The sequence below is a fragment of the Streptomyces sp. NPDC047108 genome (assembly GCF_040643575.1).
Taxonomy (GTDB): domain Bacteria; phylum Actinomycetota; class Actinomycetes; order Streptomycetales; family Streptomycetaceae; genus Streptomyces.
In genome coordinates, this window is sequence record NZ_JBEYUP010000002.1 from 169,577 (window position 1) to 227,044 (window position 57,468).

The following is a 57,468-nucleotide window of genomic DNA, read 5'->3' on the forward strand; positions in this document are numbered from 1 at the left end:
CCTCGTCCGTCTCCTGGGCGACGACGCAGGAGAAGAGCGGATCGCGGCCCTCGGAGTCGTCGGCGGCGTAGACCCAGGTGTCTGCTTCGACGTCCTCCCGTATGAGGACCTTCAGGACGGGCACCGGGCCGCGCCTCAGGTCGGCGGTCCTGCGGCGGGCCGGGACCGCGAAGCCGAGGAGCGAGACGCCGGGAGCGGCGATCGCGGTGCCGATGAGCTGCCAGGAGCTGAACTCGACCATGTCGAACGGCGCGGCACCGCTCCCCGCGTACCAGAAAGCCGCCGCGGCGAGCGCGCACAGCACGACGCCCACGGGGATCTGGACGATCCCGCGGTTCAGCGGCGGAAGCGGCCGCGGGAGCGGACGGGTGTCCGGCCCGGCCGCGGCCTGGGCGGCGAGCCGCTGGAGGCGGCGGTGGCGCAGCCGGACCAGGGCGGCCGACCAGCCGTACAGCAGGAACAGCAGGACCAGCGCGTGAGCCGCCGTCCGCGCGGTGGCCTCGGCCGTGAACCCGTCGTACGCGACGAGGGCGCCGAGCAATGGCGCGGTGAGGACGGAGAGTTCGGGGAGTCGCAGGAACCAGTAGATCTGGGCCAGGGCGAGGGCGGTCTGCGCGACTCCGGTCCAGTCGGCGGGGCCGGTGGACCGGGGGGCCACACCGATCGTGGCGATCGCCATCGCGGCCAGGAGCGCGAGGCCGAACACGACGGCCGAGCCCAGCGGGTTCGCCCAGCGCGGCGGGCGCGCCGCCCGCCAGTTCTCCGCTTCCCGCGTCGTCCACGGGCGGACAGCATCGAACTCTGCCGGCAGGGGCGCTTGGGTCGAACTCATGCCGGGGATTATGGCTGCCGCAGGGCGACGGCGAAGGAACATTAGTGCTATCCCTGGTCACCGCTCCGCGCCCGGCGCCGCCGCTGGGGCCGAAAGTCCCTGCTTACGGGCCGATGGCCGCGCACCGTCGGATGCGTCACTCCGGCACCCTTTCCGGACGCAGCTCCGTTGCGCGCCGCTCCGGACGCAGTTCCGTAGCGCGCCGCTCCGGACGCAGTTCCGTAGCGCGCCCCCGCTCCACCGCGGCTCGGCTGCGCGCCCCCGCTCCGGACGCGGCGCCGTCACCGCGGGGAGGACCGGCCTCGGCTCGGCTAACCCAGCAGGGGCAGCAGTGACGACAGGTCGGCGCGCTCGCCGCTGGCGGAGACTGCCGCGTCGTCGAGCGCGTCCGCCCAGGTCGTACGGCCGGTGGCCAGGCGGATCCAGGTCAGCGGGTCGGTCTCGACGACGTTCGGAGGCGTGCCACGGGTGTGCCGCGGGCCCTCGACGCACTGCACGACCGCGTACGGCGGGATCCGCACCTCCACCGAGCCGCCCGGCGCCTTGGCGGCCAGGGTGTCGGCCAGGACGCGCGTGGCCGCGGCGAGCGCCTGGCGGTCCAGGGCGACGTCCCTGCCGAGGGCGGCTGCGAGGTCGTCGGTGTGGACCGTCAGCTCCACACACCGGGTGACCAGGAAGTCGTCGAGCGTCATCGCCCCGAGGCGGGCGGCCAGCAGGCGGTCGCCGGGCGCGGAGGCGAGGGCATCGGCCAGGCCGTCGGCGGCGCGGTCCAGCATCGCGCGCGGTTCGGTGGACGCGGCGACCGTGCGGGCCCGCTGGTCGACCGCGCCCGCGACGGCGGCCGTCGCGGAGGGCCAGTCGAGGACCGTCACCTCGCGCGCGGGAGGCGGCGGCTTCCGGAGGTACGCGCCGACCGAGTCCGCACCGAGCGCGATGTGGACGACGAGATCGCGAACGGTCCAGTCACCGAGCCGCGTCGGCCGTTCCCACTGCTCGTCGGAGAGCCCGGCCACGGCGTCCCGTACGTGCGTGAGCTGTGCCGTGACCGCGGCCCGTATCTTCGCGGCGTCGTAGGTACGGGCACGGGCTCTGCGCTGGGCGGGAGGCATGGCGCCGAGCATAGCCACGCAGCGCAGTGCGCCCGTCACTGCCGTGGACAGCCTTCCGGACCCGGGCCGATGATGGACATCAGGGGGCGAACCAGGATGGAAGGCGTGAATCACTATGGCTGAGCACCCCGATTGCACCGTGGTACGCCAGGGCTACGAGGCCTACACCAAGGGTGACATGGAGACCCTGGCCGGGCTCATGACGTCGGATGCGACCCACCACATCCCCGGCCAGCACCGCCTGTCGGGCCACCACAAGGGTCGCGAGGCATGCCTCCAGCTCTACGCCCGCATGCAGGAGGAGACCAATGGGACCTTCCGCGTGGAGCTGCAGGACCTCTTCGCCGACGGCCGCGGACATGTGATCTCCGTCCACAAGACCTACGCCGACCGCGGGGACCGCGGGGTCGAGATGCCCGGAGGCATCTTCTTCACCATCGTGGGCGGGAAGGTCAGCGATCTCGACGAGTGCGTCGAGGACATCGACGTCGCGGACGAATTCTGGCGCTGAGGGCGGGAGTTCGCCCACGCTCCGACCGGCCCCGCCGCATGTGATGGCGGGGTCGCGCCTTTCTCGGCCCCCTTCCGCTCTCCCACCCGCACCAGATCCGGCCAGGGCACCGTCGCCCACCACCGCGACCACCGCCTCACCGCCGCGGTATGACCTCCACGCCGGCCGCCTCCGTGTCGGCGCCCGCAGCAGCATCCGCGTCCGCCTCCGCTTCCCCCTCCGTCGTGAACGGCTCGTCGTTCTTCGGCACCCCGATGCCCCGCCAGCTGAACGGGACCCCGTTCGCCACGTACGGATCCGCGTCGTCCATGAGCTGGAAATGCAGATGGGGTTCGGTGGAGTTGCCGCTGTTGCCGACGCGGGCGATCTCCTGCCCCTCGCTCACCCGCTGCCCCTCCCGGACCGTTTCCGAGCCGCGCTGCAGATGGGCGTAGAGCGCGTACGTGCCGTCCCCGAGGTCGAGGATCACGTGGTTGCCGACGAGGGCGCCCGCTCCGGCCAGATCACGGAACGCGCCCTCGATGAAGAAGGGGATCAGAGCGAGCCAGGAGTTGCGGCTGAGGCCCTGGTCGCGGCGGCCGGACCGGACCCGGACGACCGTCGCGTCCGCCACGGCCAGCACCGGCTGCCCGTACGCCGGGAAGTCACCGCTCGGACGGGCGAGCGGCCAGAGGCCGAAGCGCGGGCGCGACCCGTCCGCGGGTTCGCTGACGACATCGATCGCATACGCCTGCCCGTAGGTCCGGATGCCGTGACTGGGGACCTTGTCGGCGGGGCTGTTGAGCGCGCTCCACCGGCCGCCGACCGGCGGCCCGACCTCCAGGGGCGGCGGATCCTGCGGCCTCGCCCGCCCGGCCGCGAACCGCACCAGCCCCGTGGACAGGAACAGCACGAGGCAGCCGTACAACAGGACCGGCGGGACGGGCTCGACGAAGACGTCGAAGAGGACGATCACCACGAACAGGCCGAACAGGCCAGGACGCAGCCAGCGCAGGGAACGAAGGGCCGGGCGAAGAGCCGGGCGGCGTACGGACATAAGGTTCCTCCTCGATCGGTCGTGTGGTGGAGGCCGGTCAGGACTTGGCCGTGGTGGCCAGGGCGACCAGCAGCGGGACCACCCGCGTCGGGGGAATTTCGTACCGTCCGCGGACCGGTGTGTGCAGCCAGCCGGCGGCCGCCAACTGCCGCAGGTGGTGGTAGATCTGGCCGGACGTGCCGACCCCGTCGAGCTCGGTCAGCTCGGCGGCGGTACGGCGTCCGCCCAGGATCTCCCGCAGCAGGCGCAGACGGACCGGCTGGCCGAGCGCGGCGAACGCCTCGGCGGCATCCGCCCAGTCGCTCTCGACCAGGTCGTCGGTGGTGCGGCCGTACTGCCACTCGTACTGCTCGCCGGTGGGCAGGTGAACCGCGCCGGTGAACAGCACACCGCCGTTCGGCGATCCGGCGTCCGACAGCTGGGCCTTGAGCCCGTCCAGAGCCCAGAAGTCGGCGCCGCTGGGGAGGGCCGGGCCTCCCCCGTGGTGGCCCGACCCCTCAAGAGCGGCGAGCCGCTGCTCCAACGCCGTGACTCGCTGCTCCAGTCCCATGCATCGATATTACGTAGTTACGTAGAAAGCGCAAGCCCTCTCCCGCAGACCTGTGGAAGAACGACCGCGGCCCCGCTCGTCCCGACCGGGATGAGCGGGGCCGCTGCCCTCGTCCGTAGGCGCCGAGCGCTCAGGCCAGCAGCGCCGGAATCGTCCCCTCGTGCGCCTCGGCCAGCTCGGACAGCGAGATGCCGAACTGCCCCTGGACCTCCAGGACTTCGCCGTCCACGACGCCGATCCGCGCGGCCGGGAGCCCCCGGGCCGAGCACATGTCCGTGAAGCGCAGCTCCTCGCTGCGCGGCACGGCCACGACCGCACGCCCCGCCGACTCCGAGAAGAGAAGGACGAACGGGTCGATACCGTCCGGCACCACGACCCGGGCGCCGTTGCCGCCCTTGACGCACGACTCGACCAGCGCCTGGACCAGACCGCCGTCGGACAGGTCGTGCGCGGCGTCGATCATGCCGTCGCGCGACGCGGAGATCAGGATCTCGGCCAGCAGCCTCTCGCGCTCCAGGTCGACCTTCGGCGGCAGCCCGCCGAGGTGACCGTGGACCACCTGCGACCAGGCCGAACCGCCCAGTTCCTCCTCGGTGTCGCCCAGGAGGTAGAGCAGATGGCCCTCGTCGCCGAAGGCGATCGGCGTGCGGCGCGTGACGTCGTCGATCACGCCGAGCACGGCCACCACCGGCGTCGGGTGGATGGCCACCTCGCCGGTCTGGTTGTAGAGCGAGACATTGCCACCGGTCACCGGGGTGCCCAGGGTCTGGCAGCCGTCCGCGAGACCGCGGGTGGCCTCCGCGAACTGCCACATCACCGCCGGGTCCTCGGGGGACCCGAAGTTGAGGCAGTCGGAGACGGCGAGCGGCCGGGCACCGGACGCGGCGACGTTCCGGTACGCCTCGGCGAGCGCCAACTGCGCGCCCGCGTACGGGTCGAGCTTGGCGTACCGGCCGTTGCCGTCCGTCGCGACGGCGACACCGAGGTTGGTGTCCTCGTCGATACGGACCATGCCGGAGTCCTCCGGCTGCGCCAGGACCGTGTTGCCCTGCACGAAGCGGTCGTACTGGTCCGTGACCCAGGCCTTGGACGCCTGGTTCGGGGACGCGACGAGCCGGAGCACCTGCTCCCGCAGCTCCTCGCCCGTGGCCGGTCGGGGCAGCCGGGACGCGTCGTCGGCCTGCAGCTCGTCCTGCCAGGCGGGACGGGCGTACGGGCGCTCGTAGACCGGGCCCTCATGGGCGACGGTGCGCGGGGGCACGTCGACGATCTGCTCGCCGTGCCAGTAGATCTCCAGCCGCTCGCCGTCGGTCACCTCGCCGATCACCGTCGCGATGACGTCCCACTTCTCGCAGATCTCCAGGAAGCGGGCGACGTTCCCGGGCTCGACGATCGCGCACATGCGCTCCTGCGACTCGCTCATGAGGATCTCCTCGGGCGAGAGCGTCGCGTCGCGCAGCGGAACGGTGTCCAGTTCCACGCGCATACCGCCGGAACCGGCCGATGCCAGCTCGGAGGTCGCGCAGGACAGACCGGCGCCGCCGAGGTCCTGGATGCCGGTGACCAGGTCCTCCTTGAAGATCTCCAGGGTGCACTCGATGAGCAGCTTCTCCTGGAACGGGTCGCCGACCTGGACGGCCGGGCGCTTGGCCGGGCCGGTGGAATCGAAGGTCTCGGACGCCAGGACGGACACACCGCCGATGCCGTCGCCGCCGGTCCGTGCTCCGTAGAGGATCACCTTGTTGCCCGCGCCCGCGGCCTTGGCGAGGTGGATGTCCTCGTGCTTCATCACGCCCACGCACAGGGCGTTGACCAGCGGGTTGCCCTGGTAGCAGGAGTCGAAGACGACCTCGCCGCCGATGTTGGGCAGGCCCAGGCAGTTGCCGTAGCCGCCGATCCCCGCGACCACGCCGGGCAGCACGCGCCGGGTGTCGGGGTGGTCGGCGGCACCGAAGCGCAGCGGGTCCATGACCGCGACCGGGCGGGCGCCCATGGCGAGGATGTCGCGGACGATGCCGCCGACGCCCGTGGCCGCGCCCTGGTACGGCTCGATGTACGAGGGGTGGTTGTGCGACTCGACCTTGAAGGTGACGGCGTAGCCCTGGCCGACGTCGACGACGCCCGCGTTCTCGCCGATGCCCACCAGCAGGGCGTCGTTCTCGGGGGCCTTCTCGCCGAACTGCTTCAGGTGGACCTTGCTGGACTTGTACGAGCAGTGCTCGGACCACATGACCGAGTACATGGCCAGCTCGGCGCCGGTCGGGCGGCGGCCGAGGATGGCGTGGATGCGCTCGTACTCGTCCTTCTTCAGGCCGAGTTCGGCCCACGGCTGATCGACATCGGGCGTCTCGGTTGCGTGCTTGACGGTGTCGAGGGTCACGCTCGGTCGCTCCTTCGCGCGTGGTCGTGCTGTTGCCGCGGTGCGGGGCGCTCGGTCGCTCCCTCGGCAGCTCCGGTGTCGAGGCTCATCAGGCGTTGACCAGCTTCTTGAGGATCGAGGTGAAGAATCCGAGCCCGTCCGTGCCGCCGGTGCCGATCAGCGGCTCCACGGCGTGCTCGGGGTGCGGCATCAGACCGACGACGTTGCCCGCCTCGTTGGTGATGCCGGCGATGTCGCGGAGGGAGCCGTTGGGGTTCACGTCCAGGTAGCGGAACGCGACCCGGCCCTCCGCCTCCAGCATGTCGAGCGTGCGCTCGTCGGCGACGTAGCGGCCGTCCATGTTCTTCAGCGGGATGCGGATCTCCTGGCCGGCCGCGTAGTCGGCGGTCCAGGCGGTGTCCGCGTTCTCCACGCGGAGCTTCTGCTCGCGGCAGATGAAGTGCAGGTGGTTGTTGCCGAGCATGGCGCCGGGGAGCAGGTGCGCCTCGGTGAGGACCTGGAAGCCGTTGCAGATACCGAGGACGGGAAGTCCTGCCCTGGCCTGGTCGATGAGGCCGTCCATGATCGGCGAGAAGCGGGAGATCGCCCCGGCCCGCAGATAGTCGCCGTAACTGAAACCGCCCGGCAGCACGACCGCGTCGACCTGCTTCAGGTCCTTGTCGCGGTGCCAGAGTGCGACCGGTTCCGCGCCGGCCTTGCGGATTGCGCGCTGGGTGTCCCGGTCGTCGAGGCTGCCGGGAAAGGTGACGACACCAATGCGGATGTTGCTGCGGCCCGCAGGGCCTCCGTCGAGGGTGGCGGCGGGTGACGGGTGGGATGTCACGACTCGACCTTCACGGTGAAGTCCTCGATCACGGTGTTGGCGAGGAAGGTCTCGGCCATCGAGCGAACCCGGGCGAGCGCGGCGTCGTCGACCGGCCCGTCGACCTCGAGTTCGAAGCGCTTTCCCTGGCGGACGTCGGAGATTCCCTCGAAACCGAGGCGGGGCAGCGCACGCTGCACCGCCTGGCCCTGAGGGTCGAGGATCTCCGGCTTGAGCATGACGTCGACTACGACGCGTGCCACTGGCACTCCCGGTGGTGTGGTGCGTAAGGCGGTTCCCTCAGCGTACCCCGCAGAAAATTCTACGCGGGTAGATATCAACCGTACGGTTACGTTTACGCATCGGCCCCAGTTCCCCCTGTGGAAAGTCAAGGGAAAACCGTATGGTCACCGATTGCAGCATGACACGCGGGGCGAATTCAGTGGGCTTCGCATTGCAAAGGCTGTCGCTGTACAAATGAAAAAGAACTGACCCCGAACTCCTGGCCACCCGCGTCTTCCCACGTCATTGCGGGCGTGCCACACGAAAGGACCGATATCCGTGGCGCAGCGCGTAGTGGTCACACTCTCCGACGACATGGACGGCGGGGAAGCGGCGGAGACGGTCACCTTCGGCCTCGACGGCAGGTTCTACGAGATCGATCTCAACCCTTCCAATGCGAAGAAACTGCGCGGAGCTCTCGCCCCTTATGTGGAGGCGGGCAGAAAGCGGTCCAAGTCGGGCAAGACCTATCGGCACACCGCCGTGGCACCCGACCCCGCGGCCGTACGCGCCTGGGCGAAGTCGCACGGCATGGAGGTCCCCCCGCGCGGCCGCATCCCCAAGAAGGTCTACGAGGCGTTCAACGCGTCGAGTTGAGCGGACCCGGGGGACGGCGCGAGCGAAGGCCGCGCACCACGACCCGTCCCTCGTCCGGGTGGAGGGCTGCTCGCCGTCCGACTTGCACGACACCCCGGGCGATCAGCTAAAGTCTGGAGCGCACCGAGGGGCGAGGCCGGAAGGCCGCACCTCACGGAGCCGCGCGGGTGTAGCTCAGTAGTAGAGCGCCCCCTTTCCAAGGGGGAGGCGCAGTGTGCGATCCCTGTCACCCGCTCTCGTCACGGCCCGACCTGCTCCACCGATCGGGTACAGTGATGGTCGCACCGGGCGGTGAAAGCCGGTCGGGAGCATGCGGACGTAGCTCAGTTGGTAGAGCGCAACCTTGCCAAGGTTGAGGTCGCGAGTTCGAGCCTCGTCGTCCGCTCCAGTGGGAAAGGCCCCGGTCCTCGGACCGGGGCCTTCGCCATTCTCGGATGTTCACCGTTCTTCACCGTTTTGGGGCCTTCACCGTTTTGGGGCCGCCGTCCTTCGCGTTCCGGTGGCCTGCTGGTCCGCCGCACCGCCGTCGTCCGCCCGCCTCAGCCCCGATGACATTTGTCATGAACAGCGGTGACAGCCCGCACTGCCCGCGCCCGCGGACCGCCGGAACGCTGGACGTATGAGGACCGACGAGTGCGTGATCGACGTCACCGGGCTGCGCCGCGGCTACAGCGGGGGATTCGAGGCGGTGCGCGGCATCTCCTTCTCCGTGGCACGCGGCGAGCTGTTCGCCCTGCTCGGGACGAACGGAGCCGGCAAGACCTCGACCGTCGAACTGCTCGAGGGCCTGGCCCGCCCCAGCGCCGGGCAGGTGCGCGTCCTGGGCGTTGACCCGTACGAGCGACGCGACGAGGTGCGGCCGCGCACCGGCGTCATGCTCCAGGAGGGCGGTTTCCCCTCGGATCTGACGGTCGAGGAGACGGCGCGGATGTGGGCCGGCTGCACCAGCGGCGCCCGCCCGCTCGGCGAGGCCCTCGAACGCGTCGGGCTCGGCCACCGGGCCCGTGTACGGGTCAAGCAGCTCTCGGGCGGCGAACGGCGCCGACTGGACCTGTCGATGGCGCTGATCGGCCGTCCCGAGGTGCTGTTCCTGGACGAGCCGACGACCGGTCTCGACGCCGAGGCGCGGCACGAGACCCAGCGCCTGGTGCGCGAACTGCGGGACGGCGGCACGACGGTGGTGCTCACGACCCACTACCTCGAGGAGGCCGAGGAGCTCGCCGACCGGCTCGCGATCCTCCACCGTGGCCGTATCGCGGCGTCCGGGACCACCGCCGAGGTGATCGCGCAGCACCCCGGACGGATCTGCTTCGAGCTGCCCTTCGGCTATGTGCTCGGCGACCTGCCGCCGCTCCCCCGGCTCGGGGTGACCGGCCACGAGGTGGCGGGGCAGCGGGTCCGGCTGCGGACGGAGCGGCTGCAGGAGTCGCTGACCGCGCTTCTGGTCTGGGCGGAGAACCAGCGGGTGACGCTCGACCGGCTCGACGCGCGCGCGGCGTCGCTCGAGGAGGCGTTCCTGGCGATCTCCGGCGAGGCGGCGGAGGACGGGCGATGACGGACAGGACGAGGCCGGGCACGACGAACCCCCTCGCGAAAGGGCACGGCGCGACGAAGCGCGGCGCGACCGAGCCGGTGCGTCTTCGCCCGTCGGGCCCGCGCGCGGGCGGAGGCACCCGCACCGCGGGGCGGCTGGCGGCCCTCGGCCGCGCCGAGCTGACCCTGCTCGTACGGAACCGGACGGCGCTGTTCATGGCGCTGCTCATGCCCGTCGCGATGCTGTGGCTGATCCGGCTGACGGTCTCCGGCAGCCGTGCGGCCGGGACGGGGACGAGCGCCACCGAGACCGCCATGCCCGGCGGGATCGGCGTGGTGCTCGTCCTGGTCGTGTACGCCAATCTCGTACCGGCCTATGTCGCGCGCCGCGAGGAACTGGTGCTCAAGCGGCTGCGGACGGGAGAGGCGAAGGACCTGGAGATCCTCGCCGGGACGGCGCTGCCGTCGGTGTCCGTGGCGCTCGCCCAGTGCGCGCTGCTGGTCGGTGCCGGCACCCTGATCCTCGACGTGACCGCGCCGAAGCAGCCCGAACTGCTGCTCGCGGGTGTGCTGTTGGGCTCGCTGCTGCTGGTGGCACTGGCTGCCGTGTCGAGCGCGGTGACGCGCACGGTGGAGAGCGCGCAGCTCACGGTGTTGCCGCTGATGGCGGTGTCGTTCTTCGGCTCGGGCCTGTTCGTCCCGCCGGACGTCATGCCGGAGCGGCTGTCCGACGTCATGCGGCTGATGCCGCTGACCCCGGTCGTGGACCTCGTACGGTACGGCTGGCTGGGTGGCGCCGGTGCGGACGAGGTGCTGTACGCCCTGGTCCGGGCTGTGGCCTGGACGGCGCTCTCCGTGTTTGCTGTACGGCGATGGTTCCGCTGGGAGCCGAGACGCTGAGCGCGGAGTGCGGGACGGGAAGTGGAGCGGAGATGTCGCGGCTGACGGGGTGGTGGAGGCAGCGGAGCGATCCTGCGCGGATCGAGTGGTACACGCGGTGGACGTTCCACTCGTTCGTCCTGGCCGAGCCCCTGACGGCGACCAACGCCATTCTCGAGGTCGGCGGCGGATTCCGGGCCCAGCTCGCCCTGTTCGTCCTGGTCGCACTGCACGCTGTCCTGTGCGGGGTGCTGACGGGCCGCGGGCTGGACTGGGTGGCGGGGCGGCGCGGACAGCCGATGCGGCTCGCCGTGGCCGTGGGGACGGCCACCGGCGTCCTGAACCTGCTCGTGATGGCGGCCCTGAGGGCCGGACACCTCGCCGACACGGGCATCGGAGTCATGGTGATCGTCTGTGTCACCGGCTTCGGCGTCGGTGCGCTCGTCCTCTCCCAGCGCGGACCGCGCCGCGTTCTGTGGACCATCGGCGCCTCCTCCGCGGGAGTCACGGTCGCGGCCGGTGCGGTGGGCCTGGGGTGGGAAGCCGCCTTCGCCCTGGCGGTCGCGTCGCTCCTCGTATCCAGCGGCTTCGCGTTCACCTACGGCTTCTCGGCCTGGATCCTGCGCACCGTATGGGAGTTGGACGCCGCCCGCGAGCTGCAGGGGCGGCTGGCGGTGGCGGAGGAGCGGCTGCGGTTCGGCCGCGATCTCCACGACGTGATGGGCCGGAACCTCTCGGTCATCGCGCTCAAGAGCGAGCTGGCCGTCCAGCTCGCCCGGCGCGGGCGGCCGGAAGCGGTGGAGCAGATGACCGAGGTGCAGCGGATCGCGCAGGAGTCGCAGCGCGAGGTACGCGATGTGGTGCGCGGCTACCGGGAGGCGGATCTGGCCGTGGAGCTGGCGGGCGCACGGTCCGTGCTGCACGCGGCCGGGGTCGTCTGCCGCGTGGAGGGGGACGGCGGAGCCGGACTGCCCGCGGACGTGCAGTCGGCGCTGGGCTGGGTCGTCCGCGAGGCGGCGACGAACGTCCTGCGGCACGGGGACGCGCACAGCTGCACCATCCGCCTCCAGGGGCCGGGCGGCGGCGAACGCGTCGTGCTGGTGGTGGAGAACGACGGCACCGTATGCGGCACGGAGGGCGGCGGGACGACGCCGGTCGCGGCGAGCGGGACTTCCGACGCCATGGATGCGCCGCGCGGTGACACCCTGGCGAGCGGCCTGCCGGGAGTCCCGTCGTGCGGTGACCCCGTCCCGTCAACGGGCAGCGACGACAAGGCCGTTCGGGAAGCCCTCGACCCGGCGGCCGCCGCACGGAGGGCGACCGCGGACGCCAGGCTGCCCGGCCCCGGGGCCGGTCTCGCGGGCCTGCGCGAACGGCTGGGCGCGCTCGGCGGCACCCTGACCGCCGGACCGCACCCGGGCGGCGTGTTCCGTCTGACCGCCGAGATCCCGCTCACCACGGCCGGGCCGTCCCCCGCGGCCACCCCCGCCCCGCGGACCGGTGGGACACCGGCGGCCGGACACCGGACCGAGGAGGCGTCCGCATGAGAAGGGATGGTCCCCTGATGAGCACGGCCGACGGCGCCAGGACCGGGCGCGTACGCGTCCTGCTGGCCGACGACGAGCACCTGATCCGGGGAGCCCTCGCCGCGCTCCTCGCCCTCGAGGACGACCTGCTCGTCGTCGCCGAGGCCGCGTCCGGGCCCGAGGCGATCGCCATGGCGCGGGCGCATGAGCCCGATGTAGCGGTGCTGGACCTGCAGATGCCGGGAGCGGACGGTGTGGCGGTCGCCATATCGCTGCGCGCCGAACTGCCCGGCTGCCGGACGATGATCGTGACCGGCCACGGCAGGCCGGGGCATCTGAAGCGGGCGCTGGCCGCCGGGGTGCGGGGCTTCGTGCCCAAGACCGTCTCGGCGCAGCGGCTCGCCGAGATCATCCGCACCGTGCACGGCGGAAACCGGTACGTGGACCCGGACTTGGCGGCCGACGCGATCAGCGCGGGGGACTCGCCGCTCACCGCGCGCGAGGCCGAGGTGCTGGAACTCGCCGCCGACGGCGCCCCCGTGGCGGAGATCGCCCGGCGGGCCGCGCTCTCCCAGGGCACGGTCCGCAACTACCTCTCGTCCGCCGCCGCGAAGTTGTCCGCGGAGAACCGTCATACGGCGGTGCGCACGGCGCGCGAACGCGGTTGGCTATAGTGGACCCGCACACGGCGCCCAGGCGCCGGGCGCGCGGACGTGGCTCAGTTGGTAGAGCATCACCTTGCCAAGGTGAGGGTCGCGAGTTCGAATCTCGTCGTCCGCTCCGCACGAAGAGGCCCCGGTCGTCCGACCGGGGCCTCTCGCCGTTCCGTGGTGCGTCGTTCGCGGTTCGTCGTTCGCCGCCCGCGGTTGGCGGCTGGCGGTTCGCGGTTGGGGGTCGGCGGTTGGGGGTCGGCGGTTGGCGGTCGCCGGTCGGCGTTGGCCGCGAACGGTTCGCCGTGAACCGTTCGCGGTCGGCCGTTACGTCCAGGGCAGGCCGGTGAGGGCCTCGTACGCCTCCACGTACTTCGCCCGGGTCCGCTCCACGACCTCCGACGGGAGCGCCGGCGGCGGCTGCTCCGCGTTTCGGTCCCAGCCCGAGGCGGGCGAGGTGAGCCAGTCGCGGACGTACTGCTTGTCGAACGACGGCTGAGGACGGCCGGGCTTCCAGGTGCCGGCCGGCCAGAAGCGGGAGGAGTCCGGCGTCAGCACCTCGTCCGCGATGACGAGCGTCTCGGCGTCCATGCCGAACTCGAACTTGGTGTCGGCGAGGATGATTCCGCGCTCGCGGGCGACGTCACGGGCGCGGCCGTAGACGGAGAGCGTGGTCTGGCGCAGCTCGGCGGCGATCTCGGGGCCGACCTGGCGTGCCACCTCTTCGTAGGGGACGTTCTCGTCGTGGTCGCCCACGGCGGCCTTGGTGGCCGGGGTGAAGATGGGGGCGGGCAGTTCGGAGCCGTCGACCAGGCCCTCGGGGAGCGCGAGGCCGCAGACCGTACGGCTCTCCCGGTACTCGGCGAGACCGGAGCCCGTGAGGTATCCGCGGGCCACGCACTCGACGGGGAGCATGCTGAGCGACTTGCACACGAGCGTGCGGCCGGCCCAGTCGGCCGGGGCTCCTTCGGGGAGGTCGGTGCCCAGGACGTGGTTCGGGACCAGGTCGGAGAGCAGGTCGAACCACCAGAGCGAGAGCTGGGTGAGGACGCGGCCCTTGTCGGGGATCTCGGTGGGCAGCACCCAGTCGTAGGCGGAGATGCGGTCACTGGCGACCATGATCAGATCGCCGGTCGCGTTCTGATACAGATCCCGCACCTTGCCGGTGTGCAGATGCACCAGGCCCGGTACCTGGACGGCCTCGGGCTTTTCCACGAATCCGGACACGCTGCCTCCGCGTTGATCGTTCCTGGAGTCGGTCACGATTCTCCCGTACCGGCCCTGCTTCCTCTCTCCAGGGTGCCGCCCACCCCGAGCGGCAGAGCAGAGGGGCCGGCTCAGGGTGCCGCGTCAGTCGCGCTTGCAGATCCGGTCGAGGAGGTTGGCGGTGGCGCGCTGGACGCGGGCGTCGACGTGACCGGGGCGGTCGAGCGCGGGCGACCAGGCGAAGGTGCCGGAGGCGAAGACGATGGCGCCGCTGGGGGCCTCGTACAGGGACGTCTCCTGGAAGCGCACTTCGCCCTCGGTGTCCTCGTACGGGGAGTGGGCCAGCAGCATGCGGTGCGTGTGCTCGGGCAGGGGCGTGCGGGGGAAGTAACGGTCCGCCTCCCCAGCGACGAGGCCGGGCAGTTCGTCGTTCTCCGTCGCCCCGGTCGCCTCCCAGAGCCAGTGGCCCGCGTTGCGGACGACCATCGGGCGGGGCTCGGGGACCCGCCCCACGTACTGGATGCCCAGCAGCGTCTGTTCCGGGCGCCCCAGTTCGCGCCAGAGGGCGGGTCTGCCGGGGCCGCGGCGCTTGCGGCAGGTGAGGAGGCGGTCCGGCTCCCCGCAGGGGGAGGGGGACAGCTCGACCTGCCAGTACATGGTGTTGGCGGAGAGGAACACCAGGGAGGTCCCGCTGTCACGGGCCTGCTCGACCGTACGGCGCATGGGGACGGACCAGTACTCGTCGTGCCCGGGGAAGACGAGGCCGCGGTAGCGGGTGGGGTCGACGCGGCCGGCGTGCAGGTCGCGGCTGTCGGCGTACGCGATGTCGTAGCCGTAGCGCTCGGCCCAGCGGATGAAGTCGTAGGCGTGGCCCACGTGCAGGGGCAGGCCCGCGCCCGCGAAGGGGCGGTCGAAGGACACGGTGACGGCGGCGTCCTTCTCGCCGAGGAGCCGGCCCGCCTCGTCCCAGGCGTGGTAGAGGCTGGCGCCGGTGTGGCCGTCCTCCGGGTACAGGTTGTACGCCTGCCAGGTGATGTCGGGCAGCAGCAGGAGCAGATCCGCGACGGGCGGGGCGGTGCGCTCGCGCTCGCTCCGCACGAAGTCCGGGTGCGCGTCGGCGGACGGGGCGTGGGTGACGGGCGGGAGATCCCGGACGGTGAACGGGATGTGGCTGCGGTAGCCGTCCACGGTGGTGAGCACGGCGACATAGGCCCCGTCGGACCAGTGGGTGGGGACCTGAAGGCGCCAGGACAGCCACCAGTGGTGGCAGGAGACGGTGCGGTCCGCCGTGAGCGGGGCGGGCTGGACGATGCCGGAGAGGCGCGGACTGGTGGTGATCTTCGCGGCACCGTCACCGCCGTAGTGACCGATGCGGTAGACGTCGACGGAGAACTGCTGGGGCGGATCGACGGTGATCCGGAAGTCGATCGCCTCACCCGGGGCCACGGCGCTGGTGGAGGCGAAACCTTTGATCTGGCGGTTGACGTCGTCGGCGGTGCGGGGGCCCGGCGAGCCCGCGGAGCGCGAGCCGGGTCTGCGGCGCGCGGTGCGGGGACCGGGGATGGCGGGGTCGACGACGCCTGCGAGGTCCTGGCCGGGGCCCTGTTCGTCGGCGGCGACGGCCGGGTCCACGTACCACGGCACGATGTGGCCCGTGTCGTCGAAGTAGCTCTCGCTGCCCCGCAGCCAGGGCAATGGGCCTTGACCGAAGGGGTCGGAGACTGCGTGCGCGAGTGCGCCCGACTCCCAGCGGCGGATCCTGTCCGTAGTCACGGACGATCCCTCCCTCCCGGACTGGTGCTCCCCTGACCGCTTACAGCACATCACACTCAGCGGTGTGTTCGTAACTGTTCGTGGTGATTCGATGTCAGGCAGTGTGATGTCAAGCAGTGATCGACTGGTGGAAATGGGATGTCCGTACTGATGTGTCCTGATTCTGTGGGCTGTTGGGGCGGGTGGGACTGGTGGTACGAGCGGCGGTGTCGCAGGGCGTAGGCGGACGCATATGCGCGGGGGATCACGTGGAGGCGCGCATCGCACGATCCCTGCGCCGTCGACGCGTGCACGGTGGGTGATGCGTCGCGGGCGGGCGGACGACGGTCGCCGTCCGCCCGTCACGGCCGCTGCCGGCTTGCGGCTTGGCTTGCGGTTTGGCTTGCGGTTTGCGGTTTGCGGTTTGCGGCTAGACCAGGCGGACCGGCTTCTCCGGCCGTACGCCGGCCGCCGCGAGCCAGTCGCGGAGCGGTCCCGGGTCACCGTCCTCCAGCAGGTTCAGCACGGGGGTGCCGAGGTCGGCTCCCCGCTTGCCGCCGACGAGGAGCACCGGCCCGTCGAGCCAGTCGAGGCCGGGTGCGGCCCCCGCCGTGTCGACGGCGGCGCAGCAGACCATGGCGGTGATGTGGTCCGCGAGCAGTTCGCGGCCCGAACGAGGTGCCTGTACGGGGAAGAGCGGGGCGGCCGGCACCGTTCCATCGCCCCACAGGGCCCCGTCCAGCAGCGGGAGCTCACCGGGATCCTCCGGGCCCTGCTCCGCCGCTCCGGCCGCGGCAGCACGCCGGCCCGCGGCCTCCTCGCGGGCCATCTCCGCGCTGAGCCGTTCGGCCAGCTTCTCGCCGATGCCCACGCCGTCGGCGGATGCCAGCCGGTCGACGACCCGGGCGAGGGTCGGCCCCAGCGGCGGCGCCCCGGTCGGGCTGCCGGGGCCGGGAGCCACGTCTGCCGCGGACCGTGCCGGTGTGGCGGACCGTGCCGGTGTGTACGCCACCGGGTCGGCCGTCTCCGGCGGCTGCGCGTCCTGCGCCGCCCCGGGTGCGGGGGGTGCGGCCGCCTGCGCCGCCTGCGGCGCGGCCTCGTGCGCGCCGGAGCCCGCGACCGGGACGTCCGCCGTGCCGGTACCGGTGCCGTTGCCGGTACCTGTGCCGGTGGGATCGGTGACGCAGGGACCGGTGATGCCGGGACCGGTGGCCGGGGCGGGCGGTGCCTTGACCGGACTCTCCGGCGCCGGTGTGCCTGCCGCGTGCGGGTTCGCCGGGTCCTCGGCGCGGTCCGACACGAGCGGTGAGGGTGCGTGCGGGGGCAGATCGTCGAGTACGCGGTGGAGGCGCGCGGCCTCCAGTCGCCACTTGCGGTCGACGACCTCCTCCGGATAGGCCGCCCAGTCCACAGGGCTCCAATCGGGGCCCGATCGCGCGGGCCCGCCGTGGAACAGGCGCGCGGCGAGCAGCGACGCCGCCTCGTCCACGGCTCCCGGCTCCTCCAGGAGATCGCACGCGGGCCGCTCCCCCAGGCGCGTGGCGAAGCCCTCCGCCAGCCGGTCGCGGCGGGACAGTTCGGTGAGGGCCGAGACCACGCCCGCGTCCAGGCGGGACGGCCAGCGCCCCATCCGCCAGGCGGGCATGGCCACGCGGGTCAGCAGCCGGTCCCAGCCCGCATAGGCGAGGCCGACCTGCTCCTGCGCGACGATCCTCAGCCCGTAGTCCACAGCCTGTGCACGACTCGACGCCGCGGCGGCGACGCCGCGCTCCATCTCGGCGGCCCGGTCCCGGCAGCCGCGCAGCATCAGCCGCACCAGCCAGCCGACGAAGGCCAAGTGTCTGCGGCGGGCCGTGACGGCGACGGCCGCGTCCAGACCCCGTACGAAACGGCGGGCCGCCGCTATGTCCGGATGCGCCGAGGGGCCCGTCCCCGCGACGACCGGCGCGAGTATCGCGCGCAGTTCGGCGACCCGCATCCACCACAGGAACGGCGATCCGATGACCAGGACCGGCGCCTCCTGCCCATGGCGTCCGCCGCCGTCTCCGCCCGGCTTGCGCGCCTGGGCCTGGGCGTCCGCGAGATGGGCGCGGTCCTCCAGCCAGCTGTCGCAGTCGGGGGTGAGCGCTATGGCCGAGGGCGCCGGTACGTCGAGGCGGTCGGCGAGGTCACGGACGAGGCGGTAGAGGTCGGGGGCCGAGGTCTCCGGGATCGGCACGGTGGGGCTGACCGCGGGTCTGGCCCGTACGACCACCAGGGCGACGACGGTGCCCACGAGCAGCACCGCGACCGCGAGCGCGGTGATCGCCCAGCGCACCGCGTCCCAGGCGGCACCGCCGATCCTGCCCGTGGCCTCCGCGGCGAACAGCACCACGGCCACGGCGGCGGGCAGCAGCCCTGCGGTCAGCGCGGCGCTGCGGGTGCGCAGCACGGCCAGTGCGCGGATCCGCGCGAAGTGCATGCCCGGCTCCGCACCGGACGTCTCGGACACGATCGAAAGTCACCCCCTGCTGGTTCCCTGGTGCACGACCGGCCTCCGGCCTTGCGACCGCGGCCTCTTGCGGCTTGCTCGTTCCCCCCACTGTGGCACCGGGAACCGACATCGCAATGCCGGTGGGCCAGTTGCCGGACGCGCAGCGCGACCGGAGGCGGCAGCTCTGGGCTCCGCCTCCGCGGAACCCTAGTTGGGGGGTGCGAGTGCGTCAGCCGTATGGCGGAGCGGTCACTCGATGGAATGGCTTTGGTCAAAGGCGGTTCCGCCGGGCTCGGCCCACAGGGCACGGAAGGCCGGCGGGGCAGGCCGCGCATATGGCCCCACCTGGGGTGAATCGTTCCGCCTCCGTGCCCCCGCGCACGACGGCCCAGGGCCCCGGACGAGGCTCCGCGCGGGCCGTTGTGCGTCAACCGGCGGTATACGACGTCGCGGGGCGGAGCCCCGGGCGGTACCGCGTCCGTGGGGTGCGGAACCGGCGAAACATGACCGAGCCTCGCCCTCGAAGGCCGAGGGCCCCCTCGAAGGCCGACGGCCCCTCGAAGGCTGAGGGCGCCGGGAAAGCCGGGACCTGGAGAGGCCGGGACCCGGGGAAGCCGGGACCCGGGAAGGCCGGGACCCGGGAAGGCCGGGACCTGGGGAGGCCGGGACCCCGGGATGGCTCAGACCTCGCCCGCCGCCTTGGCAGCGATGTCCGTGCGGTGGTGGGAGTCCGCCAGGCGGATCAGCGACGCGGCGCCGTACGCGCGCGTGCGGGCCGCCGCCAGGTCCTGGCCGGTCGCGGTGACCGAGAGGACGCGACCGCCGGCACTGAGGATCTCGCCGGCCTCGTTCCGCTTCGTGCCCGCGTGCAGCACGTACGCGTGCTCGTCGTGCCGTCCGGCCTCCTCCAGGCCCTCGATCGGGTCGCCCGTGCGCGGCGTCCCCGGATAGTTGTGGGAGGCGATGACGACCGTCACGGCGGCGCCGTCGCTCCAGCGCAGCGGCGGAAAGGCGAGCAGCGCGTCGGTCGCCGCGGCGTACAGGAGGCCGGAGAGCGGCGTCTTGAGGCGGGCGAGGACGACCTGGGTCTCGGGGTCGCCGAAGCGGGCGTTGAACTCGATCACCCGCACACCGCGCGAGGTGATCGCCAGTCCCGCGTACAGCAGGCCGGAGAAGGGCGTGCCGCGGCGGCGGAGCTCGTCCACCGTCGGCTGGAGGACGGTCTCCATGACCTCGTCGACCAGCTTCGGGTCGGCCCACGGCAGCGGCGAGTAGGCGCCCATGCCGCCGGTGTTGGGGCCCGCGTCGGCGTCGTACGCTCGCTTGAAGTCCTGGGCGGGCTGGAGCGGGACGACCGTCTCGCCGTCCGTCACGGCGAACAGCGAGACCTCGGGCCCGTCGAGGAACTCCTCGATGACGACGCGGTCGCAGGCGAGCGCGTGGCGGCGGGCCTCCTCGACGTCCTCGGTGACGACGACGCCCTTGCCCGCCGCGAGACCGTCGTCCTTGACGACGTACGGGGCACCGAACGCGTCCAGGGCCTCGTCGATCTCCTCCGGCGTGGTGCACACGTACGACCGGGCGGTGGGCACGTTGGCCGCGGCCATGACGTCCTTGGCGAAGGCCTTGGAGCCCTCCAGCCGAGCGGCCTCCGCGGACGGCCCGAAAGCCGCGATGCCGCGGGCGCGCACGGCGTCGGCGACACCGGCGACGAGCGGCGCCTCAGGGCCCACCACGACCAGGTCGGCGCCCAGCTCGGCGGCGAGAGCGGCCACGGCGGAGCCGTCGAGGGCGTCCACCGCGTGCAGCTCGGCGACCTCGGCGATGCCGGCGTTGCCGGGAGCGCAGTGGAGAGCGCTGACGTCGGGGTCGAGGGAGAGGGAGCGGCACAGGGCGTGTTCGCGGGCACCGCCGCCGATGACGAGGACCTTCACGCGGTTCAGGGTAATGGGCCGCGCCCCGGGCCCGTCGGGCCGCCCCTCCGGTCCGGCGCCGCGCCGACGCGACAGCGGCGCTCCCGCGGCTCCCTCACGCTTGTCTCCATGGCCCCCTCTCGGCCGCCCCACGGCCCCCCTCGGTCGTGCACACGGGCCCCGCCCTCGTACGAACCCCCACCCCGCCCTCCCCCTGACCCCCACCCCGCGCACGGCGACGACACCCCGACTCCTCCCGTCACCCACTGCCGTACAGCAGTGGCGGGGCACTCTTTCGGGTGACGCTCCGGCCACGCCTCTCCCAGTAGCCGCAGTCCTTCTGGGCGGAAATCTCGCGATCCCCGGCGCGTTGCCCGCGCCGCGACGGTAGGAATGTGGGCCGCGCAGCGCATCCGGCGTCGCGCGGTCGCCGACAGCGGTCGCCCGCACGCCGCGATCGCCCGCGCCCGCATCGCGTCGCACCGCACCACGCCGCAGAGCACCACAGGGTGCCCCGCGGCCGGCGCCGCCGCGCAGCGGATCGCACCGGATCGCAGTCGCAATGCACCGCCATGGCAGAGGGAGCGCACGGGTGAGTCAGCCGGAGATGCAGCCCGAGGGACTTCCACGGGAGGAGGGCGGGAGGAAGCAGGACGCCACGCACCACGGCGACCTGCTCGGACGCCCCTTCCCGCACGGCGACTGGGGCGAGCCCGCAGAGCGCCTCGAGGAGCTCTACCTGTGGGTCGAGGAGCGCGCGCTGCGCACCGCCGACTGGTATCTGGCGGGCCGGCGCTGGAAGCGCCGTACCGCCCGCGCGCTGCGCCTGGGCACGGCGGGCGCCGGCTCGGCGGCCCTGGCGTTGCCCCTGCTCGATGTGACGGGTGTCCTCGGTGACGGCACGGGCTGGGGCTTCGTCGCCCTCGTCGGCGCCGTCGCCTGCGCAGGCTGCGACCGGTTCTTCGGCGTGACATCGGGCTGGATGCGCAGCGTGGCCACGGCTCAGGCGGTGCAACGGCGGCTGGAAGTGCTGCAGTTCGACTGGGCGTCCGAGTGCGTGCGCGAGGTGCTCGGGCCGACCGAGGGCACGGCGAGCGAGGCCGCCGAGCGCTGTCTGACGGTGCTGCGGCGCTTCTCGGAGGACGTCTCGGAGCTCGTACGGGCCGAAACCGCGGACTGGATGGTGGAGTTCCGCTCGACCCCCGCTCCGCTCCACATCCAGGCGCCGGCACCGTGGGCGCCGCGGACCGAGCAGAGCGGGCAGCACGTCAGCCGCTTCCCCCTCCCGCCGCCCGCGGCCCGGCCGAGCATGCCGCGCCAGCGGCCTCCGGAGGCGCCGCGCTGAGCCGCGCCCCCGGAACTGCCGTCAGCTGAAGACGATCATCGAGCCCTGGCCCAGACTGCGGGTCGCGGCGGCGTGGAGCCCCAGCCAGACGTGCCGCTCACGCGCGTACGGGCTGTCGTCGTACGGCGCCGTGGCCGCGGGCTCCTCCAGGGAGGTGGGGCGGACCGGCGCGGCGGGTGCGGCGGGCGGGTTGGACGGGTCGATCCCGATCGACGGCGCGACCGCCTCCAGCTCGCGCAGCAGCCCGTTGCTGGACCCCAACGGGCCGCCGCCCGACATGAGTTCGTCGTTCGCCAGCGGTTGGCCGAAGTCGACCGGCACATAGGCGCCGGCGTGGTCGTAGTGCCAGACCAGGTGCGACTGCTGGGCCGTGGACTCGAACATCTCGAGCAACTGCTCGTAGTCCCCGCCCAGTTCGTCGACCGGGGTCACGGGGAGTCCGCAGATCTGCAGCAGATAGGCCCGGCGCAGGAAGTGCAGCGCGTCGTAGTCGAATCCCGCGACCGGGGCGACCTCCCCGGACAGGCCGGGCATGTAGCCGAAGACCGGCACCGGTGGCAGGCCCGCTTCGTTCAAGGCCTGGTTGTAGGTCGCCAGTTCGTCGGCGAAGGGGTTGTCGGGGCTGTGGCACAGCACATCGACGAGGGGGACCAGCCACAGGTCACAGGCCACGGGCGCTCACTCTCGGTCGCTTGTTCTCGGTCGGGTCGTCGCGGCGGCGTCGGCCGCCGCCCAAGCAGTTCCTGTGGGGCGTGTACCCAGGGTCGGTACCAGGGATGATGCGACGGACGTGCCAGCGTAATGCCCGGCGCCCGCCGCGCGTCGGCCGACGTCCCACGGCCGGGTGTCAGCCGACGTCCCAGATCCAGGCGTCGCCGACCCGCTCGCCCTGCTGCCCCAGCAGCCGCTCGACGGTGACGCGCAGCGCGTCCTGGTACGGCTGCGGGCCGATCACCAGGGCTCCGGCCCGCCAGAAGTCGAGGTCCGCGCGGGCGGCCTGCTGCTGCTCGGGGCCGATGCGCGGGACGCGGCCGGTCCAGCCGACGTCCCGCAGAAGGTCGTTGGTAGGGCGGGGCACGGCGCCGTAGATGCCGGTCCTCCCCGGGTTCAGGGGCCCGTTGAAGTAGCCGCCGGGCAGCGGGAAGGCGAAGTCGGCGTCGATCTGCCACTTCAGCGCACTTGCCTCGGCGGGCGACGGCAGCGGTACGGGGACGAGGGACCGGCCGGGCTCCACGTACGACCGCCAGGTGCCGTCGGCCACGAGGCGGGGCACGGCGGGCCGGTCGACGGTCTCCAGCGGCCGGGGCACGATCGGCAGCAGCGCTGCGACGAGGGCCAGTCCGCCCGCCACCCGGATCACGAGGGCGCGGTGGCGCCGGTCCCGCTCCTCACCGGCTCCGGAGAGGCGGGCCTCGGCGGCGGTGTCGGCCACGACGGTCCAGGCCAGCGCCAGGAGCATGCCGATGACGGGCGCGCACACCATCGCGTACCGCGACTCGATGACCGACTCGAAGAGCGGCAGCCGGTCGAAGATCCACCAGGGGCCCGGGGTGGTGGCGTCGGTCCACGGCAGCGGGATCTGCGCGCCGAGGGAGAGCAGGGCGGCCATCAGCCCGGTCCAGGTGAGCGCGCGTACGACCACGCGGTCCCAGAGGACGACGGCGACGACGAGCAGCAGGGAGATCAGCGGCCAGCCGTAGAAGGCGTTCTGCTCGGTCGGGTTGAGGGCGAGCTCCGCCGCGCGCTGCTCGTCCCCGGCCAGCGCCTGCTTCGAGAACTCGACCAGGGCGAGCGGCGGGTTGCCGGTCGGGCCGTGCAGGATGCTGCTGTAGCTCTGGTCGCCCTGGAACTGCCAGTGGAGCGGGTACGCGACGAGGGGCAGGCAGACGGCCGCGGCGACGGCCAGACCGCGCAGCAGCGGCGGCAGGGCGGCGCGGGCCGCGGCCGGGCGCATGGCCGCGTAGCCGACCGCGAAGAAGAGCATGCCGGTCGCGGCGAGCAGCAGCGCCTCCTCGCCGAGGAAGATCTGCCAGGTCAGCAGCAGCCCGAGGATCACCCCGTGGCGGACGGCGCCGCCGCGGGCGGGCGCGGGCGCGTCCTCCCGCGGGACGAGCGGGGTCACGACGGAGGGCGGGCACAGGCGGAGCGCCCGGTCGATGATCAGCGGGACGACGAAGAGCACGACCAGGTTGGGGTGGGCGTTGGCGTGCGAGATCATCGGCGGCGCGAACGCGGCGACGGCGCCGCCGAGAACGGCCGCGCCGCGGTGGCGGGTGAGGTACTTCCGGATGAGCCAGTACCAGGCGGTGGCGGTCACGGCGAGGCCGCCGGTGAGGACGGTCGCGAAGGCCGCGGTCGCGCCGAAGAGGGCGGTCACCGGCGCGAGGGGGACGGAGATCCCGAGCATGACGGTGTTCGCCATCAGATTCACGCCGAGCGGGAAGTTCTGCAGGGTCGTGAAGAGCGGGTTGTCGCCGTGCAGGACGTGGTGGCCTGTGACGGCGAAGAACCACTCCCACTGGTTCTGGTCGCGCATGCTGTCCGTGAGATAGGCGCGATCGAGGTCCGACCACAGGTTCACGTACAGCAGGAGCGCGGCGAGCAGATAGCCGGCGGGGACGGCGAGCGACGCGGGGCGTAGGCGCCGCCGGAGGCGGAGGGCCGTCCGGCGCAGAGCCGTACCACTGACGGCGCCGGCGCGGAGACCCGTCCGCCCGGGGCCGTCGGGCGCCAGGGCGGCGGGAGGCGTCGGGGCGGCGGGAGGCGTCGGGGCGGCGGGAGGCGTCGGGGCGGCGGGAGGCGTCCGGTGGACGGAGGCCGCGTGCGGGCCCTTCCCGGGCTCCGTGGAGTCCGCGGGGTCGGTCGGCCGCGTGGTGTCGGCGTCGGCGCTCACGGCGTCCTCGACCTGCCGAGCCGGACCCGGGCGATCTCGGCGAGCACCTTGGCGTAGTCGAAAGGGCCGACCTTGGACCCGGGGCGGTGCGCCCAGCGCACCGGCACCTCGGCTATCGGCCAGCCGCTGGCGTGGAACATCCGCAGGATCTCGACGTCGAAGCCCCAGCCGTCCGTACGGGCCAGGGCGAAGGCCGTACGGGCCTTCTCGCCGTCGAAGAGCTTGAAGCCGCACTGGGTGTCGCGTATCCCGGGCACCGCCACGGCCTGGATGAGCCGGTTGCCCGCTTTGCCGAGCAGTTCGCGCAGCACGTGCTGCCGCGCCTCGATCCGGGCGCCGGGGCGGGCGCGCGAGCCGATCGCGACGGCGTAACCGTCGTCCAGCCGCTCGTGCAGAAGGGCCAGTTCCTCGATCGGGGTGGCGCCGTCGGCGTCGCAGAAGAGGACGCGAGTGCCGCGCGAGGCCCGTATGCCGATCCGTACGGCATGGCCCTTGCCGCGGTTGACGGGGGCGCGCAGCAGCCGGATGCGCGGCTCTGCGTCCGCGGCCTCGGCGGCAACGGCGGCCGTGCCGTCCGTGGAGCCGTCGTCGACGACGATCAACTCCCAGCGGCGGCCGGTGGTCCGCAGATAACCGCAGACCTCGTCGATGCCGGGGCCGAGCCGCTGCTCCTCGTTGAACGCCGGAATGACCACGGTGAGGTCGATGACCGCCGTCGCCGGCTCGGCAGCGGACTGCTGCCTGGGCGCGGGCAGCGCCGCCCGGTGTACGGCGTCCATGCCTGGGCTCCCCCCTTCGCGGTCGACCGTGTGTACGGTACCGGCCCGTTCGTCGTTCTTCCGAGGTACCGGGCAGGCATCTCCGGTATCCGGATCGCCGGGTGGCCGTCCCGGTGGTGCGGATGCGCGGTGCGTCGCCCGCGGACGGCGCGCGCCGTCCGTCCGGTGAGACGGACGCGGGGCGCGCGGGGTTCGGCGCGTGGGGAGGAATTCGGGCGCGCCAGGGGGAGTTCGGGTACCCGGAGGGAGTCCGGGCGGAGTGCCGGGGCGTCCCGGCGGCGCCACGCGCAGCACCGGCCGTCAGCGGTCCTGCATCAGCTTCTCGAGGATCCGCAGGGAGTGGTCGTCGTAGTCGGCCATCAGGCGCTGGGCGGCGGCCGGGTCGCGCCGCTCGACGGCCTCGATGAGCGTGCGGTGCCCGCTCCACAACCGGCCCCTCAGGTCCGGCTCCTGACGCAGGTACGGCACGGCGAAAGCCCAGCACTGCATGCGCATACGGTGAAGGAAGTCCGCAATGTACGGATTTCCGGCGAGAGAGCCCAACTCGCGCCAGAAGCGCAGGTCGTACCCGATGAGGATGTCCAGGTCCCCGGCCCGGGACGCGCGCTCGGCCTCGTCCGCCCTGCGGCGTACGGAGGCGAAGGCGCGGGCCGTGGCGCCGCGCAGCAGATGTTCGGTGCCGTACCGGAAGATGCCGTCGACGATGAGGGCGCGCGCCTCGACCATGTGACGGAAGTCATCCAGCGTGAACGAGTGCACCTGGAAGCCGCGGTGGTGCTCCATGTCGACCAGCCCCTGCGCGGCGAGATCGACCAGCGCCTCGCGGACGGGGGTTGCGGAGACCCCGTACTGCTCGGCGATCTCCTTGACCGTCACATGGCGGCCGGCGGGAAGGCGGCCGGCGAGGATCTCGTCGCAGAGCGCCTCGGCGATCTGCTGGCGCAGCGTGTTGCGGGTGACGGTGACGGCGGAACGGTCTCCGCCGCCGTGCTGGTCGCGGCCACTGCCACCCCGCATTGGTCCGTCTCCTTCCGCGGGCCGCAGGTCAGAAGCGGTGAGGGCGGCCCGCGCTCACCTTATGTGCTGGCGGGCCGGGGTGCGCGCCCGCGGACAGGGTGAAGGTGGCGGCCCGCGCGAGCCCGTACGGAGGGGCCGTGCCCGCCCGTACGGAGGTGGCCGGCACCGGACCCGTACGAGGGCTGCGGGCCCGCACGCGCACGAGGCGCCGCGGCCCGTACGCACGCGGCGGCCCGCACCGGCCGGACGGATGCCCGGCCCGGGCGGGCCGCCGAGGGAGGTGCCGCGGTGCGGTTCAGGCGGCGGTGGTGTGCTCGTCCGCCACCGTCAGGGCCGCGTCCAGGGCCGAGAGGCCCTCCTTGGCCTCGGCCTCGGTGATCGTGCACGGCGGCACGGCGTGCGTGCGGTTCATGTTCACGAAGGGCCACAGGCCGTTCTTCTTGCAGGCCGCGGCGAAGGCTGCCATGGGCGCGTTGGCCTCGCCCGCCGCGTTGTACGGCACCAGCGGCTCGTGCGTCGCCTTGTCCTTGACCAGGTCGAGCGCCCAGAAGACACCGAACCCGCGCACCTCGCCCACCGACGGGTGGCGCTCGGCGAGTTCGCGCAGCCCCGGGCCGAGCACCGTCTCGCCGATGCGGTCGGCGTTCTCGACGATCCCCTCCTCCTCCATCGCGTTGAGAGTGGCGACGGCGGAGGCGCAGGCCAGCGGGTGGCCGGAGTAGGTCAGTCCGCCCGGGTACGGGCGCCGGTCGAAGGTGGCCGCGATCTCGGCGGAGATCGCGACGCCGCCCAGCGGCACGTAGCCGGAGTTGACGCCCTTGGCGAAGGTCAGCAGGTCGGGCACGACGTCGAAGTGGTCGGCGGCGAACCAGCGGCCCGTACGCCCGAAGCCCGCCATCACCTCGTCGAGCACGAAGACGATGCCGTGGCGGTCGCAGATCTCCCGGACGCCCGCGAGGTAGCCGGGCGGCGGCACCAGCACGCCCGCCGTGCCGACCACGGTCTCCAGGATGATCGCCGCGATGGTCTGCGGGCCCTCGAAGGCGATGGTCTCCTCGAGGTGGGCCAGCGCGCGCTCGCACTCCTGCGCCTCGGTCTCGGCGTGGAAGTGGGAGCGGTACAGGTGCGGGCCCCAGAAGTGCACGACTCCGGCCGAGCCCGTGTCGGAGGGCCAGCGGCGCGGGTCACCGGTGAGGTTGATCGCCGCGGCGGTGGCGCCGTGGTACGAGCGGTAGGCGGAGAGGACCTTGGAGCGGCCAGTGTGCAGACGGGCCATGCGCACCGCGTTCTCGACCGCCTCCGCACCGCCGTTGGTGAAGAAGATCTTGTCGAGGTCGCCCGGCGTGCGCCGGGCTATCAGCCGCGCGGCCTCGGACCGTACGTCCACGGCGAAGCCCGGCGCGATCGTGCACAGCTTCCCGGCCTGCTCCTGGATGGCCGCGACGACCTTCGGGTGCTGGTGACCGATGTTGGTGTTGACCAGCTGCGAGGAGAAGTCGAGGTAGCGGTTGCCGTCGTAGTCCCAGAAGTACGAGCCTTCCGCACCGGCCACCGGCAGGGGGTCGATGAGCCCTTGTGCGGACCAGGAGTGGAAGACATGGGCGCGGTCGGCGGCCTTGACAGCCTTCCCGACCTGGGGATCTGCAAGAGGGTTCATGCGGGCCAGCGTAGGAATCCGGACCGGGTGTCCGACACCGCCAATGTGTATGGCTTCCGCCACGCCGCCCGGCACCCTGTCGGGTCGGGGGCGCGGACGATCTCCGTCCGCGCCCGCGCTGTCCGCGGCGCCGCCGTCCCCGCCTCCGGCTCTTCCGGTTCCCGCGCCGCCGGGACCTCCCCGCGCCGTCCGCTCCCCCGTACTGCATTTCGCTCCGGGATTCCGGTACGGCGTCCCGCCGCGCCTCCGTCACCGTCCGGTCCGTGGACCCCTCGCGCGGAAGGAGGCGGGGCTCCCGGGCCGCTTGGGGGCCGCCGTTGCGGGGTGTCTCCGAGACGCTGGGGCGGCGCGGGCCCGCCAGGGCGCCGGCCCGGCTGGACTTCCCCACCTGGCACTTGCCCGCCTGGCAGTTGCTCGCCTGGCGCTTGCCCGCCTGGCAGTGCTCGCCGGGCAGTTGCTCGCCGGGACTTCCGCCGTCCCGCGAGGAGCGGTTTCGTCTCGCGCCTGCGGCGCACAGCCGAGCATCGGGGCAGGCACGGGGCCGGTGACGGCCCGCTCCCGCAGTGACGGCCGGTGACCGGCCGGGAGCTGGGGCGGCGCGAGCCCGCCAGGGCGCCGACCCGGCTGGACTTGCCCGCCTGGCACTTGCCCGCCTGGCACTTGCTCGCCTGGACCTGCCCGGCTGGCACTTGCTCGCCTGGACCTGCCGGGCTGGACTTCCGCCGTCCCGCGAGGAGTGGTTTCGTCTCGCGCCTGCGGCGCACAGCCGAGCATCGGGGCAGGCAGGGGGCCGGTGACGGCCCGCTCCCGCAGTGACGGCCGGTGACCAGCGGGGTCACAACAGGACCGGCCCAACTCCCGGCCGTCCCCCGGGCACCCGTTGCGAAAATACTTGCCTCAAGTCAAGCATTCTGAAAACACCCCCCGGAGACCTCCCGGACACACCAACCACCCGTGCCAAAACCCCATGGGACGGCCGCCCCCGGAGACCTCCCGGACACACGAACCGCCTGTACCGCAACCGGGGACGGCCGCCCCCGGACACCCAGCTCAGCCGACCTCCGCCCCGCCCCCAATGCTCGAAAACCACCCACCGGCCAGCACCCGGCCACACCCCCCAGGCCCCGGGCCCCCACGCCCTCAAACCCCCAGGCTCCCAAGGCCCCCAGGCCACAACAATCCGGAGAAAAGCGGTCGTTGAACCGGACGGTACGACGACACGGTCATCATCGGGCGCCCACACCGTTGGGCCGCCGTCCGACCGGGGCCCTATCCTCGGTCGCACCCGAAACCGCGCGACCGGGGGAGACCACCCGCTATGGAAGAGCTGCGAGCCGAGGATCCGCGATGGATCGGCGCGTACCGGCTGCTCGGCAGGCTGGGCGCCGGCGGCATGGGGGTCGTGTACCTGGCGCGTTCGGACCGCGGCCGTACGGTCGCGGTGAAGCTGGTCCAGGCCGAACTGGCCCGGCAGCCCGACTTCCGGCAGCGGTTCGCGCACGAGGTCGAGGCCGCGCGGCGCGTCGGCGGCCAGTGGACCGCTCCTGTCCTCGATGCCGACACCGAGGCCGAGACCCCCTGGGTGGCCACCGGTTACATCGGCGGCCCGTCGCTCCACTCGGTCGTCTCCGACGACTTCGGCCCGCTGCCCGAGCACTCGGTCCGCACCCTCGCGGTCGGTCTCGGCTGCGCCCTGCGCGACATCCACGGCGCGGGCCTGGTCCACCGCGACCTCAAGCCGTCCAACGTCCTGGTCACCATCGACGGGCCGCGCGTCATCGACTTCGGTATCGCCCGCGCCACGGAGACGCTCGCGGGGGGCGGTCTCACGATGACGGGCGCGGTGGTCGGGTCGCCGGGCTTCATGTCGCCCGAGCAGGTACGCGGGGAGCGGGTCACGACGGCCAGCGATCTCTTCTGCCTGGGCTCGGTGCTCGCCTTCGCGGCGACCGGGCGGCAGCCCTTCGGGACGGCCAACAGCGGTATGCACGCGCTGATGTTCCGCATAGCCGAGGAGGAGCCCGATCTGACCGGGCTCCCGGACGGACTGCGGGACGTCGTACTCGGCTGCCTCACCAAGAAGCCCGAACAGCGCCTCACCGTCGACCAGGTGCTGGAGCGGACCGGCGGCAGCGACGACGAACCCTGGCTTCCCGGCGGGCTGCTGGCCCGGCTCGGACGGGACGCCCTGCAGCTCCTGGAGGCGGAGACACCGCAGCCCGCGAGCCGCCCCGAGACCGCCAACTCCCCCTACGGTCCGTCGACTCCGCCGCCCGCGACCGGCCCTTACGGCGCGGGACTCGGCGCCGCGCCGGCCGCGGGTCACGCCACCGGCTTCCCCGCGGGCCCTGCGACCGGCGCGATACGCCCGCCCTCCACCCCGCATCCCGGTCCTCTGCCGTCCACCCCGCCGCCGCCCTCCGTCGCGTCGACGCCTCCGCCGCAGTCCGGGGGCTCCACGCCCCCGCCGCCGTACGGCCCTTCGACGCCGCCGCCCGGCCCTCAAGGCGGGCCCTGGGGCGTCGGGGCCACCCCCTACGGCCCGGCTCCCGCACCGGGCCCGGGCCCGCACCCCGGTCCGTACCGCCCGCAGGCGGGGGCGCCCCCGCTGTGGAAGTCGGCGCGCGGCCTGGCCAACGCTCTCTCCGTGTTCATGGCGCTGACGCTGCTGTACGCGCTGATCGACATGTTCCTCAACTTCGCGCTGTTCGGGGCCTACGACGGCGGCGAGAACGACGACGCCGAGGACATCGCGTCCATGATCGAGTCGTTCTCCGGGTTCGGCGCGCTCACCTCGCTGCCGACGCTCGTGCTGTGGCTGGTCTGGTTCTGGCGTCTGGCGGTGAACACCGAGGTCATCGCGCCCGGCCGGCAGCGGTTCAGCCGCGGGTGGGCCGTCGGGTCGTGGTTCACGCCGGTCGTACAGCTCTGGTTCCCCAAGCAGATGGCCAACGACATCTGGCAGGTCATGGCTCCCGCGCAGCCCGGGCCTCCGTCAGGCCCGTACGGCGGACGCACCCAGGCGCCGTCCCGTGCCCTGCTCAACTGGTGGTGGGGGACGTACTGCGCGATGTTCGCGCTCGGCTTCGTCACCGTCTTCGTCGGGGCCGCGGCGGCGACGAGCGGTGATCTCGCCGTCCTCGCGGGGTGGACGATCATGTCGGACCTCGTGGCGCTGGTGGCCGGTGTCCTGGCCCTCGGCTTCATCCAGCGGCTGACGTCCTGGCAGGAGCGGATGGCACCGCACCGGCCGTACTGACCAACCCCTCCCCCGGTTGACAGCATGCTGCGTTTTTGACAGGATGCTGTCCATTGGTGGTGCCCAGGCACCCGGACCCGAGGAGCAGCCATGACCAGCCGAATCGTGCACGTGGCCGTCTACGACACCCTCGCCGACTGGGAGTTCGGTCACGCGACCGCCCACATCAACGACACGACGTACCACCGCGCCCCCAAGACCCCGCTCTCCGTCGCCACCGTCTCGGCGGACGGCAAGGAGCCCGTCACCACGGCCGGCGGCCTGCGCATCCAGCCCGACACGGCCCTCGACGACCTGCGCCCCGAGGACAGCGCGCTGCTGATCCTGCCCGGCGCCCACCTGTGGCTGACCGGCGAGGCTCTCGTGCCCTTCGCCCGCAAGGCCCGGGAGTTCCTGGACGCCGGGGTGCCGGTCGCCGCCATCTGCGGCGCCACCGCGGGCCTCGCCCGCGAGGGCCTGCTCGACGAACGCGACCACACCAGCGCCGTCCTGGAGTATCTGGCCCCGCAGCCCGGTTACGACGGCGCCGGGCGCTACCGCGACGCGGACGCGGTCAACGACCGCGGGCTGATCACCGCGGGGCCGACCGAGTCCGTGGCCTTCGCGCGGGAGATCCTGGCCCAACTCGACGTGATGGAGCCGCACATCCTCGACGCCTGGTTCCGGCTGTTCGCTCACGGGGACGCCGCGGCCTACCCCGTCCTGATGAGCGCCGCGGCATGAAGCCGCGCAACACCGAACGAGGCACGCCCGGACGGAAGAAGCCCCGCCCGGAAACCACCGGGCCGGACGGTACGGAAGTCGGTACGGAGGACGGGGCTGCGAACGGACCGTCGGACGCGGACGACCTGACCGAGGCGGAGATCCTCACCCGCGCCGCGCTCACCGTCTTCCGCCTCAACGGCCAGTTCCTCGACGTCGCCGAGCAGTTGGCCCGCCCCGTGGGCCTGACCGCCGCCTGGTGGCAGGTCCTCGGCGCCGTGCTCCGGGAGCCGCTGCCCGTCTCCGGCATCGCCCGCGCAATGGGCATCACCCGCCAGAGCGTGCAGCGCATCGCCGATCTGCTGGTCGACAAGGGGCTCGCCGAGTACACGGACAACCCCGCACACCGCCGGGCCAAGCTGCTCCGCCCGACCGAGGAGGGCGTCGCGGCCGTACGCCGGATCGGCCCGGCGCACGCGGAGTTCGCGGCGCGGCTGGCCGACGAACTGGGCCCGGCCGAATGCGCCCGCACGGTGCGGGTTCTGGAGCGTCTGTCCCGCGCGGTGGAGGCCGCCGGGCAACGTTGAGTACCACTGCCTCTATCCTTCTCGGCTGACACGGTTGCGACTTGCGGGGGTCGGGGGAGGCGGCGAGAACATGGACGAGCTGAGGGCCGGCGACCCGCAGCGGATCGGGGCGTACCGGCTGCTGGGCCGCCTCGGCGCGGGCGGCATGGGCGTGGTCTATCTGGCCCGCTCGGACCGCGGCCGTACGGTCGCGGTCAAGCTGATCCGTACGGAACTGGCGGAACAGGACGAGTTCCGGGGGCGGTTCCGGCAGGAGGTGCAGGCCGCGCACCGGGTCGGCGGTGCGTGGACGGCGCCCGTCCTGGACGCCGACACCGAGGCGGCGGTCCCCTGGGTCGCCACCGGTTACATACCCGGGCCGTCCCTGCGCGCCGTCATCAGCGAGCACGGGCCGCTGCCCGAACACGCCGTACGCGTCCTGGCGGCCGGGCTCGCCCACGCCCTGCACGACATCCACGCCGCGGGACTCGTCCACCGCGACCTCAAGCCGTCCAACGTCCTCATCACCCTCGACGGGCCCCGCGTCATCGACTTCGGCATCGCCCGCGCCCTGGAGACCGTCACCGACGGCGGGCTCACGCGCACCGGCGCGATGGTCGGCTCCCCCGGCTTCATGGCTCCCGAGCAGGTGCGCGGCGAGCGCATCACCCCCGCCTGCGACGTCTTCTGCCTGGGGACGCTGCTGGCGTACGCGGCGTCCGGGTCGATGCCGTTCGGCTCGGGCAGCGGAGTGCACGCCACGATGTTCCGGATCGCGGAGGAGGCGCCGGACCTGTCGACGGTGCCCGCCGGGCTGCACGGCCTCCTGGCCGCGTGCCTCGCGAAGGACCCGGCCCAGCGGCCCACGGCCGGACAGGTCCTGCAGCTCGCGGGCGTACCCGCGCAGACCTACGGGGAGCCCTGGCTGCCCGGCGGCCTCATGGCCCAGCTCGGCCGGCACGCCATGCGGCTGCTGGAGGCCGAGAGCCCCGAGACGGGCGAGGTCCCGGTGGTGACGGGACCGGGGACGCAGACAGGGACGCCGCCGGGATCACACCCGGGGGCGGGTCCGGTGGCCGCGCCGCACGCGAACTCCCCGGCGCCGGACCTGTACGCGACCACCCCGGCACCCGCCCCGCACCCGGCCACTCCTGCGACGCCCCCGCCGGCCGCGCACCGCGCAACCAGCCCCCGCGCCTCCTCGCCCGGTATCCCGGCCTCGCCGGCACCGAGGGCGGCGCGGCGGCGGCGCAAGGGCGCGACCGCCGTCCTGGTCGCGGTGGCGCTCGCCGTCACCGCCCTCGCCGGCGTGACCATCTACGAGCGGATGAACGACTCCGGGCAGTCCGGCACCCCGGACGGGGACAGCAAGGCCGTCCCTCAGCAGTACCTCGGCACGTGGGAAGCCCGGCTCGGGACGTCCGACGTGCGCCGCTTCACGCTGCGCCAGGGCTCCGCCGGTGACACGGTCTTCACGATGACCGCCGAAGGGGCCTCGTACCGCTGCGAGTTCGCGGCCACGCTGAAGGCCGGGGGTCCGCCCGTGGAACTCGGCCCGTCCAAGGTGACCGAGGGCGAGGAGACGTCCTGCAAGCCGGGGGCGGCGACGACGCTGGAGCTGACGGAATCCGGCGTGCTCCGCCGTACGTTCACCGACGACAGCGCGGCGCCGCTGGGATACCGGAAGGTCGAGCGCTAGCTGTACTGCCCGGGCATTACAGCTGTAACAGCGCCTGTCCGGCCGCCGGATCACCCCCGGCCGGTGCGCAGTCCCGGCGCCGGCCCCATCCCCTCAGGACCGGCCCCCGTCCCCTCAGGACCAGGCCCTGGCCGTGAGGGCCGCCGCTTCCTCCGCCTCGAGCCCGATCCCGAAGACCTCCTTCAGGGTCCCCGGCAGGTCGTCCGGTTCAAGCCGGTGCGCCTTGCCCGAGCCGTCGGGGTACATCGTCCCCAGCTCGGTCCGGTCCAGCCGGTGGGTGATCTCCGGCCGCATCTGCTGGACCAGCAGTCGGTTCGTGAAGGGCGAGCGCGGATGGGTCGCGGTGTAGTGGTTGATCACGTCGAAGTCGACCGCGTAGTGCGGGTCGAGCGTGAAGCCGTGCAGGTCGAACCAGCCGTCCTCGCGCAACGTGTGCAGGACCCACTGCTCCACACCCGGGGCGGACGTCTGCAGTTCGAGCCGGTAGTGCCAGCCGCCGCGCGAGGACTCGGCGCCGTCGAGGAGTTCGACGGGCCCGAGCGGGCTGCCGCCGAACCCGATGTCGGAGAGCCACAGCCGGCCCGTGTCCGCCGTCTCCGCGGTCTCGACCTCCACCAGCGCGTGCGTGGCGGGCCGGAGCTTGCCGGTGGCCATACGGACGCGGGCGGCGATGCCGGTGACGCCGAAGCCGAGCCGTTCGAGGGCGGCGGCGTAGAGCTTGACGTGCTCGTAGCAGTAGCCGCCGCGGGACCGGCGGACCATCTTGTCCTGCAGCCCGGGGACGTCCAGGCGCAGCGTCCGGCCCAGCAGGATGTCCACGTTCTCGAACGGGATCGCCGAGACGTGCCCGAAGTGCAGGGCACGCAGCGTCTCGACCGTCGGGGCCAGGTCCCCGTCGAAGCCGATACGGGCGAGATAGGCGTCCAGATCGAGCAGCTCGCCGTCCCATCCGAATCCGGCGTCGGAGTGTTCCATGTCTACGACGCTAGGACCTCGGCCGCGGCTCTGCTCGGCGTCGGGACGGGTCCGGGACCTCGGGGACGGCTCAGGCGGCCCCAGGGACGCGGAGCGCCCCGGCAGGGCGGTGCTCTGCCGGGGCGCACGCGCCCGCCGCCGCCCGCGCACAGGGCGGGAGGCAGCGGAGGCCCTGGGTACTCCGCGGGCCGGAGTCCTGGAGGAAACGGGACTCCCTGGAGAAACCGGAGTCCCTAGAGGAAGGAGTTGATCTCGATCGTCTCCGTGCGGCCGGGGCCGACGCCGATCGCCGAGATCGGGGCGCCCGACATCTCCTCCAGCGCCTTCACATACGCCTGGGCGTTCTGCGGCAGGTCGGAGAACGTCTTGGCCTTGGTGATGTCCTCGGACCAGCCCGGGAGCATCTCGTACACCGGCTTCGCGTGGTGGAAGTCGGTCTGGCTGTACGGCAGTTCCTCGACGCGCCGGCCATCGATCTCGTACGCCACGCACACCGGGATCTGCTCCCAGCCGGTGAGCACGTCGAGCTTGGTCAGGAAGAAGTCGGTGAGGCCGTTGACGCGGGTCGCGTAGCGGGCGATGACCGCGTCGAACCAGCCGCAGCGGCGGTCCCGGCCCGTCGTCACACCGCGCTCGCCGCCGATGCGGCGCAGCGCCTCGCCGTCGTCGTCGAACAGCTCGGTCGGGAAGGGCCCGGCACCGACGCGGGTCGTGTACGCCTTGAGGATGCCGATGACGCGGTTGATCTTCGTCGGCCCGACCCCGGCCCCCGTGCAGGCGCCGCCCGCGGTCGGGTTCGAGGAGGTCACGAACGGATACGTGCCGTGGTCGACGTCCAGCAGCGTGCCCTGGCCGCCCTCGAAGAGGACGACCTTGCCCTCGTCGAGCGCGTCGTTGAGGACGAGCGTGGTGTCGGCGACGAACGGCCTGATCTGCTCGGCGTAGCCCAGGAGTTCCTCGACGATCTTCCCGGCTTCGATGGCCCGCCGGTTGTAGAGCTTGGCGAGGATCTGGTTCTTGAAGTCGAGGGCCGCCTCGACCTTCTGCAGGAGGATCGACTCGTCGTAGAGGTCCTGCACGCGGATGCCGACGCGGTTGATCTTGTCGGCGTAGGTCGGGCCGATGCCGCGGCCGGTGGTGCCGATGCGGCGCTTGCCGAGGAACCGTTCCGTCACCTTGTCGATCGTGGTGTGGTACGGCGTGATCAAGTGGGCGTTTCCGCTGACCAGGAGCTTCGAGGTGTCGACGCCGCGTCGCTGAAGCCCGCTCAGCTCGGAGAGCAGGACGGCCGGGTCGACCACGACGCCGTTGCCGATCACCGGGGTGCATCCCGGCGACAGGATTCCGGAAGGGAGGAGGTGCAGGGCATACTTCTGGTCGCCCACGACCACCGTGTGGCCGGCATTGTTGCCGCCCTGGTAGCGCACCACATAGTCCACGGAGCCGCCGAGCAGATCGGTGGCCTTTCCCTTGCCCTCGTCACCCCACTGAGCACCGAGCAGCACAAGTGCGGGCACAGGCGTACACCCCTTCCGGGCGGGGCATGTCCAACGTGCCGGACGGCTCGCCGCCAGGCGCGGCCGCCCGGGAGCCGTCGAAGCGGTGCCCCGGATAGACGTCGAAGCCCCTGACGCAACAGCGACAGGGGCTCTTGCACCGAGAGATTACCTGAGGAAGGACCGAGGTGTCGGCTCCAGGACCCAGCGGGCGCCCGCTGCTCGTGGTCATCGACCCGGCCGCGCGGCGAATCGACGGCGAGGCCGTCCGGATCGCGAAGGATGTGCTGTGCGCGGGCGCCAGCGCGAAGATCTGCCTTCCCGAGGATCCGGAGGAGATCGCACGGGCGCTCGCCCGCCGCGGCAGCCGACGGCCGGTGGTCGTGGGCGACGACTCGGCGCTGCTGCGCATCGTGGGACTCCTCCACCGGGAGCGCGCGCTGGGCGCCGCGGCCCTCGCGCTGGTGCCGGTCGGCGGATCCGCGTCGGAGGTGGCCCTGGCCCGCGCGCTCGGCGTTCCGGCCGGGCCGGTCGAGGCGGCGCGGGCCGTGCTGGACGGCGTGGACCGCCAACTCGACCTGCTGGTGGACGAGAGCGACGGAGTCGTGCTCGGCGGCCTGCACATTCCGGATCTGCGGGAGGCGGGCGGCGGGGCTGCCGCGCGCGGCCGGTGGTGGGGGCCGGGCCTGCGGACCTGTCGCTCGCTGGTGCGGTCCCTGACGCCGGGCTCCGGCCCCGGTTCGGGCGCTGCCCGTCGGCGTACGGACGCGTCCGCCGGACCGCCGGCCCCCGGCGAGGACCCGGAGGGGGCCGACCGTACGGGACGGGCCGCGCGGACGAGCCGCGGAGACCGTACGCCCCGTGCCGAACGCGGGCTCCACCGGCTGCGCGTCGAGGCGGACGGCGTGCTGCTCGCCGATCTCGACCACCCGGTCGAGGCAGTGTCGGTCACCACGGCGGGACCCCACGCGGACGACGACGGGCTGGCGCGGGTCATGGTCCGGCCGAGTGCGGGCGGCGGGGGCGCGGCGCCCCGCACGGTCCGGGCCCGCGCGGTCACGGTCTCCGGACCGGACTTCCGCTACCGCGCGGACGAGCAGGTGGGCGGACCGGTGAGGACCCGTACCTGGACCGTGCACCCCTCGGCCTGGCGGCTGACCCTGCCGCGCAGATGACGGACCCGTACGCGTCGGGGACTTCCGGGCTTCCCGGACCGGGTCAACCGGACGCGGCGGCGCGGCCGTCGGGGGACTCGTCGCGGGCGGCCTTGTGCTGCCGCCAGCGGTCGAGGAGTCCCAGCAGTTCGTCGTGGAGGAACTCGAAGAACTCCGCGGTCTCGGCCAGCCGTCCGCCTGCCGGGGTGTCCTCCCCCAGCGCCTCGGCGCCCTCGCGCAGCGTGGACCGCCAGCGGAGCAGCGACTGGTCGCGCCGCGTGAACGACTCGTACCAGATGTCGCTGTAGACGCGGTAGCGGTCGCGCCGCGTGCCCGGTTCGCGCTCGCGGCGGACCACGTCGACCTGGCTGAGATAGCGGATCGCGCCGGACACGGCAGCCGGGCTGATGCGGAGCTGCTCGGCCAGTTCGGCCGAGGTCATCGACCCGGAGTCGGAGGCGAGCAGCGCCGCGAAGACCCGGGACGCCATGCGCTGCATGCCCGCCTCGGTGAGGTCGGCGGCGAACCGCTCGACGAAGCGGGACAGGGCGTCGTCGTCCCGCTTGCCCGGGTCGTCCACCGTTGCGGCCGTATCGCGCATCGCTTCCTCTTCTCCCCTGCTCGGAACGCGGACCGGATCCCCTTGGGCCAATTTATACGATTCCTTAACTTCACAAATTTGTGAAACTAGCGTACGTTCCAAAACATGAAGCAGGCAATGGACCCCGCTCTCGCGATCCAGGCCGCCGGACTCACGAAGTCCTTCGGCCGGACCCACGCGCTGGACGGCCTCGACCTCGCCGTCGAGACCGGTGAGGTGCACGGCTTCCTCGGCCCGAACGGCGCCGGGAAGTCCACCACCATCCGCATCCTCCTCGGCCTGCTGCGGGCGGGCGGGGGCACCGCACGGCTGCTCGGCCGGGACCCGTGGCGGGACGCGGTCGAACTGCACCGCCGCGTCGCCTACGTACCGGGGGACGTCACGCTGTGGCGCAACCTCTCAGGGGGCGAGGTCATCGACCTGTACGGGCGGCTGCGCGGCGGACTCGACCTGGCGCGGAGGGCCGATCTGCTCGACCGCTTCGAGCTCGACCCCACCAAGAAGGGCCGAACCTACTCCAAGGGCAACCGCCAGAAGGTCGCCCTCGTCGCCGCCTTCGCCTCCGACGTCGACCTGCTGATCCTCGACGAGCCGACCTCCGGCCTCGACCCGCTGATGGAGGAGGTCTTCCGGACTTGCGTCCGGGAGGAGCGGCGGCGCGGCCGTACGGTTCTGCTCTCCAGCCACGTCCTCAGCGAGGTCGAGGCGCTGTGCGACCGGGTCAGCATCATCCGCAAGGGCGCGACCGTCGAGACCGGCTCGCTGGCCGAGCTACGCCATCTGACCCGTACGTCGGTGAGCGCCGAACTGGCCGGCGCCCCCGACGGGCTGGCGGGGCTGCCCGGTGTCCACGACCTGGACGTGCAGGGGCAGCGGGTCCGGTTCCACGCCGACACCGACCAGCTCGACGCGGTCCTGCGCAGGCTCGCCGACTCCGGTGTGCGCAGCCTGCACAGCACCCCGCCGACGCTGGAGGAACTGTTCCTCCGTCACTACCAGGACGACGTCACCGTCGACGCCGACCGCCCCGGTGACGGCGACACCACCCCCGCCACCACGCCCTCCACCGGCACCGAAGGGGCGGTCGCGCGATGACCGCCGTCACAGGCCCCGCCCTCGCGCCCCCGCGCGCGACGCGCTCCGGCCAACTCGCCGGCACCGGCACCCTCCTGCGGCTCGCGCTGCGCCGCGACCGCGTCATGCTGCCCGTCTGGGTGGCGGTCGTGACCGTCGCGATCGTCAACTCCGCCGACGCGATCACGACGTTCTACGGCACCGCCGCCGAACGCGCCGGGCTGGCCCGGTCGATGGCAGCCAACGGCTCGCTCCGCGCGCTCTACGGGCCGGTGTTCAGCGATTCGGTCGGCGGCCTGACCGCCTGGCGCATGGTCGGCTACGGCGGGATCTTCGCCGCCGTCATGAGCCTGATCGTCGTCGTCCGGCACACCCGCGAGGAGGAGGAGACCGGCCGCCAGGAGATGCTGTCGTCCGCCGTCGTCGGCCGCCGCGCCCCGCTGACCTCCGCACTGCTGACCGCTCTGGGCGCCAATGCCCTCATCGCTCTCCTCGTCACCCTCGGGCTGACCGGCGCCGGCCTGCCGGCCGGCGGCTCACTCGCCCTCGGCCTCGCGGTCGCAGGACAGGGCCTGTGCTTCGCGGGCCTCGCCGCCGTCGCCGCCCAGCTCACCGAGAGCGCGCGGGCGGCCAAGGGCCTGGCGGGCGCCGCGCTCGGGCTGGCCTTCGTGCTGCGCGCGGCGGGCGATGCCGCGACCGCGGACGGCTCGTCGCCCCTCACCTGGAGCTCCCCGATCGGCTGGGCCGAGAACGTCCGCGCTCTCGCGAACGAGCGCTTGCCGGTCCTGCTCCTGCTGTACGCGGCGGCAGCGCTCACCGCGGCCGTGGCCTACGTCCTGGCCGGGCGGCGCGACATCGGCGCGAGCTTCCTGCCCGCCCGCCCCGGGGCGCCCGCCGCACCGGCGCACCTCGCCGGCCCGTACGGGCTCGCCTGGCGGCTCCAGCGCGGCACGCTGCTCGGCTGGGTGCTCGGATTCGCCGTCGCGGGCGCGGTGTTCGGCGGGATCACGGACGGCGTGGCCGACCTGGTCGGGGACAACGAGAACACCCGCCGCATGATCGAGCGGATGGGCGGCCGTCAGGGTGTCACCGACTCCTTCCTCGCGGGCATGACCGGCATGCTGGGGATGGTCGTCGCGCTCTACGCGGTGGGGGCCGTGCTGCGGCTGCGCGGCGAGGAGACCGGGGAGCGGGCCGAGCCGGTGCTCGCGGCCGCCGTCGGCCGGCTCCGCTGGGCGGCGAGCCATCTGGTCATCGCCTTCGCGGGCACTGCGGTCGTCCTGCTCGCCGGGGGCCTGGGCATGGGGCTGGCCTATGGGATCACCGCAGGGGACGTCGGCGGACGTCTGCCGTCCGTCCTTGGCGCCGCACTCGCCCAGGTGCCGGCCGCCTGGACCCTGGCGGCGCTCGCTCTCCTGCTCTTCGGGGCCGTGCCCAGGGCATCGGCCCTGGCCTGGGCCGCGGCCGGGAGCAGCCTGGCGATCGGCTGGCTCGGCCCCGCGTTCAGGCTGCCCCGATGGGCCCTGGATCTCTCGCCGTTCGGGCATCTGCCGAAGCTGCCGGGCGGCGAGGCGACCGCGGCACCGTATCTCTGGCTGCTCGCGCTGACCGCGGTCCTGACGGCCGCGGGCCTGGCCGCCTTCCGCCGCCGCGACCTCGGCTAGGCCGCCGCGACGTCGGCCGGCAGGACGGGGCGCGTACGGGGGTGCGTGCCCACCGCGGCGGTCCTCCCGCCTTCCGCACGGCGGGAGGACCCGCCGCGTCAGACCTCCACGATCAGCTCCTCCAGCCCCCGGATCACATAGCCCGGTTTCCACTCCGGCTCCGCCACGAGCCGCAGCCGCGGCGCACGCTCCAGCAACGCCCCGAAGGACGCGACGAGTTCGATCCGGGCGAGCGGCGCGCCGAGGCAGAAGTGGATGCCGCCGCCGAAGGTGACGTGCGGATTGTCCTCGCGGGTCAGGTCGAGCCGGTCGGGGTCGGTGAAGCGGGCCGGATCGCGGTTGGCCGAGCCGAAGAGCAGCGCGACCTCCGAGCCGCGCGGGATGACCTCCCCGCCCAGCTCGATGTCGTCCATCACCCAGCGCTCGAACATCTGCAACGGGGTGTCGTAGCGCATCAACTCCTCGACGGCCCGCGGGAGTACGGCCTCCGGCGCGGCACGGAGGGCGGCGAGCTGCTCGGGGTGGCGGAAGAGGGTCAGCCAGCCGTTCGCCGTGGTGTTGACGGTCGCCTCGTGGCCCGCGTTGAGCAGCAGCACACAGGTGGAGATCATCTCCTGCTCCGTGAGACGGTCCTCCGCGTCGTGGGCGTCGATCAGCGCGCTGACCAGGTCCTCGCCGGGCTCCTTCCGCCGCTGCGCGATCAAGTCCCGCAGATAGGCGGTGAATTCGACCGAGGCCCGGACCGCCTTACGGGCCGCCTCCTCCGTCGGGTTCAACTCGAACATCCCGACGATGTCGGCCGACCACGGCCGCAGCAGCCCCCGGTCCTCGGCCGGCACCCCGAGCATCTCCGCGATCACCGCGACCGGCAGCGGCTCCGCGACCTTCGCCAGCAGGTCCCCGCCGCCGTCGGCGACCAGTCCGTCGGCCAGCTCCCCCGCCAGCCGCTCCACGGTCGGCGTCAGCCGCTGCACCGTACGCGGCGTGAACGCCTTCGAGATCAGCCGGCGGATCCGGGTGTGGTCGGGCGGCTCCAGCTCCAGCAGCCCGTGCCCGTTGAGGACGTGGAACGGCTCGTGCTCGGGCGGCGGCGGGGTCCGCCCGAACTCCTCGTGCGTGAAACGGTGCGTGTACGTACGGGCAAGCCGCCGGTCACGCAGCAGCGCGCTCACGTCGTCGTGATGCGGGACGAGCCACTGCTCGCTGCGCTCGTACCAGTGCGCGCGCCCGGCCGCCCTCAGCCGCGCGTACGCCGGATAAGGGTCCGCGACGAAGGCCGGGGACCACGGATCGAACCACGAGACCGCTGCATTCATGGGCCGACGCTACCCGCCCGGCGTGACGAGCCCGATCTCGTAGGCGAAGACGGCCGCCTGCGTGCGGTCCCGCAGGCTGAGTTTGACCAGAATCCGGCTCACATGGGTCTTCACCGTGGCCTCGCTGACGACGAGGCGGGTGGCGATCTCGCCGTTCGACAGCCCCTGGGCGATGAGGGCCAGCACCTCCGTCTCCCGTTCGGTGAGCGCCTCGATGCGGTCCATGCGCGGAGCCCTGGGCGCACCGAGGCGGGTGAACTCCGACAGCAGCCGCTTGGTGACGGTCGGCGCGAGCAGCGCCTCGCCGGCCGCCACGACACGTACGGCGTCGGCGAGCTGGCGGGCGGAGGCGTCCTTCAGCAGGAAGCCGGACGCCCCCGCGCGCAGGGCCTCGAAGACGTATTCGTCGAGGTCGAACGTGGTCAGGATGAGGACGCGCGCGCCGCCCACCTCCGCGCGGTCGGCGACGATCCGCCGGGTCGCCTCCAGACCGTTCATGCCGGGCATCCGGATGTCCATCAGCACGACGTCCGGCCGCAGTTCGGCCACCTGGGCGATCGCCTGGAGACCGTCGAGGGCCTCGCCGACCACCTCGATGTCGGGCTGCGCCCCGAGCAGGACCGAGAAGCCCTCGCGGACCATCATCTGGTCGTCCGCGATCAGCACACGGGTCGTCATGCGGAACCCTCCCGGTCCTCCGGCTGCCCGGCGGGCAGGAAGACGGCGACCTCGAAGCCGCCGTCGGCCGTGGGCTCGGCCGTCAGCTCACCGCCGAGCATCGACGCCCGCTCGCGCATGCCCATCACGCCGTGGCCGAGACCGGGCGAGGGCGCGGCGTCCGCCGTCGGCCGGGTGTTGACGACGCGCACCCCGAGACCGGTGAGGACGTACGCGACTTCGACACGGACCCGCGAACCGGGCGCATGGCGCAGGGCGTTGCTCAGCGCCTCCTGGATGATCCGGTACGCGGACAGTTCCACGCCCTGCGGCAGCGGACGGACCGCGCCGGTCCTGCCGATCTCGACGTCCAGGCCCACCGCCCGTACGCCGTCGACCAGTTCGTCGAGGCGGGACAGGTCGGGCTGCGGGGCGTCCGGGACGACCGTGCCGTCGGGGCTCTCGAAGCGCAGGACACCGAGGACGCGGCGCAACTCGGCCAGGGCCTCCACCGCACTGCCGCGGATCGTGGAGAAGCTCTTCGTCAGCTCCTCGGGCGGATCGGTCACCCGGTACGGCGCCGCCTCCGCCTGGATCGCGATCACCGACATGTGATGCGCGACGACGTCGTGCAGTTCCCGGGCGATCCTGGCGCGCTCCTCCAGGAGCGTGTGCTGCCCGCGGACGTCGGCGACGAGCGTCTCCTGCTCGGCGACCCGGCCACGGGCCAGCCACCAGCCGCGCAGGGCGACGGCGATACCGAGGACGAAGCCGGAGACGACGGCGAGGCCGCCCACCTCGGTGTTGTCGCCGTCCGCCACGGCGCCCAGGACGCCCATGGTGATCGCCGAGATCGCCCACATCTCGATGGCTACCCGCGGCCTGGACCGGAAGGTGACCAGGACCATGACGACGACGTGCGCGAAGTATTCCGCGCCGGACCAGTCGAAGAAGGGCATGGCGGACAGGGCAGTGACGGCGAGAGACAGCCACCAGGCACCGACGGGCCTGAGGAGGACGAGCACGAGCGCCGCCGTGTGCGTGGCCGCGGTGAGCAGGGCGACCAGATCCGACCAGGGCGACCATCTCGTGTAACCCGCGAAGTCCATCAGGAAGAACAGGAACGCGAAGGCCAGGATCGCGGCGTGCGGCAGCCACCGGCCGCCGCGCCGCTCCAGCCTCGGCCACGCGGCGATCCGGTCGGCGCTGATCGGCGGCAGGGGACGGAAGGCCCACGCCGAGGTCAGCAGGTCCTCGCGCAGACCGCGCCACACGGTCCGGGCTATGCGGGACTCGGTCCACGCGGAGGGTGTCGTCGTCTCGTTCACGTGCAGAACGCTACGCACCGGCCGGGCCCGCGTCGTCACCGTTGCAGCCGACTTTCCGGCATCCGTCTCAAGGATGACGTGCCGGTTCGGCGGATCCCGCCCGGGTGGACGCGAGGGACGCGGGGCAGCCTCAGCGCGTGAAGCGGCGGATCTCGTCGACGACCACCCCGGCCTCGGGGCAGTACGGGTCGATGACCGGGAAGTGCCCCGCGCCGTCGAGGAGCACGCATCGCACCGGCTCTCCCGCCCGTTCGGCCCCGGCCGCGAAGGCCCTCGTGACCTGCGGCGGGACGACGGTGTCCGTCGCACCGTGCACGATCGTCGTGGGAATGCCGGTGGGGAGCAGGGCCGCGGGGTCGGCGTACGGGCTCCGGGAGGCGTACCGGTTGGGTCCGCCGAGGAACTGGACGACGGCGCCGGAGCACACGTCCAGCCCGCGGGAGGTGGCGAAGTCCGCGATGGGAGCGAGGGCGACGACCCCGGCGACGGGGGGAGGCGCGGGGAGACGCCAGCGCGAACCGGGCGGCTGCCGGTGGCGCGCGGCGGCCCACAGCGCGAGGTGGCCACCCGCGGAGTGCCCGGTCAGGACGGGACGCGTGCTGTCGACGCGGCTCCACGGCCGCCGTGGGGGCGCGGGAGGTGCGCCGTCCCGGGGGGCGTCCGCGGTCGCGCCGGAGGCGTTCTCCGCCGCGGCCAGGTCTGCGATCATCGCGGGGAGGCGGTCGACGGCCAGGGCGACGTCGTCCAGCGTCTCGGGCCACCGCCCGGCGGGGTCCTGAGACGCCCCTCCGCTCGCCCCGGAGGCCGGGGCGGCCCCTGCGGCGTCCCTCTCCGGCGCCGGGCCCCTGCGGTACTCGACCGACGCGACGGCGCAGCCGACCGACGCCAGGCGGGCCGCGAGCGGCGAGATGTGCCGGCGGTCGTACGGGGCACGCCAGGCACCCCCGTGGAGCAGGACGACGAGCGGGGCCGGCCCCTCCCCGTCCCCTCCGCACGGTGCGAAGAAGTCGACGAGCTGGTCGGGGTGTTCGCCGTAGGGGAGGGTCGCGTCAGCGGGGACGGGCGGATACGACAGCACGGCCTCGGGGTCGCGCCGTCCGTCCGGGCGGGACCCCCCGCTCACCGGGCCTTTCGAGGCAGGGTGAGCGGGGAGCCCCGGAGTGTCCGGACCGGGCACGGGTCAGACCTCGTCCCCGTGTGCGTCGAGCACGTCGGCCAGGACACGGGCCGCACGCTCGGCATCCGCGAACGACGTGTAGAGCGGCGTGAATCCGAACCGCAGCACATCGGGACGCCGGAAGTCCCCCACCACGTCCCGCGCGATGAGTTCCCGCATCACCGCACCCGCGTCGGCGCACCGCAGCGCGATCTGGCTGCCGCGCTCCGCGTGCGCCGCCGGGGTGACCGACTCGACCCGCCCCAGCGGCACGTAGTGGCCCACGCACCGCAGGAAGAAGTCCGTCAGCGCCAGGCTCTTGCCCCGTACCGCCTCGACCGGGACGCCGTCCCAGACGTCGAGCGCCGCCTCCAGGGCGAGCATCGACAGGATGTCGGGCGTGCCGACGCGGCCCCGGAGGGAGCCGTCGGCCGGGGTGAAGGAGGCGGCCATGCCGAAGGGGTCGGCGTGCGAATTCCAGCCGGGGAGCGGCGAGTCGAACCGCGGCTGCAGCTCCCGGCGGACGTACAGATACGCCGGTGCGCCCGGACCGCCGTTGAGGTACTTGTACGTGCAGCCGACCGCGAGGTCCACGCCGTGCTCGTCGAGCCCGACCGGCAGGGCGCCCGCGCTGTGGCACAGGTCCCAGACCACGCGCGCCCCCGCCGCGTGCACGGAGGCGGTGGTGCCGGGCAGGTCGTGCAGACGCCCGGTGCGGTAGTCGACATGGTTGACGAGGGCGGCGGCCGTACGCGGCCCCGCGGCTCCCGGCACCTCCCCCGGCTCGACGGGGATCACGCGGCAGCCGGTGAGGCGGGCGGCGGACTCGGCGATGTAGCCGTCGGTGGGGAAGGTCGAGGCGTCGACGAGCAGTTCGTCCCGCCCCTCACCGGCCATCCGGACGGCCGCGACCACGGCCTTGAAGACGTTGACGCTCGTCGAGTCGCCGACGACGATCTGCCCCGGCGCGGCGCCGACGAGCGGGGCGATCCGGTCGCCGATCCGCTCGGGCGCCGTCCACCAGCCGCTCTCCTCCCACGAGCGGATGCGCAGCCGGCCCCACTCACGCTCGATCACGTCCGCCATCCGCCCGGGCACGCCACGTGGCAGGACGCCCAGCGAATTGCCGTCCAGATAGACGCCGTCGTCGAGGGCGAACCGCTCGCGCACCGCGGCCAGTTCGTCGGCCGCGTCCAGGCGCGCCGCCTCGTCCGCGAGCGCGCCCGGGGCGATCGCCTGGGCCGCTGGGGTCTTCTCGTGCACCGTCATGGTCTCCTCACGCACCGCTGCGGTGCGGCTCGGGGATTCAGACATGGCTGCGCGCCGTCCACAGCTCGGGGAACACATGCTTCTGAGCCCGCTTCTCCAGCCAGGCCACCCCCGCGGAACCTCCGGTCCCGGTCTTGGCGCCCATCGCCCGCCGCGTGGCGACGAGATGGTCGTTGCGCCAGCGCCAGACCAGCTCGGCGACCTCGGTCAGCGCCTCGCCGAGTTGCACCAGCTCGTCGCCCTGACCTCCTGAGTAAACCTTTTGCCAGGCGCGCTCCACATCCGGGGAGGGCTCGTGGCGCAGGCTCGGGTCGCGGTCGAGGACGGCGCCCGGGATGTCGTACCCGCGGCGGGCGAGGAGCCGGATCACCTCGTCGTAGAGGCTCGGCTCGGCCAGCGCCTTCTCCAGCTCGGCGTGGACACGCGGGGCGCCGCGGTGCGGAACCAGCATGGACGCCGACTTCTCACCGAGCAGGAACTCCATCCGCCGGTACATCGCGGACTGGAAGCCGGAGCCCTCACCGAGCGCACTGCGGTACGCGTTGAACTGCGCCGGGGTCAGATGCGCCAGCGGCTTCCAGGAGGCGTTGAGGGACTCCAGCTCCCAAGTGGAGCGCTTCAGGGCCGCCATCGCGACCGGCAGGTCGTCCTGGCGCATCGCCTCGGCGGCCGTCTGCCACTCGTGCACGACGGCGGTGAACCACAGCTCCATCACCTGGGTCGTGACGAGGAAGACCATCTCGCCGGGGTCGTCGGAGAGCGGGTGCTGAAGGTGGGTGAGGACATCCGCCTGGACGTAGTCCTCGTACGGGGTCGTGCCCGCGAAGTCCAGGTTCGGGGCCTCGACACCGGGGTCCGCGCCGCTTTCGGGACCGGTTCCGGGCGCGTAGGGGTCGTGCGACATCGCTGTCTCCTCGTGCGTGCTACCGGGTAGCGGTCCGCTCCTTCCTCTCGGCGTCGGAGCCCCGGTCCCCTCGCCGTGCGCGATATTCGGATCGCGCCGGCCACAGCATCATCCGTGGCTCCCTCGCGGTACGGCAAGGGCCTGCCCGGGGGGCGTCCCGGGCAGGCCCTTCGAACCCGCGGACGAACTGCCCGCTGATCAGCACGGATCAGCGCGGCGGTCCGCCGTGGACAACGGGTTCCGGTGGTCGCGGTGTTGCGGTGATCAGGTGAGGGTGTCGGCCGCGGTCGGCGACGACTCGCGCAGGAAGCCGGAGCAGCGTTCGTACTCGTCCTGCTCGCCGATGGCCTGGGCGGCGCGCGCGAGGGCGTGCAGCGCGCGGAGGAAGCCGCGGTTCGGCTCGTGCTCCCACGGCACCGGGCCATGGCCCTTCCAGCCGCTGCGGCGCAGCGCGTCGAGCCCGCGGTGGTAGCCGGTACGGGCGTACGCGTAGGACTCGACGACGCGGCCGTTCTCGAAGGCCCCGTCGGCGAGCTGCGCCCAGGCCAGGGAGGAGGACGGGTACTTCGCCGCCACGTCGGCGGGGGCCGTGCCCGAGGCGAGCAGATCGCGCGGCTCGGGGTCGTCGGGGAGGTGCGTCGGGGGCGGGCCCCCGAGAAGGTTTTCGTGAATGGCCATGACCTCAAGTCTGCCGGACGGCCGGAGGTCCGTGGTGCCCGGCGCACACTCCGCCCGCCGGTGGCACGGACAGCAGGGGGCCGTTGCCTTCACTGCGCGGTCGCGCCTGCGCGGAGGGTGCGCCCCCGCACGCGCCGCACTCCCGCGGCTACGCGGTGCCTCCCCCGCCGCCGGGATACGCCATCCCTACGCGGCGCTCTCCCCCGCCGCCGGGGTCCGCCGCGGCTCACCGGGCTTCCGCGCGTCCCCCGGGTCCAGGGGCGGCGCGTTCACCGCGCAGTACGTACGGCACTGGGCCCGGCAGGGCTGCGGCTCCCCGGACGGGGCCGGTGCCAGCGCGTCGGACCGTACCGCGAGCACCGCGATCACCGCCCCCACCAGCAGGACCCCGGCGCAGATCGGCATCGACCGCTGGAAGGTGGCGTCGAACTCCGTCGCCGACCGGTACGCCTCGGGCCCCGTGCCGGCCAGCAGCGGCAGCGCCGCCACGGCGATCAGCCCGGCCGCGCGCGCCACCGCGTTGTTGACGCCGCTCGCCAGGCCCGCGCGCGCCACCTCGACCGACGCCAGGACCGTCGAGGTGAGCGGGGCGACGAGCAGCACCATGCCCGAGCCCATGACCAGCAGCGCGGGCAGGATGTCAGCCCAGTACGAGGCGCCCTGGCCGACCCGCAGCATCAGCAGCATCCCCGTCGCGCACAGCAGGGGCCCCACGGTGAGCGGGATGCGCGGGCCGATGCGCTGCCCCAGCTCGCCCGAGCGGGAGGAGAGCAGCAGCATCATCAGCGTCGTCGGCAGCAGAGCGGTGCCGGCGGCGAGCGCGGAGTAGCCGACGACGACCTGGAGCTGGAGCACGGAGAGGAAGAAGAACCCGCCGAACGCGGCGTACACGCAGAAGGTCACCGCGTTGACGGCCGTGAACTGCCGGGAGGCGAAGATCTCGGGCGGCAGCATCGGGTCGCGCCGCCGTCGCTCCAGCCGTACGAAGGCGGCACCCAGCAGCACCCCGCCGACGGCAGCGCCGATGATGGCCGGGGAGGCGCCCTGCTCGGGCGCGTCGATCAGCGCGTACGTGACGGCGCCCAGGGCGAGCGCCCCGAGCACGGCCCCGAGGATGTCGAACCGGCCGTGGGCGTGCGGGTCCCGCGTCTCCGGTACGTGGCGCAGCGCGACGGGTACGCACACGGCGGCCAACGGCACGTTCAGCAGGAACACCCAGCGCCAGCCCGGTCCGTCCACCAGCCAGCCGCCCACGAACGGTCCGATCGCGGCCGCGACGCCGCCCAGGCCGGACCAGGCGCCGACCGCCCGCGCGCGGTCGTCCGGATGGAACGTGGCCTGGATGAGCGCGAGCGAGCCGGGGGTGAGCAGCGCGCCCCCGATGCCCTGGAGGGCCCGCGCGGCGACCAGCACGGCGGCGTTCGGCGCGAGCCCGCAGGCAAGGGAGGCGAGCGCGAACCACACGATGCCGATCACGAACACCCGGCGCCGCCCGAACCGGTCGCCGAGCGCACCGCCGAGCAGGATCAGCCCGGCGAGGGTGAGCATGTATGCGTTGACGGTCCACTGCAGTACGGCCAGGTCGGCGCCCAGGTCCTCGCCGATCCGGGGAAGGGCGACGTTGACGACCGTGCCGTCGAGCAGGGCCATCCCGGAGCCGAGCACGGTCGTCAGCACGATCCAGCGCCCGGCGGCCTCCGAGATCCGGATCCGCCCGGCGGCCGCGCCCGACGCGGCCGCCGACTCACCGGCCGCCGCCGGCACGTCTCCCGGCGTCGCCTGCGACCCGGGCTCGCTCGGGGGACGGCGCGAGGAGTCGCTCATACCGGGGATGATCCTCGCGTTCCCACCCCCCGGCCACCCCAGCCACGGCCCCGCGCGGCGAGGCGGAGTCGTACGGGAACGGGCCCGGCGCCTCCGTTCGAGGTGCCGGGCCCGTCGCCGTACGGATGCTCTGGGGCCTACTTCAGCTTGGTGCCCGTGGAGCGCAGGTTCGCGCACGCCTGTGTGACGCGCTCGGCCATGCTCTTCTCGGCGGCCTTGCCCCAGCTCCGCGGGTCGTAGACCTTCTTGTTGCCGACCTCGCCGTCGACCTTCAGCACACCGTCGTAGTTGCGGAACATGTGGTCCGCGACGGGGCGGGTGAAGGCGTACTGGGTGTCCGTGTCGAGGTTCATCTTCACCACGCCGTTCTCCAGCGCCGTGAGGATCTCCTCCTCCGTGGAGCCGGAGCCGCCGTGGAAGACGAAGTCGAACGGGTCCGTCTTGCCGGCCTTGGCAGCGACGCCGTCCTGGAGCTGACGCAGCAGGTCGGGGCGGAGCACGACGTTGCCGGGCTTGTAGACGCCGTGGACGTTGCCGAACGAGGCGGCCAGCAGGTAGCGGCCCTTCTCGCCCAGCCCCAGGGCGTCGGCGGTGCGCTCGACGTCGGAGACCGTGGTGTACAGCTCGTCGTTGATCTCGTGCGAGACGCCGTCCTCCTCGCCGCCGGTCGGGGTGATCTCGACCTCGAGGATGATCTTCGCCTTGACGGCCTCGGCGAGCAGCTCCTGCGCGATGCTGAGGTTCTCGTCCAGCGTCTCGGCGGAACCGTCCCACATGTGCGACTGGAACAGCGGGTTCCGGCCGCCCGCCACCCGCTCCTGGGAGACGGCGAGCAGCGGACGCACGTACCCGTCGAGCTTGTCCTTCGGGCAGTGGTCGGTGTGCAGCGCGATGTTCACCGAGTACTTCTCGGCGACGACGTGCGCGAACTCGGCCAGCGCGACCGCGCCGGTCACCATGTCCTTGCTGTACTGGCCGCCCAGGAACTCGGCGCCGCCCGTGGAAATCTGGACGATGCCGTCACTCTCCGCCTCGGCGAAGCCGCGGAGCGCCGCGTGGAGGGTCTGCGACGAGGTCACGTTGATGGCCGGGTAGGCGAACTTGCCTGCCTTCGCCCGGTCGAGCATCTCGTTGTAGACCTCGGGGGTTGCGATGGGCATCTGTCCGCTCCTTGTGATGTGCGGGTTCTCGGATAGGGCCCTGACCTAGGGGGCGACGTCATCGTCGGGGCCCATCTTCCCAGACGCGGACGTACGGTCCACCCGGCCCGGCTCCGCAGCCGTGCCGAGGACGGCGGCGAGGGGTGGAGAGTTTCACGTGAAACTCTCCACCCCTCGATGAATCCGCAGGTCAGAAGCCGTCGACCAGAGACCGCAGCGGCGTTCAGGTCGGGACTCGGCCCCGTCGTCAGCCGTCGAGACCGAGATCCGCCAGCCCATATGCCGGGACGTACGGCAGTCCGGCCTCCGCGATCGCGGGCGCGGCACCGCGCTCGACGATCACCGCGACCGCGACGACCTCGGCCCCCGCCTCGCGCGCGGCCTCGACGGCGGTGAGCGGCGAGCCCCCGGTGGTGGAGGTGTCCTCGACGACCAGAACCCGGCGGCCCGCGATGTCGGGCCCCTCGATACGGCGCTGCATGCCGTGCGTCTTCTGCGCCTTCCGTACGACGAAGGCGTCCAGCTTCCGGCCGCGCGCCGCGGCGGCGTGGAGCATCGAGGTGGCGACCGGGTCGGCGCCCAGCGTCAGCCCGCCCACGGCGTCGTAGTCCAGATCGGCGGTGGCATCCAGCATCACCTGACCGACGAGCGGGGCGGCCTCCGCGTCCAGGGTGATCCGGCGGAGGTCGATGTAGTAGTCGGCCTCCAGCCCGGACGAGAGGGTCACCTTGCCGTGGACCACGGCCTTGTTCTTGATCTGCTCCAGCAGGGCGTCACGCGCATCGCTCATGCCCCCGAGCCTAAGCGGTCGCCCGTCACAGCCTGCGCCAGGTCCAGGTCGTGGAGATCTCCAGCGGGTCGACCGGTGTGACCAGACGGGGCAGGGTGTTGAGGCCGTTGGGCGGACCGGACTGAGGCTCGACGCAGACCGCCTCGGCCTGCTCGTCGTAGAGGACGACCCACTGGGCGCGGCTGGTGACCCGCAGCTCGAGACGGCCCGGCCAGGTCAGGGTCACGTCCACGCCGTCCGGCATGCCGAAGCAGTCGTCCCAGGGGCTCGGCCGCGGGGGGATGCGGCGGCCGGTCGGCAGATGGTCGTCCCCGCGCTCCTCCTGCCACTCGGGCGTGAAGGAGACCTGGGCGTCCCCGCTGCCGTCACCGAGGTTGCGCAGGAACCACGGGTGCCAGCCGGCCTGCGCCGGGAAGGAGTCGCCGATCGTCTCGACCCCGAGGGTGAGGGTGACGGAGTCCTCGGCGAGTTCGACGATCTGCGTGACCCGGCCCGGATACGGCCAGGGGTCGGCCAGGTCGTAGGTGCAGACGGCGGAGGTCTTGTCCGTACGGGCCGTACGCCAGGCCGTGTCGCGGCCGGTGCCGTGGATCGCGTGCGGCGGGCTGTTGACGGGGAGTTGGCGCACCTCGGCCCCGTCACGGAAGCGCCCGTGGTCGACCCGGCCGCACCAGGGCACCATCGGGAAGGCACCGTACTTGGCGCCCTGCCGCAGCAGCTCCGTACCGGCGACGCGCAGCGAGCCGACGCGGCAGCCGAAGGCGGGGAGCAGGGTCAACTCGGCTTCGCCGGCCTCGAGTCGGATGCCGGAGCCGGATTCCGTCGTGTCGTGGGTCGTCACATCCCCGACCCTAGAGCCTCGTCCGGGGATGGGGACGGACCGGTCGACCGGTGTCCGGGCCCGGAGTCGGTACGGATACGAGAGCGCGGGCGTCCGGCGTCGTACGGCAGTGCGCGTCCTGACGGCAGCGGGGTACGCGTCCTCCCGGCAGCGCGATGCACGTCCTGACGGCAGCGCGTCCGTGATTCAGCGGCGGCGGCGCAGGATCCTGCTGACGACGACCGCGGACGCCACGAGCGCGGCGGCCGCCGGGGCGGCCCAGCGCAGCGGGACCGTCGTCGCGGTGGCCTCGGGCGCGGGCACCGGGGCGTACCGGCCGCGCGGCGGCGCGTGGTCCACCTCCTCGGCGCTGCGGCCGATCATGGTGCGCCGTGCGTGTGCGGCCTCGGCGGGCGGCTCGGTGCCGGGCCCGTCGTCGATGTCTTCCTCGAACGCGTCCTCAGCGTCGTCCTGCAGAGCCCGTACCGACTCGTCGTCCCCTGCGTCGTGCTCGTCGTCGTCGAGGTCGGAGAGCGGGTCCAGCGACGGGGGCGGCACCTCGGTCTCGAAGACCGACGGTGTCTCAGACGGGGTTCCGGGCCCGGTGTCCGCCGCGCCCTTCCCCTTCCCCTCATCCGGACGCCGGTCCGTGCCCTCGTCCGCCTCGGTCTCCGGCGAACCCTCTTGCTCCTTGGGCTTCTCCGTGCGCCGGTCGCCGGCGTGGCCGCGGTCGGGCTTGTCCGGTGACGGGATGCCGGGGATGACGCGCTGGTTGTCGTCGCCGGGATCGCTCGAACCGATCGGCGACGACTCGAGGCCCGAGGCCAGCTCTCCGGCGAAGCGGTCCAGCAGACGGTGCCCGGCGGCGGTGGCCGCGGATTCCCCGGACTCGGCCAGACGGCCCTCGCTCCGTACGGTCCCCGTGCACGTGACGCGCGTACCGCCGTCCGCCGAGGACAGCCGTACGTTCAGCGCGACCTTCACGGAACCGCTGCCGCGCGACTCCGTGCCCTCGCCCTCCACACTCAGGTCGCCGCCGTCCTGTTCGGTGACACGGAGGCTGCCGCGGTAGGTGATGGTCGAGTGGCCGATGCGCAGTCTCAGGCGGCCCGCGAACTCCAGGGGACCCCCCGGGGCGTCATGCGTCCCCCGCGCATCCTCGGCGTCACTCTGGAACCCCGGGATGCAGCGCGAGACGCGCGCGGGATCGGCCAGCGCCTGCCGCACGGTGCCGACGGAGAACGGAACGAACACCTCATGCTCCATGGAGACCGAGCCTACCCAGCCATCACCGTGAGGCACCCTCATCCGACCGACTTCCGTGGTCTCCGGACCCCGCGCGCGGTCTCCGGCCGGCTCCGCCACCCCCGCCGTCCTCAGTCGTCCGCGCCGGACGTCAGGACATTGCCCGTGGTGGCGTCGAGGAGCACCACGCGTCCCGAGTCGTCGTCGGCCGCGCCGGGTGCGGTCTGCGTGACCTGCCAGACGATCTTGCCGTCGTCGCGGGTGTCGATCTCCAGGGAGCTCAGTTCGGAGGGCCGGTAGGCGTAGGCGAGACGCACGGCCTGCTGCGCGGTCGTCCTGGCGAACCGCAGCCGGGAGACGTCGTCGTCGGGCGTCGCGTCCCGGTGGCGGGAGAGGAGTTCGGATCCGTCTCCGGAGACGGTGACGTCGTACTCGTCGATGTAGTCGTCGTTGTTCTGGTCCTTGCCCTTCGACGCGACGACGATCTCCCAGACCCGGTTGCCCCGGCCGTCCCTCTCCCCCTCGAGCTGGAAGGACGCGCCGCGGGGCACGGACACATCGGCGGTGTTGAGCGCGCGCAGGGCGTGCTCGACCGACTCCGGCGTGGACGCGGGAGCGGGCATCGTGCTCGGCGCACGGTCCTGTTCGCGGTCCCAGGCGCGGGGGGCCGAATCGGCACGGGAGTCGGAGGAGGACGGGTTCGCGCATCCGGTGAGGACGGCCGCCGCGGCCAGTGCGATCGCGCCGGCACAGAAACGGGAAGTGGTCCGGATTGCTGGCATGTGTCCCATGGGTCCCGTTTCTACACCCGACGCACCGTCAGCCGAGGTAGCGCGGGTGCATCAGCGTGGACGCGGGCAGTCCGGTCACCCGCTCGCCCTCGGCGGCCCGTCCGGCGGCGCGCAGCGAACCGGGCGTCAGCGAACGCACCCGCGGCCCGTCGTCCGGCAGCCGCAGAGGCGGGGGCCGGCGGTCGGACGAGGCGAGGACGAAGCCCCAGTCCCGGGGCTGGTCCCGGGACGCACGGTCCGGCCCGCGGGAGACGGCCGGGAGCCGCCCGTCCACCCGGTAGACCGCGGTCCGCAGCCCGGCGGCGCGCAGCGTCGCGTCCACGGTCCAGAACTGACGCGGCCGGACCGACAACGCCCCGGCGTGCACGGCGAACCGGCCGTCCTCGGCCATCACGCGCCGTACGAGACCGTAGAACTCCAGCGAGTAGAGCTTGGTGCTCGCGGTGATGTCGGGGTCGGGCAGGTCGGAGAGGACGACGTCGTACGGGCCGTGGCTCCGCGCCGCGCCCCGCAGCCAGTCGAACGGGTCGGCCCGTACGACCCGCACCCGGCGGTCGCCGAACGCGTCCCGGTTCAGGGCGGACAGCCCCGGATCGGTGCGGGCCAACCGCACGAGCTGCCGGTCGGGTTCGACCAGCGTCACCGACGCGACGCCGGGGTGGCGCAGGACCTCGCGCAGCGCGAGCCCGTCACCTCCGCCCAGGACGAGGACGCGGCGGTGCGGCCCGGCCATCGCGGGGTGGACCAGCGCCTCGTCGTAACGGAACGCGTCCCGGCCGCTGACCCGCAGGCGGCCGTTGAGGAACAGCGACAGCCACGCCACGGGGCGGTCGCCTGACGCGGTCACCGAACTGCGCCGCTCCGCACGGCCGTTCGCCTCCACGCCGTCCCCCGGGTCGGCACCGCCGTTCACTTCCGGGCCGAACGGGCCGGGCCCGCCCGGGGGCCTGAGGCCCGCGGCACTCCCGCGCCCTCCGACGCCCGCCTCCCCCGTGACGACGACCTCGCTCGCGCCCGTGCGGACGGCGACCCTCGCATCGGCCCCGTACACCGCGCGGCGTGCCGCCCGTTCGAAGGGCTCGACGAGGAGGGTGCCGCCCGCCAGCAGGGCCAGCACCAGGACGTTGACGCCGAGGAGGAACCACCGTGAGCGGGTGGTCAGTTCGCGGCGGAACAGCCACAGCACCGTCACCCCGCCCGCCAGCGCGTTCACCGCGCCGGTCAGGAGGGCCCCGCGCGGCTGGCCCAGGCACGGCAGCAGAAGGAAGGGGAAGGCGAGCCCGCCGACGAGAGCGCCCACGTAGTCCGCGGCGAAGAGGTCGGCGACGGCGCCGCCCGCGTCCTGCTTCCTGATGCGCTGGATGAGCGTCATCAGCAGCGGTACCTCGGCCCCGATCAGCACCCCGATGGTGGCGGAGAACGCGACGAGCACCGCGCGGGAGTGACCGAACCAGGCGAAGGCCGCGTACAGCGCCATCGCCGAGGAGCCGCCGACCAGCGCGAGCACGGCCTCGACCACGCCGAACCCCACGACCGGCTGCCACCGCAGCCGCTTGGCGAGCAGCGAGCCGATGCCCATGGCGAAGACCATCACGGACAGCACGACGGACGCCTGGGTGACGGAGTCACCGGACAAGTACGAGGCCAGTGCGACGAGTTCGAGCTCGTAGACCAGCCCGCAGGCCGCGCACACGAACACCGCAGCCAGGACCAGTAAGCGGCCGAGGCCCTCCGGAACGGGGAGTTCCACCGGGCCCTGCGGCTCCCGCTGCGCGGCCGCGCGCGGGATGCGGACCACGGGCGGATCAATCATGCGGGGAACGGTACGTCAGGCATTTCTGCGGACCTGTCACCCACACGGGTGCGTTGGGGGTTCTGCGCGGCTTGCGCGCTTTCAAGGGGGCGCGGGCCTGTCGCCGCGCGTGCCCCGTGTGCCCTGTGTGCCGATCCGCGTGCGGGTGGCGACGAGCGAGCCCTCCTGGGGGTAGGCGTGCCAGGTCCGCCAGGCCAGCCGGCCTTCGCGGCAGTGCGCCAGCAGGGCGGTGAACGCGTACGGGCTGCCGGGGAAGGTCCCGGCGAGGCCGTACGGATGGTCGGCGACGAGCGCGAGCAGCTCCTGGGCGCGCGCGGCGAAGGACTCCTCGGAGTGCGTCTCGACGTGCGCCGCGAACTCGTAGTCCCAGTCCCCGATGCGCTTGTCGATGCCCAGCGGCAGGGGCGTGGCGCTGCCCGACATGCACGCCACGGTCTCCGAGCACTGTCCGTGGTAGTCCTCGGCGAGTACCTGGTGAGAAGCGCCGAGGAGTCTCAACTGCAACGTGACGTATCCGAGTTCGAGCTCGAGTTCGGCGAGGGCGGGCAGCGGCTCCCGGCCCAGGGCCCAGGCCAGATCGGCGGCACGGGTATCGGTATAGGCAGTTTTGAGCGTGGTGAGCATGGGTCGGCTCCGCAAAAGCAGGCAGGGGTGATCGCGCAATGGGTGACGGGTGGGCCGGCTCGCCCGGAGAGGGGACCGAGGGAGCTTCGCTCGCCGGCTCGTGCCCACGTGGGGGTCCGGGGGGATACGAAATCATGAGATGCCCGCGGCCCACAGCGGTTTTACCCAACTTCGCCGGGTT

General features: G+C 73.0%; 47 protein-coding genes, 3 tRNA genes and 1 pseudogene (1 of these 51 running past the window's edge). 17 read left to right on the top strand and 34 right to left on the bottom strand.

What is annotated here, in order from left to right; genetic code table 11:
* Both ABZ822_RS05920 and ABZ822_RS05925 read right to left on the bottom strand, forming a co-directional pair.
* Positions 1-832: the start of a hypothetical protein gene (locus tag ABZ822_RS05920; protein WP_360847496.1), read on the bottom strand. 917 nt of this gene lie to the left of the window's left edge; 832 of the gene's 1,749 nt are visible here — the first part of the coding sequence; the start codon lies at positions 830-832; the stop codon falls past the left edge of the window.
* 311 nt (positions 833-1,143) lie between these two features.
* Complete coding sequence (locus ABZ822_RS05925; RefSeq protein ID WP_360847499.1) at positions 1,144-1,941, bottom strand: sterol carrier family protein; 798 nt, start codon at positions 1,939-1,941, stop codon at positions 1,144-1,146.
* Positions 1,942-2,056: 115 nt separating this feature from the next.
* On the opposite strand from ABZ822_RS05925, the gene ABZ822_RS05930 reads away from it, so the two are divergent.
* Positions 2,057-2,452: a nuclear transport factor 2 family protein gene (locus ABZ822_RS05930; RefSeq protein ID WP_360847502.1), complete on the top strand. Its 396-nt coding sequence runs from the start codon at positions 2,057-2,059 to the stop codon at positions 2,450-2,452.
* A 136-nt stretch (positions 2,453-2,588) separates the two neighbouring features.
* Here the strand turns inward: ABZ822_RS05930 and ABZ822_RS05935 are convergent, their stop codons facing one another.
* From ABZ822_RS05935 to purS, 5 genes are all read right to left on the bottom strand, one after another.
* Complete coding sequence (locus ABZ822_RS05935) at positions 2,589-3,488, bottom strand: M23 family metallopeptidase (protein ID WP_360847505.1); 900 nt, start codon at positions 3,486-3,488, stop codon at positions 2,589-2,591.
* Positions 3,489-3,525: 37 nt separating this feature from the next.
* Complete coding sequence (locus tag ABZ822_RS05940; RefSeq protein ID WP_360847508.1) at positions 3,526-4,038, bottom strand: winged helix-turn-helix domain-containing protein; 513 nt, start codon at positions 4,036-4,038, stop codon at positions 3,526-3,528.
* A gap of 130 nt (positions 4,039-4,168) precedes the next feature.
* Positions 4,169-6,418: a phosphoribosylformylglycinamidine synthase subunit PurL gene (gene purL / locus ABZ822_RS05945; RefSeq protein ID WP_360847511.1), complete on the bottom strand. Its 2,250-nt coding sequence runs from the start codon at positions 6,416-6,418 to the stop codon at positions 4,169-4,171.
* Between the two features lie 88 nt (positions 6,419-6,506).
* The gene (gene purQ, locus ABZ822_RS05950; protein WP_360848781.1) at positions 6,507-7,181 is read right to left on the bottom strand and encodes a phosphoribosylformylglycinamidine synthase subunit PurQ; all 675 of its coding nucleotides are present in this window, start codon (positions 7,179-7,181) and stop codon (positions 6,507-6,509) included.
* 56 nt (positions 7,182-7,237) lie between these two features.
* Positions 7,238-7,483, bottom strand: a complete 246-nt coding sequence (purS, locus tag ABZ822_RS05955; protein ID WP_360847514.1) for a phosphoribosylformylglycinamidine synthase subunit PurS — start codon at positions 7,481-7,483, stop codon at positions 7,238-7,240.
* 298 nt (positions 7,484-7,781) lie between these two features.
* Here purS and ABZ822_RS05960 point away from each other — a divergent pair, with 298 nt between their 5' ends.
* From ABZ822_RS05960 to ABZ822_RS05995, 8 genes are all read left to right on the top strand, one after another.
* Positions 7,782-8,099: an Lsr2 family protein gene (locus ABZ822_RS05960; protein ID WP_360847517.1), complete on the top strand. Its 318-nt coding sequence runs from the start codon at positions 7,782-7,784 to the stop codon at positions 8,097-8,099.
* Between the two features lie 163 nt (positions 8,100-8,262).
* Positions 8,263-8,334 (top strand) — tRNA-Gly (locus ABZ822_RS05965).
* Between the two features lie 77 nt (positions 8,335-8,411).
* Positions 8,412-8,487: transfer RNA gene (locus tag ABZ822_RS05970), tRNA-Gly, on the top strand.
* Between the two features lie 231 nt (positions 8,488-8,718).
* Positions 8,719-9,654 carry an ABC transporter ATP-binding protein gene (locus ABZ822_RS05975; RefSeq protein WP_360847520.1) on the top strand — a complete coding sequence of 312 codons (936 nt, stop codon included), beginning with the start codon at positions 8,719-8,721 and terminating at the stop codon, positions 9,652-9,654.
* On the top strand, positions 9,651-10,532 hold the full coding sequence (locus tag ABZ822_RS05980) for an ABC transporter permease (RefSeq protein WP_360847523.1): 882 nt from the start codon (positions 9,651-9,653) through the stop codon (positions 10,530-10,532). The genes ABZ822_RS05975 and ABZ822_RS05980 overlap by 4 nt, the downstream gene beginning before the upstream one ends.
* 32 nt (positions 10,533-10,564) lie before the next feature.
* Positions 10,565-12,058: a histidine kinase gene (locus tag ABZ822_RS05985; protein WP_360847526.1), complete on the top strand. Its 1,494-nt coding sequence runs from the start codon at positions 10,565-10,567 to the stop codon at positions 12,056-12,058.
* A 17-nt stretch (positions 12,059-12,075) separates the two neighbouring features.
* Complete coding sequence (locus ABZ822_RS05990; RefSeq protein ID WP_360847529.1) at positions 12,076-12,711, top strand: response regulator transcription factor; 636 nt, start codon at positions 12,076-12,078, stop codon at positions 12,709-12,711.
* A 33-nt stretch (positions 12,712-12,744) separates the two neighbouring features.
* Positions 12,745-12,817, top strand: a tRNA-Gly gene (locus tag ABZ822_RS05995).
* A gap of 197 nt (positions 12,818-13,014) precedes the next feature.
* Here the strand turns inward: ABZ822_RS05995 and ABZ822_RS06000 are convergent.
* The 4 genes from ABZ822_RS06000 to purD form a co-directional block, all read right to left on the bottom strand.
* Positions 13,015-13,914, bottom strand: a complete 900-nt coding sequence (locus ABZ822_RS06000) for a phosphoribosylaminoimidazolesuccinocarboxamide synthase (protein WP_360847532.1) — start codon at positions 13,912-13,914, stop codon at positions 13,015-13,017.
* Between the two features lie 123 nt (positions 13,915-14,037).
* Positions 14,038-15,666: a N,N-dimethylformamidase beta subunit family domain-containing protein gene (locus tag ABZ822_RS06005; RefSeq protein WP_360847535.1), complete on the bottom strand. Its 1,629-nt coding sequence runs from the start codon at positions 15,664-15,666 to the stop codon at positions 14,038-14,040.
* 409 nt (positions 15,667-16,075) lie between these two features.
* Complete coding sequence (locus ABZ822_RS06010) at positions 16,076-18,106, bottom strand: hypothetical protein (RefSeq protein WP_360848784.1); 2,031 nt, start codon at positions 18,104-18,106, stop codon at positions 16,076-16,078.
* 692 nt (positions 18,107-18,798) lie between these two features.
* Positions 18,799-20,052, bottom strand: coding sequence for a phosphoribosylamine--glycine ligase (gene purD, locus ABZ822_RS06015; protein WP_360847538.1), 1,254 nt, complete (start codon positions 20,050-20,052; stop codon positions 18,799-18,801).
* A 571-nt stretch (positions 20,053-20,623) separates the two neighbouring features.
* Between purD and ABZ822_RS06020 the strand changes: the two genes are divergently transcribed.
* Positions 20,624-21,376 (top strand): SLATT domain-containing protein, encoded by a 753-nt coding sequence (locus tag ABZ822_RS06020; RefSeq protein ID WP_360847541.1) that lies wholly within the window; start codon positions 20,624-20,626, stop codon positions 21,374-21,376.
* Positions 21,377-21,397: 21 nt separating this feature from the next.
* On the opposite strand, the gene ABZ822_RS06025 is transcribed toward ABZ822_RS06020, so the two are convergent.
* The 5 genes and pseudogenes from ABZ822_RS06025 to ABZ822_RS06045 all read right to left on the bottom strand — a co-directional run bounded on the left by ABZ822_RS06025 (position 21,398) and on the right by ABZ822_RS06045 (position 27,722).
* Positions 21,398-22,048, bottom strand: a complete 651-nt coding sequence (locus tag ABZ822_RS06025; protein WP_360847544.1) for a hypothetical protein — start codon at positions 22,046-22,048, stop codon at positions 21,398-21,400.
* Positions 22,049-22,223: 175 nt separating this feature from the next.
* Entirely contained in the window at positions 22,224-24,269 is a 2,046-nt protein-coding gene (locus tag ABZ822_RS06030; protein WP_360847547.1) for a glycosyltransferase family 2 protein, read from the bottom strand.
* A 20-nt stretch (positions 24,270-24,289) separates the two neighbouring features.
* Positions 24,290-25,048: pseudogene (locus ABZ822_RS06035) on the bottom strand (dolichyl-phosphate beta-glucosyltransferase); the annotation flags it as partial.
* Between the two features lie 300 nt (positions 25,049-25,348).
* Complete coding sequence (locus ABZ822_RS06040; protein WP_360847550.1) at positions 25,349-26,065, bottom strand: GntR family transcriptional regulator; 717 nt, start codon at positions 26,063-26,065, stop codon at positions 25,349-25,351.
* 295 nt (positions 26,066-26,360) lie between these two features.
* Entirely contained in the window at positions 26,361-27,722 is a 1,362-nt protein-coding gene (locus tag ABZ822_RS06045) for an aspartate aminotransferase family protein (RefSeq protein WP_360847553.1), read from the bottom strand.
* A 1,318-nt stretch (positions 27,723-29,040) separates the two neighbouring features.
* On the opposite strand from ABZ822_RS06045, the gene ABZ822_RS06050 reads away from it, so the two are divergent.
* From ABZ822_RS06050 to ABZ822_RS06065, 4 genes are all read left to right on the top strand, one after another.
* Positions 29,041-30,981, top strand: coding sequence for a DUF4328 domain-containing protein (locus tag ABZ822_RS06050; RefSeq protein ID WP_360847556.1), 1,941 nt, complete (start codon positions 29,041-29,043; stop codon positions 30,979-30,981).
* Positions 30,982-31,071: 90 nt separating this feature from the next.
* Positions 31,072-31,704 (top strand): DJ-1/PfpI family protein, encoded by a 633-nt coding sequence (locus ABZ822_RS06055; protein WP_360847559.1) that lies wholly within the window; start codon positions 31,072-31,074, stop codon positions 31,702-31,704.
* Positions 31,705-31,829: 125 nt separating this feature from the next.
* Positions 31,830-32,270 carry a MarR family transcriptional regulator gene (locus ABZ822_RS06060; RefSeq protein WP_360848787.1) on the top strand — a complete coding sequence of 147 codons (441 nt, stop codon included), beginning with the start codon at positions 31,830-31,832 and terminating at the stop codon, positions 32,268-32,270.
* 70 nt (positions 32,271-32,340) lie between these two features.
* Complete coding sequence (locus ABZ822_RS06065; protein WP_360847562.1) at positions 32,341-33,948, top strand: serine/threonine-protein kinase; 1,608 nt, start codon at positions 32,341-32,343, stop codon at positions 33,946-33,948.
* A gap of 114 nt (positions 33,949-34,062) precedes the next feature.
* On the opposite strand, the gene ABZ822_RS06070 is transcribed toward ABZ822_RS06065, so the two are convergent.
* Positions 34,063-34,923 carry an arylamine N-acetyltransferase gene (locus tag ABZ822_RS06070; RefSeq protein ID WP_360847565.1) on the bottom strand — a complete coding sequence of 287 codons (861 nt, stop codon included), beginning with the start codon at positions 34,921-34,923 and terminating at the stop codon, positions 34,063-34,065.
* Between the two features lie 233 nt (positions 34,924-35,156).
* Entirely contained in the window at positions 35,157-36,440 is a 1,284-nt protein-coding gene (locus ABZ822_RS06075; RefSeq protein ID WP_360847568.1) for an adenylosuccinate synthase, read from the bottom strand.
* 167 nt (positions 36,441-36,607) lie between these two features.
* Here ABZ822_RS06075 and ABZ822_RS06080 point away from each other — a divergent pair, with 167 nt between their 5' ends.
* Positions 36,608-37,594 carry a hypothetical protein gene (locus ABZ822_RS06080; protein WP_360847571.1) on the top strand — a complete coding sequence of 329 codons (987 nt, stop codon included), beginning with the start codon at positions 36,608-36,610 and terminating at the stop codon, positions 37,592-37,594.
* A 43-nt stretch (positions 37,595-37,637) separates the two neighbouring features.
* Here the strand turns inward: ABZ822_RS06080 and ABZ822_RS06085 are convergent, their stop codons facing one another.
* Positions 37,638-38,174 carry a MarR family transcriptional regulator gene (locus ABZ822_RS06085; protein ID WP_360847574.1) on the bottom strand — a complete coding sequence of 179 codons (537 nt, stop codon included), beginning with the start codon at positions 38,172-38,174 and terminating at the stop codon, positions 37,638-37,640.
* 105 nt (positions 38,175-38,279) lie between these two features.
* Between ABZ822_RS06085 and ABZ822_RS06090 the strand changes: the two genes are divergently transcribed.
* Both ABZ822_RS06090 and ABZ822_RS06095 read left to right on the top strand, forming a co-directional pair.
* On the top strand, positions 38,280-39,269 hold the full coding sequence (locus ABZ822_RS06090; RefSeq protein ID WP_360847577.1) for an ABC transporter ATP-binding protein: 990 nt from the start codon (positions 38,280-38,282) through the stop codon (positions 39,267-39,269).
* Positions 39,266-40,912 carry an ABC transporter permease gene (locus ABZ822_RS06095; protein ID WP_360847580.1) on the top strand — a complete coding sequence of 549 codons (1,647 nt, stop codon included), beginning with the start codon at positions 39,266-39,268 and terminating at the stop codon, positions 40,910-40,912. Before ABZ822_RS06090 ends, ABZ822_RS06095 begins: the two co-directional genes overlap by 4 nt.
* 98 nt (positions 40,913-41,010) lie before the next feature.
* Here the strand turns inward: ABZ822_RS06095 and ABZ822_RS06100 are convergent, their stop codons facing one another.
* From ABZ822_RS06100 to ABZ822_RS06170, 15 genes are all read right to left on the bottom strand, one after another.
* A complete protein-coding gene (locus ABZ822_RS06100; RefSeq protein ID WP_360847583.1) occupies positions 41,011-42,228 on the bottom strand; it encodes a cytochrome P450 in 1,218 nt (405 codons plus the stop codon).
* A gap of 9 nt (positions 42,229-42,237) precedes the next feature.
* Positions 42,238-42,906, bottom strand: a complete 669-nt coding sequence (locus ABZ822_RS06105) for a response regulator transcription factor (protein WP_360847586.1) — start codon at positions 42,904-42,906, stop codon at positions 42,238-42,240.
* Positions 42,903-44,213 carry a histidine kinase gene (locus ABZ822_RS06110; protein WP_360847589.1) on the bottom strand — a complete coding sequence of 437 codons (1,311 nt, stop codon included), beginning with the start codon at positions 44,211-44,213 and terminating at the stop codon, positions 42,903-42,905. The genes ABZ822_RS06105 and ABZ822_RS06110 overlap by 4 nt, the downstream gene beginning before the upstream one ends.
* A 130-nt stretch (positions 44,214-44,343) precedes the next feature.
* Positions 44,344-45,336 carry an alpha/beta hydrolase gene (locus ABZ822_RS06115; RefSeq protein ID WP_360847592.1) on the bottom strand — a complete coding sequence of 331 codons (993 nt, stop codon included), beginning with the start codon at positions 45,334-45,336 and terminating at the stop codon, positions 44,344-44,346.
* 57 nt (positions 45,337-45,393) lie between these two features.
* Positions 45,394-46,638, bottom strand: coding sequence for a kynureninase (gene kynU, locus ABZ822_RS06120; RefSeq protein WP_360848790.1), 1,245 nt, complete (start codon positions 46,636-46,638; stop codon positions 45,394-45,396).
* Positions 46,639-46,675: 37 nt separating this feature from the next.
* Positions 46,676-47,542: a tryptophan 2,3-dioxygenase family protein gene (locus tag ABZ822_RS06125; RefSeq protein ID WP_360847595.1), complete on the bottom strand. Its 867-nt coding sequence runs from the start codon at positions 47,540-47,542 to the stop codon at positions 46,676-46,678.
* A gap of 264 nt (positions 47,543-47,806) precedes the next feature.
* Positions 47,807-48,220 carry a DUF3151 domain-containing protein gene (locus tag ABZ822_RS06130; RefSeq protein ID WP_360847598.1) on the bottom strand — a complete coding sequence of 138 codons (414 nt, stop codon included), beginning with the start codon at positions 48,218-48,220 and terminating at the stop codon, positions 47,807-47,809.
* A 186-nt stretch (positions 48,221-48,406) separates the two neighbouring features.
* On the bottom strand, positions 48,407-50,044 hold the full coding sequence (locus ABZ822_RS06135; RefSeq protein ID WP_360847601.1) for an MFS transporter: 1,638 nt from the start codon (positions 50,042-50,044) through the stop codon (positions 48,407-48,409).
* 137 nt (positions 50,045-50,181) lie between these two features.
* Positions 50,182-51,204: a class II fructose-bisphosphate aldolase gene (gene fbaA / locus ABZ822_RS06140; protein ID WP_360847604.1), complete on the bottom strand. Its 1,023-nt coding sequence runs from the start codon at positions 51,202-51,204 to the stop codon at positions 50,182-50,184.
* 247 nt (positions 51,205-51,451) lie between these two features.
* Complete coding sequence (gene pyrE / locus ABZ822_RS06145; protein WP_360847607.1) at positions 51,452-51,994, bottom strand: orotate phosphoribosyltransferase; 543 nt, start codon at positions 51,992-51,994, stop codon at positions 51,452-51,454.
* 25 nt (positions 51,995-52,019) lie between these two features.
* Positions 52,020-52,835 carry an aldose 1-epimerase gene (locus tag ABZ822_RS06150; protein ID WP_360847610.1) on the bottom strand — a complete coding sequence of 272 codons (816 nt, stop codon included), beginning with the start codon at positions 52,833-52,835 and terminating at the stop codon, positions 52,020-52,022.
* 186 nt (positions 52,836-53,021) lie between these two features.
* Complete coding sequence (locus ABZ822_RS06155) at positions 53,022-54,080, bottom strand: SRPBCC domain-containing protein (protein WP_360847612.1); 1,059 nt, start codon at positions 54,078-54,080, stop codon at positions 53,022-53,024.
* Positions 54,081-54,190: 110 nt separating this feature from the next.
* On the bottom strand, positions 54,191-54,841 hold the full coding sequence (locus ABZ822_RS06160) for a hypothetical protein (RefSeq protein WP_360847614.1): 651 nt from the start codon (positions 54,839-54,841) through the stop codon (positions 54,191-54,193).
* A gap of 37 nt (positions 54,842-54,878) precedes the next feature.
* Positions 54,879-56,663: a spermidine synthase gene (locus tag ABZ822_RS06165; RefSeq protein WP_360847617.1), complete on the bottom strand. Its 1,785-nt coding sequence runs from the start codon at positions 56,661-56,663 to the stop codon at positions 54,879-54,881.
* A gap of 81 nt (positions 56,664-56,744) precedes the next feature.
* The gene (locus ABZ822_RS06170) at positions 56,745-57,287 is read right to left on the bottom strand and encodes a DUF2617 family protein (protein WP_360847620.1); all 543 of its coding nucleotides are present in this window, start codon (positions 57,285-57,287) and stop codon (positions 56,745-56,747) included.
* Positions 57,288-57,468: the final 181 nt, after the last annotated feature.

Coding starts and splice junctions, on each gene's coding strand:
- ABZ822_RS05990 (WP_360847529.1), top strand. CDS start 12,076: ATGAGCACGGCCGACGGCGCCAGGACCGGGCGCGTACGCGTCCTGCTG.
- ABZ822_RS06105 (WP_360847586.1), bottom strand. CDS start 42,906: ATGACGACCCGTGTGCTGATCGCGGACGACCAGATGATGGTCCGCGAG.
- ABZ822_RS06100 (WP_360847583.1), bottom strand. CDS start 42,228: ATGAATGCAGCGGTCTCGTGGTTCGATCCGTGGTCCCCGGCCTTCGTC.
- ABZ822_RS06095 (WP_360847580.1), top strand. CDS start 39,266: ATGACCGCCGTCACAGGCCCCGCCCTCGCGCCCCCGCGCGCGACGCGC.
- pyrE (WP_360847607.1), bottom strand. CDS start 51,994: ATGAGCGATGCGCGTGACGCCCTGCTGGAGCAGATCAAGAACAAGGCC.
- ABZ822_RS06040 (WP_360847550.1), bottom strand. CDS start 26,065: ATGCGGGGTGGCAGTGGCCGCGACCAGCACGGCGGCGGAGACCGTTCC.
- ABZ822_RS06135 (WP_360847601.1), bottom strand. CDS start 50,044: ATGAGCGACTCCTCGCGCCGTCCCCCGAGCGAGCCCGGGTCGCAGGCG.
- ABZ822_RS06090 (WP_360847577.1), top strand. CDS start 38,280: ATGAAGCAGGCAATGGACCCCGCTCTCGCGATCCAGGCCGCCGGACTC.
- ABZ822_RS06160 (WP_360847614.1), bottom strand. CDS start 54,841: ATGCCAGCAATCCGGACCACTTCCCGTTTCTGTGCCGGCGCGATCGCA.
- ABZ822_RS06155 (WP_360847612.1), bottom strand. CDS start 54,080: ATGGAGCATGAGGTGTTCGTTCCGTTCTCCGTCGGCACCGTGCGGCAG.
- ABZ822_RS05940 (WP_360847508.1), bottom strand. CDS start 4,038: ATGGGACTGGAGCAGCGAGTCACGGCGTTGGAGCAGCGGCTCGCCGCT.
- ABZ822_RS06055 (WP_360847559.1), top strand. CDS start 31,072: ATGACCAGCCGAATCGTGCACGTGGCCGTCTACGACACCCTCGCCGAC.
- ABZ822_RS06050 (WP_360847556.1), top strand. CDS start 29,041: ATGGAAGAGCTGCGAGCCGAGGATCCGCGATGGATCGGCGCGTACCGG.
- ABZ822_RS06165 (WP_360847617.1), bottom strand. CDS start 56,663: ATGATTGATCCGCCCGTGGTCCGCATCCCGCGCGCGGCCGCGCAGCGG.
- ABZ822_RS05980 (WP_360847523.1), top strand. CDS start 9,651: ATGACGGACAGGACGAGGCCGGGCACGACGAACCCCCTCGCGAAAGGG.
- ABZ822_RS05925 (WP_360847499.1), bottom strand. CDS start 1,941: ATGCCTCCCGCCCAGCGCAGAGCCCGTGCCCGTACCTACGACGCCGCG.
- ABZ822_RS06070 (WP_360847565.1), bottom strand. CDS start 34,923: ATGGAACACTCCGACGCCGGATTCGGATGGGACGGCGAGCTGCTCGAT.
- ABZ822_RS06170 (WP_360847620.1), bottom strand. CDS start 57,287: ATGCTCACCACGCTCAAAACTGCCTATACCGATACCCGTGCCGCCGAT.
- ABZ822_RS05935 (WP_360847505.1), bottom strand. CDS start 3,488: ATGTCCGTACGCCGCCCGGCTCTTCGCCCGGCCCTTCGTTCCCTGCGC.
- ABZ822_RS06045 (WP_360847553.1), bottom strand. CDS start 27,722: ATGAACCCTCTTGCAGATCCCCAGGTCGGGAAGGCTGTCAAGGCCGCC.
- kynU (WP_360848790.1), bottom strand. CDS start 46,638: ATGACGGTGCACGAGAAGACCCCAGCGGCCCAGGCGATCGCCCCGGGC.
- ABZ822_RS06125 (WP_360847595.1), bottom strand. CDS start 47,542: ATGTCGCACGACCCCTACGCGCCCGGAACCGGTCCCGAAAGCGGCGCG.
- ABZ822_RS05930 (WP_360847502.1), top strand. CDS start 2,057: ATGGCTGAGCACCCCGATTGCACCGTGGTACGCCAGGGCTACGAGGCC.
- ABZ822_RS06085 (WP_360847574.1), bottom strand. CDS start 38,174: ATGCGCGATACGGCCGCAACGGTGGACGACCCGGGCAAGCGGGACGAC.
- ABZ822_RS05985 (WP_360847526.1), top strand. CDS start 10,565: ATGTCGCGGCTGACGGGGTGGTGGAGGCAGCGGAGCGATCCTGCGCGG.
- fbaA (WP_360847604.1), bottom strand. CDS start 51,204: ATGCCCATCGCAACCCCCGAGGTCTACAACGAGATGCTCGACCGGGCG.
- ABZ822_RS05975 (WP_360847520.1), top strand. CDS start 8,719: ATGAGGACCGACGAGTGCGTGATCGACGTCACCGGGCTGCGCCGCGGC.
- ABZ822_RS06010 (WP_360848784.1), bottom strand. CDS start 18,106: ATGCACTTCGCGCGGATCCGCGCACTGGCCGTGCTGCGCACCCGCAGC.
- ABZ822_RS06065 (WP_360847562.1), top strand. CDS start 32,341: ATGGACGAGCTGAGGGCCGGCGACCCGCAGCGGATCGGGGCGTACCGG.
- ABZ822_RS06130 (WP_360847598.1), bottom strand. CDS start 48,220: ATGGCCATTCACGAAAACCTTCTCGGGGGCCCGCCCCCGACGCACCTC.